50 protein-coding genes and 2 pseudogenes (2 of these 52 running past the window's edge) are annotated in these 57671 nt (G+C 47.9%); 42 read left to right on the forward strand and 10 right to left on the reverse strand.

Translation table 11 applies throughout. The features are described from left to right. Window positions 1–494, forward strand: the 3' portion of a protein-coding gene (gene fabG / locus ACWXW9_RS18315) for a 3-oxoacyl-ACP reductase FabG (protein ID WP_494930554.1). The gene continues 262 nt to the left of window position 1, outside the view; the window shows 494 of its 756 coding nt (coding positions 263–756); the start codon falls outside the window, past its left edge; the stop codon is at window positions 492–494. A 187-nt stretch (window positions 495–681) separates the two neighbouring features. Here fabG and ACWXW9_RS18320 read toward each other — a convergent pair whose 3' ends face one another. Together ACWXW9_RS18320 and ACWXW9_RS18325 are read right to left on the reverse strand one after the other, a co-directional pair. Beyond that, complete coding sequence (locus ACWXW9_RS18320; RefSeq protein WP_494930555.1) at window positions 682–834, reverse strand: hypothetical protein; 153 nt, start codon at window positions 832–834, stop codon at window positions 682–684. A gap of 174 nt (window positions 835–1008) precedes the next feature. After that, the gene (locus ACWXW9_RS18325) at window positions 1009–1926 is read right to left on the reverse strand and encodes a hypothetical protein (RefSeq protein WP_494930556.1); all 918 of its coding nucleotides are present in this window, start codon (window positions 1924–1926) and stop codon (window positions 1009–1011) included. Window positions 1927–2371: 445 nt separating this feature from the next. On the opposite strand from ACWXW9_RS18325, the gene ACWXW9_RS18330 reads away from it, so the two are divergent. The 13 genes from ACWXW9_RS18330 (at window position 2372) to ACWXW9_RS18390 (ending at window position 20231) form a co-directional block, all read left to right on the forward strand. Beyond that, on the forward strand, window positions 2372–4177 hold the full coding sequence (locus ACWXW9_RS18330; RefSeq protein ID WP_494930557.1) for a vWA domain-containing protein: 1806 nt from the start codon (window positions 2372–2374) through the stop codon (window positions 4175–4177). A 23-nt stretch (window positions 4178–4200) separates the two neighbouring features. Further along, entirely contained in the window at window positions 4201–7590 is a 3390-nt protein-coding gene (locus ACWXW9_RS18335) for a tubulin-like doman-containing protein (RefSeq protein WP_494930558.1), read from the forward strand. Window positions 7591–7593: 3 nt separating this feature from the next. Then, window positions 7594–9960, forward strand: a complete 2367-nt coding sequence (locus ACWXW9_RS18340) for a transcription initiation factor TFIID (RefSeq protein WP_494930559.1) — start codon at window positions 7594–7596, stop codon at window positions 9958–9960. A 70-nt stretch (window positions 9961–10030) separates the two neighbouring features. Continuing rightward, window positions 10031–11320, forward strand: coding sequence for a vWA domain-containing protein (locus tag ACWXW9_RS18345; protein ID WP_494930560.1), 1290 nt, complete (start codon window positions 10031–10033; stop codon window positions 11318–11320). An 18-nt stretch (window positions 11321–11338) separates the two neighbouring features. Next, on the forward strand, window positions 11339–11992 hold the full coding sequence (locus tag ACWXW9_RS18350) for a beta-mannanase (protein ID WP_494930561.1): 654 nt from the start codon (window positions 11339–11341) through the stop codon (window positions 11990–11992). Between the two features lie 16 nt (window positions 11993–12008). Continuing rightward, window positions 12009–13274, forward strand: coding sequence for a TRAFAC clade GTPase domain-containing protein (locus tag ACWXW9_RS18355; protein WP_134909834.1), 1266 nt, complete (start codon window positions 12009–12011; stop codon window positions 13272–13274). Beyond that, window positions 13271–16276: a GAP1-N2 domain-containing protein gene (locus ACWXW9_RS18360; RefSeq protein WP_494930562.1), complete on the forward strand. Its 3006-nt coding sequence runs from the start codon at window positions 13271–13273 to the stop codon at window positions 16274–16276. The genes ACWXW9_RS18355 and ACWXW9_RS18360 overlap by 4 nt, the downstream gene beginning before the upstream one ends. Before the next feature lie 230 nt (window positions 16277–16506). Continuing rightward, the gene (locus ACWXW9_RS18365; protein ID WP_494930613.1) at window positions 16507–16974 is read left to right on the forward strand and encodes a MarR family winged helix-turn-helix transcriptional regulator; all 468 of its coding nucleotides are present in this window, start codon (window positions 16507–16509) and stop codon (window positions 16972–16974) included. Between the two features lie 178 nt (window positions 16975–17152). Next, window positions 17153–18535: an MFS transporter gene (locus ACWXW9_RS18370; protein WP_494930563.1), complete on the forward strand. Its 1383-nt coding sequence runs from the start codon at window positions 17153–17155 to the stop codon at window positions 18533–18535. A gap of 80 nt (window positions 18536–18615) precedes the next feature. Continuing rightward, the gene (locus ACWXW9_RS18375) at window positions 18616–19185 is read left to right on the forward strand and encodes a hypothetical protein (RefSeq protein ID WP_494930564.1); all 570 of its coding nucleotides are present in this window, start codon (window positions 18616–18618) and stop codon (window positions 19183–19185) included. A gap of 68 nt (window positions 19186–19253) precedes the next feature. After that, window positions 19254–19403, forward strand: a complete 150-nt coding sequence (rpmG, locus tag ACWXW9_RS18380) for a 50S ribosomal protein L33 (RefSeq protein WP_007430271.1) — start codon at window positions 19254–19256, stop codon at window positions 19401–19403. Between the two features lie 94 nt (window positions 19404–19497). Then, window positions 19498–19971: a hypothetical protein gene (locus ACWXW9_RS18385; protein WP_494930565.1), complete on the forward strand. Its 474-nt coding sequence runs from the start codon at window positions 19498–19500 to the stop codon at window positions 19969–19971. Window positions 19972–19988: 17 nt separating this feature from the next. Then, window positions 19989–20231: a type B 50S ribosomal protein L31 gene (locus ACWXW9_RS18390; protein ID WP_014281334.1), complete on the forward strand. Its 243-nt coding sequence runs from the start codon at window positions 19989–19991 to the stop codon at window positions 20229–20231. A gap of 193 nt (window positions 20232–20424) precedes the next feature. Here the strand turns inward: ACWXW9_RS18390 and ACWXW9_RS18395 are convergent, their stop codons facing one another. The 4 genes from ACWXW9_RS18395 to ACWXW9_RS18410 all read right to left on the reverse strand — a co-directional run bounded on the left by ACWXW9_RS18395 (window position 20425) and on the right by ACWXW9_RS18410 (window position 25156). Then, window positions 20425–21891, reverse strand: a complete 1467-nt coding sequence (locus ACWXW9_RS18395) for an IS1182 family transposase (protein ID WP_494930566.1) — start codon at window positions 21889–21891, stop codon at window positions 20425–20427. A gap of 149 nt (window positions 21892–22040) precedes the next feature. Continuing rightward, window positions 22041–23150 (reverse strand): CobW family GTP-binding protein, encoded by a 1110-nt coding sequence (locus ACWXW9_RS18400; RefSeq protein WP_494930567.1) that lies wholly within the window; start codon window positions 23148–23150, stop codon window positions 22041–22043. Window positions 23151–23168: 18 nt separating this feature from the next. Further along, window positions 23169–24146: a TIGR03943 family putative permease subunit gene (locus ACWXW9_RS18405; RefSeq protein WP_494930568.1), complete on the reverse strand. Its 978-nt coding sequence runs from the start codon at window positions 24144–24146 to the stop codon at window positions 23169–23171. An 8-nt stretch (window positions 24147–24154) separates the two neighbouring features. Beyond that, entirely contained in the window at window positions 24155–25156 is a 1002-nt protein-coding gene (locus tag ACWXW9_RS18410) for a permease (protein ID WP_494930569.1), read from the reverse strand. A gap of 74 nt (window positions 25157–25230) precedes the next feature. On the opposite strand from ACWXW9_RS18410, the gene ACWXW9_RS18415 reads away from it, so the two are divergent. Beyond that, window positions 25231–25425 (forward strand): hypothetical protein, encoded by a 195-nt coding sequence (locus ACWXW9_RS18415; protein WP_494930570.1) that lies wholly within the window; start codon window positions 25231–25233, stop codon window positions 25423–25425. 1 nt (window position 25426) lies between these two features. Here the strand turns inward: ACWXW9_RS18415 and ACWXW9_RS18420 are convergent, their stop codons facing one another. Continuing rightward, the gene (locus tag ACWXW9_RS18420; RefSeq protein WP_494930571.1) at window positions 25427–26422 is read right to left on the reverse strand and encodes a CobW family GTP-binding protein; all 996 of its coding nucleotides are present in this window, start codon (window positions 26420–26422) and stop codon (window positions 25427–25429) included. A gap of 176 nt (window positions 26423–26598) precedes the next feature. Between ACWXW9_RS18420 and ACWXW9_RS18425 the strand changes: the two genes are divergently transcribed. From ACWXW9_RS18425 to ACWXW9_RS18455, 7 genes are all read left to right on the forward strand, one after another. Further along, entirely contained in the window at window positions 26599–27666 is a 1068-nt protein-coding gene (locus ACWXW9_RS18425) for a CobW family GTP-binding protein (protein WP_494930572.1), read from the forward strand. After that, window positions 27663–28775, forward strand: a complete 1113-nt coding sequence (locus ACWXW9_RS18430; RefSeq protein ID WP_494930573.1) for a FecCD family ABC transporter permease — start codon at window positions 27663–27665, stop codon at window positions 28773–28775. The genes ACWXW9_RS18425 and ACWXW9_RS18430 overlap by 4 nt, the downstream gene beginning before the upstream one ends. Beyond that, window positions 28772–29560 carry an ABC transporter ATP-binding protein gene (locus tag ACWXW9_RS18435; protein ID WP_494930574.1) on the forward strand — a complete coding sequence of 263 codons (789 nt, stop codon included), beginning with the start codon at window positions 28772–28774 and terminating at the stop codon, window positions 29558–29560. Before ACWXW9_RS18430 ends, ACWXW9_RS18435 begins: the two co-directional genes overlap by 4 nt. Before the next feature lie 60 nt (window positions 29561–29620). Further along, the gene (locus ACWXW9_RS18440; protein WP_494930575.1) at window positions 29621–30643 is read left to right on the forward strand and encodes an ABC transporter substrate-binding protein; all 1023 of its coding nucleotides are present in this window, start codon (window positions 29621–29623) and stop codon (window positions 30641–30643) included. 216 nt (window positions 30644–30859) lie between these two features. Then, window positions 30860–31567: a metal ABC transporter ATP-binding protein gene (locus ACWXW9_RS18445; protein ID WP_025685519.1), complete on the forward strand. Its 708-nt coding sequence runs from the start codon at window positions 30860–30862 to the stop codon at window positions 31565–31567. Further along, complete coding sequence (locus tag ACWXW9_RS18450; protein WP_014281343.1) at window positions 31513–32361, forward strand: metal ABC transporter permease; 849 nt, start codon at window positions 31513–31515, stop codon at window positions 32359–32361. Before ACWXW9_RS18445 ends, ACWXW9_RS18450 begins: the two co-directional genes overlap by 55 nt. 36 nt (window positions 32362–32397) lie before the next feature. Next, window positions 32398–33390, forward strand: coding sequence for a metal ABC transporter substrate-binding protein (locus tag ACWXW9_RS18455; RefSeq protein WP_494930576.1), 993 nt, complete (start codon window positions 32398–32400; stop codon window positions 33388–33390). Window positions 33391–34417: 1027 nt separating this feature from the next. Here ACWXW9_RS18455 and ACWXW9_RS18460 read toward each other — a convergent pair. Further along, complete coding sequence (locus tag ACWXW9_RS18460; protein WP_494930577.1) at window positions 34418–34669, reverse strand: helix-turn-helix domain-containing protein; 252 nt, start codon at window positions 34667–34669, stop codon at window positions 34418–34420. 238 nt (window positions 34670–34907) lie between these two features. On the opposite strand from ACWXW9_RS18460, the gene ACWXW9_RS18465 reads away from it, so the two are divergent. From ACWXW9_RS18465 to ACWXW9_RS18490, 6 genes and pseudogenes are all read left to right on the forward strand, one after another. Further along, window positions 34908–35261, forward strand: a complete 354-nt coding sequence (locus ACWXW9_RS18465; protein WP_494930578.1) for a hypothetical protein — start codon at window positions 34908–34910, stop codon at window positions 35259–35261. Between the two features lie 442 nt (window positions 35262–35703). Then, window positions 35704–36066 carry a response regulator gene (locus ACWXW9_RS18470; protein WP_025683614.1) on the forward strand — a complete coding sequence of 121 codons (363 nt, stop codon included), beginning with the start codon at window positions 35704–35706 and terminating at the stop codon, window positions 36064–36066. Between the two features lie 158 nt (window positions 36067–36224). Beyond that, on the forward strand, window positions 36225–36713 hold the full coding sequence (locus ACWXW9_RS18475; protein ID WP_494930579.1) for a hypothetical protein: 489 nt from the start codon (window positions 36225–36227) through the stop codon (window positions 36711–36713). A gap of 137 nt (window positions 36714–36850) precedes the next feature. Beyond that, a complete protein-coding gene (locus ACWXW9_RS18480) occupies window positions 36851–37039 on the forward strand; it encodes a transposase (RefSeq protein ID WP_494930614.1) in 189 nt (62 codons plus the stop codon). Then, window positions 37039–37161: pseudogene (locus ACWXW9_RS18485) on the forward strand (helix-turn-helix domain-containing protein); the annotation flags it as partial. The gene ACWXW9_RS18480 and the pseudogene ACWXW9_RS18485, both read left to right, overlap by 1 nt. A 65-nt stretch (window positions 37162–37226) precedes the next feature. Beyond that, complete coding sequence (locus ACWXW9_RS18490) at window positions 37227–38123, forward strand: RNA-guided endonuclease InsQ/TnpB family protein (protein ID WP_494930615.1); 897 nt, start codon at window positions 37227–37229, stop codon at window positions 38121–38123. A 45-nt stretch (window positions 38124–38168) separates the two neighbouring features. On the opposite strand, the gene ACWXW9_RS18495 is transcribed toward ACWXW9_RS18490, so the two are convergent. Then, complete coding sequence (locus tag ACWXW9_RS18495) at window positions 38169–39053, reverse strand: hypothetical protein (protein ID WP_494930580.1); 885 nt, start codon at window positions 39051–39053, stop codon at window positions 38169–38171. Between the two features lie 339 nt (window positions 39054–39392). Between ACWXW9_RS18495 and ACWXW9_RS18500 the strand changes: the two genes are divergently transcribed. The 5 genes from ACWXW9_RS18500 (at window position 39393) to ACWXW9_RS18520 (ending at window position 42960) form a co-directional block, all read left to right on the forward strand. Next, window positions 39393–39587 carry a hypothetical protein gene (locus ACWXW9_RS18500; protein WP_494930581.1) on the forward strand — a complete coding sequence of 65 codons (195 nt, stop codon included), beginning with the start codon at window positions 39393–39395 and terminating at the stop codon, window positions 39585–39587. Window positions 39588–39599: 12 nt separating this feature from the next. After that, window positions 39600–39935, forward strand: a complete 336-nt coding sequence (locus ACWXW9_RS18505; protein WP_494930582.1) for a YolD-like family protein — start codon at window positions 39600–39602, stop codon at window positions 39933–39935. 118 nt (window positions 39936–40053) lie between these two features. After that, on the forward strand, window positions 40054–40398 hold the full coding sequence (locus tag ACWXW9_RS18510; protein WP_494930583.1) for a cupin domain-containing protein: 345 nt from the start codon (window positions 40054–40056) through the stop codon (window positions 40396–40398). Between the two features lie 64 nt (window positions 40399–40462). Then, the gene (locus ACWXW9_RS18515) at window positions 40463–41044 is read left to right on the forward strand and encodes a TetR/AcrR family transcriptional regulator (protein WP_494930584.1); all 582 of its coding nucleotides are present in this window, start codon (window positions 40463–40465) and stop codon (window positions 41042–41044) included. Between the two features lie 59 nt (window positions 41045–41103). Then, a complete protein-coding gene (locus ACWXW9_RS18520; RefSeq protein ID WP_494930585.1) occupies window positions 41104–42960 on the forward strand; it encodes an alpha/beta fold hydrolase in 1857 nt (618 codons plus the stop codon). Window positions 42961–42983: 23 nt separating this feature from the next. Here the strand turns inward: ACWXW9_RS18520 and ACWXW9_RS18525 are convergent, their stop codons facing one another. Continuing rightward, the gene (locus ACWXW9_RS18525; RefSeq protein WP_494930586.1) at window positions 42984–43853 is read right to left on the reverse strand and encodes an aminoglycoside 6-adenylyltransferase; all 870 of its coding nucleotides are present in this window, start codon (window positions 43851–43853) and stop codon (window positions 42984–42986) included. Window positions 43854–44141: 288 nt separating this feature from the next. Here ACWXW9_RS18525 and folE2 point away from each other — a divergent pair, with 288 nt between their 5' ends. From folE2 to ACWXW9_RS18570, 9 genes and pseudogenes are all read left to right on the forward strand, one after another. Beyond that, entirely contained in the window at window positions 44142–45059 is a 918-nt protein-coding gene (gene folE2, locus ACWXW9_RS18530) for a GTP cyclohydrolase FolE2 (protein ID WP_494930587.1), read from the forward strand. A 177-nt stretch (window positions 45060–45236) separates the two neighbouring features. Beyond that, a pseudogene (locus ACWXW9_RS18535) lies at window positions 45237–45548 on the forward strand (aminotransferase class III-fold pyridoxal phosphate-dependent enzyme); the annotation flags it as partial. Between the two features lie 51 nt (window positions 45549–45599). Then, window positions 45600–49055, forward strand: a complete 3456-nt coding sequence (locus tag ACWXW9_RS18540) for a DHA2 family efflux MFS transporter permease subunit (RefSeq protein ID WP_494930588.1) — start codon at window positions 45600–45602, stop codon at window positions 49053–49055. Then, window positions 49046–50935: an IucA/IucC family protein gene (locus ACWXW9_RS18545; protein ID WP_494930589.1), complete on the forward strand. Its 1890-nt coding sequence runs from the start codon at window positions 49046–49048 to the stop codon at window positions 50933–50935. The genes ACWXW9_RS18540 and ACWXW9_RS18545 overlap by 10 nt, the downstream gene beginning before the upstream one ends. Next, window positions 50929–51690: an HpcH/HpaI aldolase family protein gene (locus ACWXW9_RS18550; RefSeq protein WP_494930590.1), complete on the forward strand. Its 762-nt coding sequence runs from the start codon at window positions 50929–50931 to the stop codon at window positions 51688–51690. The genes ACWXW9_RS18545 and ACWXW9_RS18550 overlap by 7 nt, the downstream gene beginning before the upstream one ends. A 24-nt stretch (window positions 51691–51714) precedes the next feature. Continuing rightward, window positions 51715–52995, forward strand: a complete 1281-nt coding sequence (locus tag ACWXW9_RS18555) for a type III PLP-dependent enzyme (protein ID WP_494930591.1) — start codon at window positions 51715–51717, stop codon at window positions 52993–52995. A gap of 36 nt (window positions 52996–53031) precedes the next feature. Beyond that, entirely contained in the window at window positions 53032–55104 is a 2073-nt protein-coding gene (locus ACWXW9_RS18560) for an IucA/IucC family protein (RefSeq protein ID WP_494930592.1), read from the forward strand. A gap of 105 nt (window positions 55105–55209) precedes the next feature. Then, on the forward strand, window positions 55210–56826 hold the full coding sequence (locus ACWXW9_RS18565; RefSeq protein ID WP_494930593.1) for a helix-turn-helix domain-containing protein: 1617 nt from the start codon (window positions 55210–55212) through the stop codon (window positions 56824–56826). A gap of 97 nt (window positions 56827–56923) precedes the next feature. Further along, window positions 56924–57671 carry the 5' portion of an ABC transporter substrate-binding protein gene (locus ACWXW9_RS18570; RefSeq protein ID WP_494930594.1) on the forward strand. It continues 260 nt past the right edge of the window, so only the first 748 of its 1008 coding nucleotides appear in the window; the start codon lies at window positions 56924–56926; the stop codon falls past the right edge of the window.

Below are 57671 nucleotides of genomic sequence, written 5' to 3' on the forward strand. Positions count from 1 at the left end.
TGTGTGCTAACTCAGGTATTGCCCCTATGACTACAATTGAAGGAATGGTTGCTGAAGAATGGGATAGCGTGATGAATACTAATGTGCGTGGAGCTTTATTTTCTGTACAGGCCTGTCTGCCATTCTTAAAAAAAGCTGAATATGGAAGAGTGGTGTTAACATCTTCGATTACGGGGCCGGCGACAGGATTTGTAGGATGGTCGCATTACGGTGCCAGTAAGGCTGCCCAACTCGGTTTTATTCGCAGTGCAGCGCTTGAGTTAGCTCCGTTTGGTATTACAATCAATGCGATCATGCCCGGTAATACAATGACTGAAATGATACAAACCCTCCCAGAATACATTGAAACCATGCTTCCAGCTATTCCATTGAAACGGTTTGGAACCGTTGAAGAAATGGGACATGCAGTTGCATTTCTTGCCTCTAAGGAGGCTGGCTTCATCACGGGACAAACAATTATTATCGACGGAGGACAGAGCTTGCCTGAATCTTAATAAAAACAAGTTTGTACCAAGAGGAATAAAATGAATCCTTGAGTAGTCATACCCCTGTCAAGTAGACGAATGAAAAAAGCTAAGCTGCAAGCGCGTGCCGATACTCGATCGGGGCGCTTTTTGAGTTTATCCTGAAACCGCTGAGCTTCGCTCCGTTACCAGAATTGAATATCGCTTTTTAAGTAGTCTACCCCTGAGCTATCAAGTAATCTCGTTCTTCTTTGATACTGGAAAAGGAGGTACGTGTACGCCCCTTCATCGGGCTGGATGAACCCTTGCGCCAATCGAACGGTTCAGCATTTCGAACCTTCTTCACCCAAACTTTGAGTTGGTTAGCCATACGAAAATCCCCTCCAGGTTCACTCATACCCTCATGGTAACACACAAGGTCTTTTAAGAGTGTCTATTTGAAGGGGATGATACCAACCAGGCGATCCTGACGGTTTTTTTTGCTGCTTCATTGCAGTGCTTTGTCATGGTAATGACGTCATATATAGAAGGGTGTTAGGACAGATCAGTTTTTATACTGCTCCATCAGGTATACGATCTTGACCTCATCGGCCAAATCGCCAAAGGGTTCATAAGGATTCTCCTGAATGATATGATATAAACGCTGGACTCGTTCCTTCGGCAGTTTGCGCACATATCTGGAAATAAAACCGGCGTGCGTGACCACATAGCGCTTTTTACGGACTGCCGCGCTGGCAACACGGACAAGAATATCCTCGCCTCCTGCCATTTCCAGAATGCGGCGCTCATAAAAGGTGACGTAACGGAACGTTCGATCCTTAATTAGCTCGCGATTTAATCTCGCAATCTCTCCGATATATCTGACCATAAGCGGTTCAAAGCTTTTGATCAGGAGAGGGTCGAGCGTTAGCTCCATATCCTTGCGGAGAACAAAAGATTGCAGCAAGGCGACTTGTTGGAGCCTTATCCGGTCGTTGTGAATAAGTACGGCAATCTCACGCAGCATTTCATAGGAGACACGTTCGCTGAGCTGTCGCAGGGCAACCGCGTTTTTATGATTGATGTTCAGGCCCTCTTTAATCTGCCCTATGCGGCCTCTGAACAGGCGTATAAGCTGCCTGTGCTGCTCATAGGGACGAATACGCTGCTGTAGAAGTACCAAGGGTAGCAGGAGAAGCGCGCCGACGATACCGCACAGGAGCATTTGCTGGGTTGAATGACCGAAAAAGACGGCGGCGGCCAGCAGCGCGATGCCGAAGGCGAGGTCCTTGCGGAAATAAAGCTTGGCTTTGCGGTTGGCATATTGCTCTACAGGCACCAGCGCATCGCGACCGCATGACGTACATTCCTTCTCCCATAGGGCAGTGAACTGTCCGCATCGTTTGCAGATCCGCAGCTTTTGGTACGCATGCTCGGTATGGGTAAACGGACGAAATTGTACAGGCTGCTTGGAACTACTCATTGCGATCACTTCTCCGGTTCAGCAGGGCTAGAAGCTCAGTGTTCATTTGCGTAATCGAGGGAGCGCGTTTTTTATGTATAGTGTAAGTGATTAATTTGATGGCGACAAAAAGAAACAAAATCGCCAAACATCCGTATGAGATCATAGTGTACTTCCTCTTTCTGCTCAGATTTTTACAGCGATATTTTACAAGGGCGGGTTTCGCTTCTGTCATTTTTGTCGTATAAAGGAGAAGGCTGGTGCCCAATTGCCCTCGTTGGGGTATAATTATATCATTACTGCAGGATATTGGTAAAATCCCGCGGTATAATAGACTTCTTGGCTGTATTCAGGCTATTCGGGCATCATTTTCAGCTGGCTCTCATGTAAAACTCATTATAATTTAATAGTAGGGGAGTACAACTGTAATTTAGGATGAGAACTAATCGGCAAAGGGGTACAGGCGATGTTTAGTAGAGACAGAAAATGGTTTTTGGTCATCGGAATCATATGTGCAATGATCATGACCTCAATTTCGGCATGGCAGCCGCAGACGGCGAATGCCGCTTCAACCTCCGCCTCCAAGGTGGATGCGGTGCTGGTCGTCGATGTGAGTAATTCCATGAACACCAGTGATCCAGGCAAAATTGGCAATGAAGCCATGAAAATGTTCATTGATATGCTTTCGACGCAAAATGACAAGGTGGGCATTGTAGCGTATACGGATGTCGTACAACGCGAGAAGGCTTTGCTTAATATTACGTCCGAAGCGGACAAGCAGGAACTGAAGTCGTTCATTGACGGGCTGAACCGGGGGGCGTATACTGACACCTCCGTAGGTGTCAAGGAAGCGATCCGAATTTTGAAGGATGGCAAAACAGCGGGACATGCGCCTATGATCGTCATGCTGGCCGATGGTAACAACGATTTAAATAAAACGACGGGCAGAACTGAAAGCCAGTCCGATCAGGATATGGCGAAGGCTGTGGCCGAAGCTAAAAATAGCGGCGTTCCAATCTACACCATCGGTTTGAATGCAGACGGAAAACTGAATAAAAACAAGCTCGCAGACATTGCGCAGCAAACGGGCGGTAAATCCTTTATTACTAGCTCGGCGGATGATCTGCCGAACATTTTGAGTGAAATTTTCGCCAGCAATTTGAAGCTGAAGGTTGTTCCCTTGCAGTCCATTACGGCTAACGGCAACTATCAGGACGTTACAGTAACCGTACCGAACGATAGCGTGCTGGAGGCTAACATTTCGATTATGTCCTCCAAGCCGGTGGATGCGAGACTGATAGACCCGTCGGGCAATACCAAGCCGATTCCTTCAAGTGATGTACTGTTGTCCAAGTCGAAAAGCTACTCGCTGATTAAGCTGCTCAAGCCTGTGGCTGGCGACTGGAAGCTTCAGGTCAAGGGAGTCCGGCAGGATCAGATTGATATTAATCTGGTATTCAACTATGATTTGGAACTGAAACTGGATGCACCGCCTGCCAAAGCTTACAAAAAAGGTGACGCAGTCCAAATTCGTTCCTATCTGACGAGTAACAATCAGCAACTTCAGGATCAGGAACTGTATGCAAATATGAATGCAGTTCTGAAGGTCAAGGACCTCGATTCCGGTACAACGAATGAGGTTCCGTTGAAGAATGAGGGGGACGCTTTTACCGGCTCGTACACGATACCGGATGAGCATGACTATGAACTAACCGTCAGAGCAGAGGAAAAGAGCTTCTACCGTGAAACCCAGCCTGTGACCATCAGTGCCAAGGCTGCGGCGGGCAGTGGCACGAATAACGGTACTACGACGGCGCCGGCAGCACCTGCCGAGAAGTCCAAACTGCTACCCCTCATTCTTTTGGGGGTGGGACTGATCGTTCTGCTGATTGCAGCCTACTTTATCTGGAAGGCTGTCAAAAAAGCCAACCGCGGCTTTGTCGGACAAATCGTTCTGGAGATTCGGGACGAAAATACCGGTGAAAAAACGTATCCGCAATACAAAAAGCTGAACACCTTCCGGGGCAAATTCAATCTGCACCAGTTGCTGCAACTGGCACCGGAATTTGCCGGAACCGATAAGGTGGTGTTCACGCCAGCCAATCAGGACCGCATCATTGTGCGCAGCACTCCGGAGATTACGATTGAAAAATCCGGACGCGCTGTAGATACAGGCAGTGGTTTTGAACTGAAAAACGGCGATCGTCTGACGATCCCACTGGCAAGCGTGGACAAAACCATTTTGCTGGAATTCATTTCAGTAAACAGCTAAACGAACCCTAGGAGGTCAAATCTATGAAACCAGTAGTCAGAGAGCATATCCAGCAATTAGACGTATCACTCGGTGGAGGGATCGTAAGCGATAAAATCAGGGTTGATACCATTGACAATCCCATTTTAATTATCGGACTCGGAGGGACGGGAATCGATGCCCTCCTCCGCTTGAAATATCAGATTAACCGCAGATTCAAGCTGCCAGCAGATCCGATTTCCAAGAAAAAAAGCGAGAAGCCGGACAACGTGGAATTTCTTGCTTTTGAAACAAATGAACAGGATCGCAACAAAAAATATAAAGGGATTGGGCTGGACCCGATCAATGAGTTTGTTCTGCTGTCCAATGCGGAAATCGGTGGCTTGCTGCAAAACCGCAGCATTTTGGAGCCATACATTACGGATTGGCTATCACCTGAGCTGAGCATTACCGATGGCATGAACGGGGCCGCAGGGGTGCGTCAGGCTGGACGTTTGCTGTTGTTCACCAAAATCAATCAAGTCGTGCAAAGCATTGATAAGAAAATCAAAACCCTGTCTGAAGGCACCAATAAGAAGCTGATGGTGTTCCTCCTGTCCGGTTTGTCCGGCGGTACGGGGAGCGGTACCTTCCTCGATATCTCGTATATCGTCCGTGGGATTATTGAGCGCGATTACGGCTCCGCAGGTGTAGACCGCGTAAATACATTAGGGTATTTGTTTACGCCGGACATTAATCTGGCGAACAAAAGCTTAAGCGAGCATACACGTGAATATATTAAAAAGAACGGCTATGCTGCGCTGAAAGAGCTGGATTACTGGATGAATGTGGACAGCCGCAGTGAACGGTTCAAACAGCAGTATGGCAACATTTTGACCGTAAATTCACCGTTGCCGCCATTTAATCTGTGTCATCTCATTTCAGCGACGAATACAGAAGGCAAGCTACTGGAAAATGCCTATGATTACTGCATGAATGTCACCGCCGAGAACATCACCAACTTTATGGCGAGTGAGGAAAAGCAGTCAGGCGAAGAGTTTGCCATTCATGACTATATCAGCAACATACGTACCAATATTGCACAAATGAACAAGGCATATCCTGCCAACTACGATTACAATATTATCGGGGCTTCCTCAGCGGTACTGCCGATGGAGGAAATGACAACATACCTGGCCTACCGGATGTTTGGCAAAATGTCCAAAATGTTCGAGCAATCACCGAATCAAGAGGATGTCGAGAAGTTTGCTCGCAAGCTGGGTGTCGATCTGGACAGCATGATCAAAAACTTTGAATCTCGTGTTCCTGAACCGCTGCCGGGCTTTGAAAACAGTGAACGACTAAGCTACAACAATGTGGTCAAAATGCAAGTCGTTAATATGGACACAGAGCTGGAGCAGACGTTCCTGACCCGTGCTCGTGAGGAATATATCAAGGCGAAGAAGCAGCTTCCGGGTGAAATTACCGGGCAGTTTACCGACCAAATTCGCCGGATGTTCCTGCATCCCGAGCAAGGGCCGTTCTATGTATCCCGTATGATTTATACGGAAAAAGGCTTTAGCTTGCTGAAAATGCTGCTTTCGTACATTGAGACGCTGCGTGAATCACTGCATCGTATCCCTACGGATATTGAATGGGCGCGTGAACAGGCGGATGAAAAGCTGGGCGATGCCAAGAGCGCATTCGTGTCCAAGGATAAAAAGAAAAATGCGTACATTGAAGCGAAAATCAATGAATACTGGCTTCGGGCCGATGTGGAGCGTACAGAGCAGCTTATTGAATTTTATGAAGACCTGTATGATCTGCTGAATAAGGAAAACAGCCGCATTTATAATGTATTTACTGAAATTTTGAACGCGCTGAGCGCAATTTTCGAGAAGAATGGCGATCTGCTGATCAACGGCGAAGAACAGTCCGATCATAGAGGCAACAAGACGTACTATTGGAATCTGGTCAGTGTACCGGATATTTCCGAAGTCGTAACCAAGTTGCTGGATAATCGCAACGGTGATGATCTGATTCGTGATTTTGCCCAAGAGTTGTTAGAAAATTCAGATCAATGGGTGAAGGATCAGGATATCGACATCATTAGTTCCATCTCCAACTTCCTGACCGACAAGTTCGGTGATCTGATTACCCGTTCGATGGAGGATTTCCTCGTGATGAAATACGGGCAGGATGAGGCCATTGAAAAATTCGTGGAGCGCTATATTGCAAGCAAGCTGGATGAAGAAGCTGTGCCTGTGTTCCATCTGAGCAATAGCTCCGGTAACCTGTATTTCCCGTCATGGGGTTTTGTCTCAGTTCCGGTGCAGTCGCCTAATATTCTGAAAGGCGTTCGCAATTATCAAAATAATGCCATTGGTAAATCACACTTTACAATTAAAGAGAGCGAAGTCCGTAACCGGATTTTCTGGCTCAATACGCGCAATGGTGTGCCGTTGTTTGTTTATACGCCGCTCAAGGTGTATGAAGAAAGCTATGAAAAAACGATTCTCGACCGCGAAGGTATTGGCCGTCATCTGGTGCAAACAGGCCAAAACAACTGGACGAATCTGCCGTCGCCGATTCCTGAAAAATCCTGGGGCGAAACGTATGTCAATTCGCGTGTGCAAGCCTACAATGCCCGCATTCGTAATGACTTCGACCGTGCCAAGTCCCTTGGTGTGATCCGTGAAAAGGATGTCGACCAGAATACGAGCAGCCGCTTTACCGTGCTGCGTTCACGTGCCCTGGATCTGAACGGTCTGCTGGCAGGCTACGATATGCGTTTGCAGGAATCCAAGCCGAATCTGGGCGAGGTAAAGAGAGCATGGTCCGAGCTGAAACGTCTGCTGGCTGAAGGGCTGGAACAGACGGGAAGCAAGGACATCTTTGGCAGCATCAATGAAGAGATGGCGAAAGAAAACCTGATCCGTTCACCGGAGTTAACGCAGGTGGTTCGTGAAGAGCTGGCGAAATATACTCAAATTGAAGCGAAGGCCGCCGAGCTGGAAGCCTTGCTGGGCAAATATCAGGATGAGGAAAAATGGCTGGATCAGTTCATTCAGGCACTCTATACCGATACGATTACGAAGAAAGGCGCTTTGTACGTCTATGACCGTGACGAAGAGGAAGAGGCTTGGGAGCCGTTTGCCAATGTCATGAAGAGCCGCAATTACGTGGAGTTTGAAGTATTTACGAACTTCCGTGGTCTGGAAGAGAAAAAATATGCAGCTCTGATGCGTAAGGCGGATCGCCGTGATGCTGTCCTGACTTCGTCCGAGGATATTACGCCGTTGCTGACGAAGCTGGATGAACTGGCTGCAATCTACACCGAAGCCCGAAATCAATTGGAATATGAAAAGGTGGAGCTGGCTAACGGAGCGGAACTCTATGCGTTCTACGCTCAAATGTCCGGTAAACTAAACGATATCCGCAGAAAGTTGAAGTAAAGTATGAGAGAGCAGCTGTTACGTTATGCGGCTGACTATGCAGTCGCAGAGGACCAATTAATCGGTAGTGGGGATGGACGCAGCAGCATCCATTTCCCGTCCGTGTTTCTTTTTATCGGTGACCGTATGAGCCCGGCGATGAACACCATTGCAGATATCAACCGGACCAAGTGGGATAACAGTACGGGGGTAACGTACATCCACATCCGCTCGCAGGAGGATCATGCCGCTGTTGACCGTTCGATGGATGCCATTGTCCATACAGTAGCGGTACCGGAGGAAAGCAACCACAAAACCGGGCGCCGTGATTTGCATCAGGCTTTTTATACACATGAATCGCAGTTGATTGAGCTTAACGCCGCGTTGCGCCGGGCTAGTGGGCACTTGGCAGATTACGGTCGCTTGTATTCCTCGTTCGAGCGTGTCCATCTGTCGATCCTGACGACAGCGGATGATCCCATGAATGTATTGGTTCCCGAGATTACGCTGTTGGCGGAATACATTTTTGCGCAGTCCTTTAAGTCGGTACAGATGGATCTGTACGTATTGGTCAGCGAAAGCGATCAGGCAGCCCAATATGGCTACAGCAGCGCAACGTCAGTCGCTTTTATGCGGGAGCTGGACTATATCCAAAGTCCGGATTATACGTTCACGGCACCACTGCATATGACCGAGGACAAACTGACCATTCCTGTATCTCATGCTCCGTCGCCGTTGTTCGATCTTGTCTATGTACTGTCCGACAAGAACGAACGCGGTGTAACGGTGCCGAATAGCCTGCGGGAAAGCTGTGATATCATTTGCCACATTCAGCTTCTTAAAAATCGTTATCAGGCGGGGGATTCCTATCGGTCACAGGATGGGGGATACAACAATACATCGTTTAAAAACAACATCATGACGGAATCCGGGCGGCAGGGCTATGTGTCGGCCGGATTTTCCCGGGTAAAGCGCCCTAATGAGTCGATTGCGCTTACGGTGCTGTATCACTTTTATGTGAAGCTGCTGGCGCGTATGAGAACAGAGCAGGAATGGGATATACGCGATAAACTGGATTATTTCGGTCTGGATGCTACCGAGCGCGGCCGCACACGTAATGACCTCGTTCCTGGAAATGAGGCCATTACCGACATGAGCGCCCTCATGACCAGCGGAGCCAGCTACGGCTCGTTGAAGCGGATGACACTGCGCGAGGCGGAGGAAGCCTTGTTCGGACAGGGCTGTGAAGCCTTTTTCCGTGATAATTGTGAACGGATCGTACACAAACGATTGGGGGATTTTCAGGCGGAATTACGTCTGCAAACGGCTGTGAACGAATCGGCCAAGGAGCACCCTGAGATCGGTTTGTTCGAGCTTACGGACTGGACGGATGAGAATAAGACCGGGAATGTGCTTACCGCCATTCGGGGACTGATTCGCGATACGTCCAATGATTTGCAGGTCAGCGCTGCCGAGCTGGATGCCCTGTATAGCGGACGAGTGGAGGATCAGCCTTTTCAACGCTTACCGCTGATGGATAAACATAATGTGCGCAGCTTGATCCGTTACCTGACCGAGACGGTCTATGGGCACAAACTGCACATGCTGCGGATTCAAACGGATCTGGAGCTATTTCGCCGTTATGAGCTGGCTCTTGAAAAGTGGCATATGCAGGCGAAACATATTACTGTACAGCTTGCCAATTTGGAGCGTGATCTGCATCAGGCTGCAACGGACAGCGTCCGTCAGGCTGACAGCTACACGGGCCAAAACCTGTTTGAGTATTACGAGCGTGTGACGGAAGATGTCATGCAAGAGCTGGAAACCAAGCGGGGTAAATCTGTATTCTTCGATGTACGGCATATGGGTCCTGTGTCCAATTTGCTGGATGGAGGTCCGTCAAAGCTGGTGGATCGACTCACACAGACTTGCCGCACCCTGATCCTCAGCGCACAGCCGTTTAACCAGACATTCGAGGAAGAATTGCTGCGGCGGGCGAATGTGGCTGCTGCCTATGAAAATCGGTTGGTCGTTCCAAAGGATGAGCTATTTAAAAAATTGTACCAAACGCTGGAGGAAAACGGCGGCATTAACGTGCGTTTGCTGGATTACACTCATGAGCATCGGTATGAGGAAAAGTATTTCTTTGGTGACTACGAAGGCGAATTTCTCCCGTATGCGCTGGATGTGGATATTACCTCGCGCATTTACAAGCTGGGGTTTGTGCATGAGCGTCGCAGCAGCGGGGTAGAAAAGCTTCATTTGATGGGTGGTTTCCATCTGGAGGATCTGATGGTCTACCGCAACGGCAAGACGTATTATGAGACATATATCGCGAATGGTTTCGTGTTTCACGGGATCAACGCGGATCGGCTGCCGGAACTGCGGTAGCAACACGGTAATCCTACGAGGAATTTGCAAATTCCTCCTACTTTAATTATGGAAGGAAGCAACGATTCTTATGAAGCAGCGTAAATTTAATGTTCTCCTGCTGCTGTTCGGCTTGCTGGGCGCCGTAGTGGGCTTCATCATTGGAGAGCTGATTCTTAACAAATTGATAGGCCACTGGCCGCATATCATCGTGATTGGGCTGTATTTTGGTATCATGGCGCTGTGTATTGGCCTGGGATGCCTTATCGGCGAATGGATTTCTCCACAACTGAACGGGTCGTCATGGCGGCAGCGGTACTCCGGGTTGTCCTGGAAGCTGCTGGTCCCTGCTACGCTGGTGATGCTGTTCGTGGCAGGGCTGCTGCTGGAGCTGGGCTACCAGGTAAACCCCGAAGGTCGCAAAAGTGTACAGGATCTCGTGCTCGTCATTGATAATTCCGGGAGTATGCAGCAAACAGATCCTGACAATGAACGTCTGACAGCCGCCAAGAGTCTAATTGGCCAAATGGATGGAGACAAGCGGGTAGCCATCGTTTCCTTTGAGTCCACTGCGCAGTTGGTTCAGCCGTTTACCCCGATTGGCACAGATGCGGAGAAGCAGGCCGTTTATGCCAAGATCGACAGCATGCAGACCTTAATGACAGGCGGCACAGAAATCGGTCTTGCTTTGGATGAAACCATCAAGGAAATCGAAACTCAGGGTAATGCGGAAAAGGGCTCTCTCGTTATTATGCTGTCTGACGGCTTTAGTGATCTGGATAGCCAGACAGCATTGGCTCCTTATATCGCCCGGCAGATTCCGATTAATACAATCGGTCTGAAGCTCGCTGAATCTGATGGTATAGCATTATTGCAAAATATTGCCCAAATGACGGGTGGAACTTACTTCAATGTGGCGAATGCGCAAGGTCTTACTCAGGCGTTTGGTAAAATTTATGACAAAATCGGCGACCGTACACTGGTAACGGAGCGAACAGGTGAGTATGCGGACAGTTTGTATTTTGCCATTTACCGTGTAACCGCGCTGGTAATTATTGGAGTACTGCTGGGATTGGCGCTCGGCCTGATGTTCGATAACCGTTTTCTGGCACGGAATTTCGCGATAGGCGGGATTCCAGCCGGATTGCTGGCTGGCTTTATTTTGGAAAAGGGCCTGTCCGGCTCGCCCATCGGTGATTTGCTGATTCGTTTGGTGGCAGCGCTCGTATTGGCAGCCCTGATCGCCGTCTTCTCGCTCGTTCTGCCGATTGCGGAAAATACTCGCCGTTCTTCCGGTGGAGGAAACCCCGGCACGCCTTCGGGTCGCCGGAGAGGCGCACCGGAAGGCCCGCCACGCAATCGACGAAGCAGTGGATTTTAGAACAGGAGGCTGGAACTTATGCAGTATAGGGATGCACAGCCCGGTGATCCTGTTATTTCGGAGCTGAGCCACAAAATTGACGATAACCGGGTTGTGCTTCGCTGGCAGTGGCCGGAAGGAGCAGCCGTGGTATATATTGCGAAACAATTAGCCGATCCGGGTGTGAACAGGCAGGAAGATGCCGAAGCTTTGCCGCCTTTTTCAAGCCTTAAGCTCTTCACACGTGAGGAGTACAAAGCTGCTGGCAGTTACCGCGACCGGATCGATGGCATTGGACGCGTGCGGTATACCGTGTATCCGGCTGTGCGGGAGGCCGGAGATACTTTTGTGATCCGTCAGCAGAATGGAGCTAACCGGCTGGAACTGAGCACGGGCAAAGCTAAAATCAGATATGCAGTTCACCACAAAAAAAGCTGGTTTCGCAGCCGCAAAACGGTGCAGATTCAGGTGACGGCTGAAGTTCCTGTTCCGCAGGAGGCGCTTTGCTATGTGAAAAAGCGTGGTGGCTATCCGGCGGATCGGGAGGATGGGACCTTGTACCCGTTCACGGCACCGTTTGCAGCGGGACGGAATGTGTTGCCCGCTGTGGAAGTAGGCGGAGATGAATATGTGCGGCTGTTTTTTACGGACGGTCAGAAATATGGCACGGTATATGAATTAGTCCCTGAATGAAAGGAGGCCGCAACCGATGAGTTTTCTTAGCAATTTATTCAGAAGAAAGCCACAGGCAGCACCAAGGCCGTTATTTTATGATATTGTGTGCCCTTATTGCTTTAGTAAATTTTCCCCGGAAGAAGTTGTATTCCGCGCTTCCCATCACCGTGAGGATGACGAGGATTATGCTTTGGGCGAGGATGAGCTGCTGAACAAATATCGGGAGCGCTTTGGCTTGGACAGTGTACATGATATGGAAGCTATTCTTCACCCTCTTGATGTTCCTGAGGAACATCGTTTGTACTCGGATCATGTACTGACAGGTCTGACGGATCGTTACGGCGAGCTTACACGTCGCAGATTGTGTCCACATTGCCATAACGAACTGCCAGTGACCGCTGGTAAGGTGCCAAGTAATATTATTTCGATTATTGGGGCTTCGCAGGCGGGCAAATCTGTCTACATGACCTCCCTGATTCATACGTTGCAGCATGTTACGGCCGATCATTTTGATGCGGCTTGCATGCCGTTGAATGCGGAGATCAGCCGCAAGTTCCGTACGATGTATGAGGAACCGTTGTTTGAGCGTGGGGATCTGCTGACCTCTACACAGAAAGAAAAGATGCAGGAGCCTTTTATCTTCCAGTTTGTGTTTAAGGATGAGGAAAAACCGCCACTGACGCTGGTGTTTTTTGATGTCGCCGGTGAGGGGATGGTCGATCAGGACTATCTGGGTCTGCACGGGCAGCATATTAAAAATTCAGCGGGCATTCTGTTTATGGTCGATCCGCTGCAAATCCGTTCTATTCGGGAGCGTATCAAGATTAACATCGGCGACAAGCCGGGTGAATGGGTTTCGCAATATGATGAGCCGCGTGACGTCGTACTTACGATGTTCGGTGATTTTATCGCGTATCAGGAAAAGGGGAAAACGGACATTCCAACCGCCGTTGTTCTGACCAAAAGTGACATGCTCACTGCGCTGGCAGATGAAGAAGGCACGTACATCAAGACGAACAGCAATATCTTTAATCCGATGGAGCACCGGAAGTATATGGATTTGGATGAGTTTGCGAACATTGATGGCGAGGTTCGGCGGTTCATTGAAAAGGTGGATAAGCCGTTCAAGGGCACGATGGATGTGTATTTTACAGATACGGCCTATTTTGCGGTTTCCGCCTTGGGCAGCAATCCGGTAGATCAAAAGCTGCAAGGGCTGGTTAGTCCGATCCGTGTGGATGAGCCCTTCATTTGGCTGCTCTACAAGCTGAAGTACATTGAGGGGAGAGAATCACAGTGAGTAATTCTACCTCTCATTTGATACAGCAGCAGATGTACACACGGGAACGGCGTGGTATTTTCCGTTCAACGGAAGGCTTCGATACGGTGGCAAATTCCAAGGGGCTGGACACTACCTTTATTAAAAAGGTGCTGCATCCCTTGTGTGTGTATGATGCGCCTGCTGCTTTAACGGCGCGTGGCGAGAAGCAGGAGAGCGTCTACCCGGAAGCCATGCATCTGGTACGGACGGAGTCCGGAGATGTGGTGCTAGGACGCAGTATCTACAAGGCAGCGGATTTTACCGGGTTGCGGAGCGCCTTTTTTACGCACAATTATGTGATTCCAGGCGGGCATGGTGAATCTCCGTCTGATTACAAGCAGTGGCTGAACACATCTTTTGTCGATACTTACGATATTGAGCAAGGAACGGAATTGCCGGAATTGGAGCGTCTGCCGGGTGGGAGCGTATTTCCATCTGTTGATCCGTCAGCGGTGCTGTCTCAATTGCAGCTCAGCGAAGAAGTTTTCAAGCAGATTCTATATGCAGTTATGATGTCCGCGACAGGACGTAAAAAGGTATATATAGCATTGAATGTTCCTTCAGAAGCGGTGGCATCTGCAGCCAAGCTGTTGCTGGGTGTGTTGTATGCGGCGCTGCCTTATGCATTTCGCAACAGACTCGGATTTCTTACATACGCGAAGGAGCCGCACAGCAGAAAAGGCATTCATTTGATGTTTGTTGAGCCTTTCAGTTTGCGTCCTGGTGATCGGAATGTGGAAAAGGATTTTGTATTTGACCTTACTAACAGTGGCCGGATACTCAATGTGGATGCAGAGCAGGTGAGACAGCCGTATTTTGACTGGATTACCCGTACGTTGCTGAATGGGGGGACGCCGGACGATTTTTTCAAATTTGCCGAGCAGATGCTGACTGGCATGGAGGCGGGGCGTGATCTGACGCTATCCAGCTATCACGAGCTCATTACGCTGTACAGAATAGAGCAGGGAGAGCGGGCTCTATATAACGAACGGCGAATTTCCGTGCTGAGAAGCTTGACTGATTATTTGTCTTCTCCCGATGTGTTGCCACGTAAAATGCGGCTGAATGACTTGTTTCTGTCGTTTTTTGATCATGAATTTGATCGGGTGAAGGATGGATATATTCCTGACGTGGGTCTGGTCGACTGCTTCAAGGATTACTACAAAGTTCACGCTCGTAGCAGCGAGAATCGGTTGGTGGAGTATTTGATCCGCTCGCTGAATAACGCCTATACCGCCAGAAATACGGAAGCTGTCACTTTTATTTATCATACGATTGAAGAAAATCCTTCATTGGGCAAGGCGTATTTTACGAAGGTGCTGGGTAATCCGGCGCTCACGAAGATGCTATTCATTCCCTACATGGACAGTCAGATGAAAAGAACACCGGATGTGAAGGGCTTGCTGGCTGTCGTGCATGAATGGGGTAGTCGATATATTGAAGTATCGTCGAATGCTGATTTTCAGCTTTTAGCTGAGTCCGCATTGATGGGTAGACTGCGTGCCGAAAGAAAGCCGGTAGAGGCTGTGGCTTCTATTCATCTACGATTGCAGCAATGGAAAAGTAGCTCTATGGGGGGCAAACTCTCTCCACTGGAGCAATCCGGGTTAACGGAACGCTTGCAGGAAGCGTCGGATCGGTATTTGCTTACCGAAGTGGAGCTAAAGGAAATCTCACCTGATCAGGTCGTACAGATTCCGTTCTTTACTCGGCCTGATTTGGTGCAGTGGGTCGGGAAGCTGCCGGCTCCGCTCAAGGGACAAGCGGTGCGATTGATTGCGGCTTACGATTGGTTTAGCACGGAGAACCCGGAACCGTCAGTGCTGGACGGTCTGGAGCCGGGCGAAGTGGAAAAGGTGCAGGACTGGGCTTACAGCTGGCTGCCCCAGCAGCTTGCGGAGGGCCATTTTGCCCGTCTGCTGCCTGCCTTTTATCGTTCCGATGGCACGGGCGAAGGAATACTGGATTTTGCTCGATTGGTTAGCTCGATCCGCAAATGGGCGAAGGATAACGATACGATGTACCGTTTTATTCGCTGGTCGGAGGGCCAGGCTGAATTTGCTACGCCACGGGGCGGCTTTGAACCAGCCTATCGACGTGCGTTGCTTTTGTTCTTCCAGAAGGAAGGACGCGAAGGGCTGCATAAAAAAACGCTGTGGCGTGAATATTTTGAACCCGCGAAGCCTGTCTTTAAAAATTTCTATCTGACAGTGAAGCGTGAGACGGATACGTCTTTAGTCAAAACGCTTCGTCGTTTCCGAAAGGGCGGGGTGATTTCCGGAATCGTGCTTGTCGTCATTGCTGGCACGCTAGGAGGCCTGAAGGCAGCAGGTGTTATCGGTTCTGATGCCGCTGCGCCTGCGCCTGTCACTACACCCAAGCAAGTGCAGCAACCTGTAGTGGAGCCTAAAGTGCCCGTAAAGGAAGAGCCTACGGTGATTGTGACTCATGTACCTAACACCAAGGCGACTACGAAAATGGTCAAGCTGTTGTTCGCTTTTCAAAATTCAACGGAGCAGGCGACGTTTAAGCCTAAAAAGCTCGTCATTGTAGGTGCGGATCAACAGGAGCACTTATACGAAAATTTTACGTTGATTGAACAGAATGGCAAGGAAGCAGCTAGCAAAGCCAACACTGGACAATCTGGTGACACGAAGACCGGCAGTGCGACAACAGGGGGGACCACTGGCAGTGGTTCAACGGCTGGGGGCGGTACATCCAGCGGGAACAGCGCTGATCTGGCCGGAACGGTGACAGGGGAATCGGGCGCAGGCACGACATTGGGCACTCCTGCGGAGGGGAACGGCGCAGCAGCCAATGGAACCGGGACCGATTTTAACGCGTCAACCGAGTATGACTTGAAGCAGTATCCTTATCGCACACTGCTGACCATTTGGCAACGGCTGGAGCTAGACGATGCCAGTACAGTAACGGTGGATGGAAAAGAGTACCCGCTGGTTCAAGTGAAAACCGCAGACTAAGCCGTTTTCCAATGGTTTCTCATGTACAAGCAATTATATTTGAACCAACAAGCAAAGAGACGGGCTTCCCTTACTGGGCTCGTCTTTTTGCTATACATAAAATTTTAAATAAGTTTAACTAGAAAATGTACTTAAAAACGACTAAAGTATTGACACTAGATAGGCGACTGTTTAAAATTAGTTGGAATTCAAACTATTAAAATCCAATGATTATTGAGGTTAGCAACCACATGGGAAGTGAGGTGTATCCCGTTTGTCTTCCCTGGGAGGAAGAGAGTACGATGTATTTAATTAAATGGATTTTCACTACAGTCCGGCGCGAGATTGAGACGGCGTTGCGTCCTTTGGGGCTTACCTCCCCGCAATCGCAGACGCTTTATATACTGGCAATGTCGCCTGGAGTGACCAATACGGATTTGGAAAAGCTGCTGCTTATAGATAAATCAAGCGTCACCAGCCTGGTAAACGGGATCGTTAAGAAAAATTGGGCAGTACGCAAAAATCACCCGCAAGATGCGCGTATGAAGCAGATTTATTTGACTGAGGAAGGCTTGAAAATTCACAAGATAGCTGAGCATACGGTTGAGAAAGTTAAAGGTTCGGTAGGTGAAACGTTATCTGTGGGGGAGTTAGAGGCTCTTCGAGGTCTTTTGAAAAAAATACTTCACGATTACCGTCCTGCGAACGCCCGTGTTTGAATGGATATATAGAGAAAATTCCTGTATAAGCTGAACTTGAAAAGTGAACATCAAAACGGAGTAGGCGGGATGGTGTTGTACAAAGCGAAGCGGTGGCGATGGGAAGCATCATCCGACTGAGAGTGGCTATAGAAAACTCTGCAGCATAGATAGTTTTTTCAGGAGAGGGAGAGACCAGATGGTAAAAGAACAAACTTACCCCAATGCGGATAAGCTTATGCGTGTGTTGGCCTTCACACTTGTTTTTTCAGTGATGAATGCCTTTATGTTTAATGTAGTCATGCCTGTGATTCGCGAGGAGTTTCATATTAGTGCTTCCGATGTGAGCTGGCTGTTAACCGGTTATATGATTGTGTATGCGGTTGGCTCAGTGACCTACGGTAAGTTGGCGGATAAATACCGCCTTAAGGATTTACTGACGTTTGGGATTATCTTTTTTGCGTTAGGTTCGCTTATTGGTCTGTTGGCCAATCAATTTTGGATGCTGATTGTAGCTCGTTTGCTTCAGGCCGCAGGGGCTGCTGTCATCCCGGCAACGGCTATGATCGTTCCTGTCCGTTATTTCTCTGCTGAAAAAAGAGGACGCGCCTTGGGCGTTACAGCAATTGGCTTGGCCCTGGGTACGGCACTGGCTCCGATTATATCCGGTTTGATTACAGGCTTTGCAAGCTGGCGCTTTTTGTTCGTTATTTCCATGCTGCCGCTTATCGCCTTGCCGTTCTTTCGCAAATATTTGGACGACCAGCGGGGAGAGAATCAGAAATTTGATTTTCTGGGTGGATTGCTGCTGGGCGGAACGGTAGCCTTCTTACTACTTTCCATTTCGCAAAGTAGTATTATATTTTTTCTGGTCGGTATTGTGCTGTTTGCTCTGTTTATATGGCGGATCGCCACCGCTAAAGATCCATTCATTCAGCCCAAGCTGTTCCGCAACAAGCAATATTCTTACGGATTGTTTATCGCCTTTTTGGGAGCAGGGGTCAGTTTTGGGCTGCCATACCTGGCACCGCAGTTTCTGAACAGTCTCAATCAGCTTACGCCTGCAACGATTGGATTGATTATGTTTCCCGCTGCCATTGCGTCGGCGTTGCTTGGTAAAAGGGGAGGGCGTTTGGCCGATAGCAAAGGAAATTCATTTCTAGTCTACACAGCAGTTACGCTTATGTTTATCTGCTTTGTCAGCTTGTCTACCTTTGTGGGTGCGTCTCCGTATCTCATTTTATTTTTGCTCATTTTCGGCAACGTGGGCCAGACCTTCATGCAGATTGCCATGTCTAACACGATTTCCCGTACCTTGTCGAGGGATCAGATTGGTGTTGGAATGGGGCTGCTGTCTCTGCTGAATTTTATTTCCGGTGCAGTGACGACCAGTATTTTGGGTAAAACGCTAGATACCTCGTCTACCTTTCATCTGAATCCTGTCGTAACCAACGTGCAGGTGTTCAATTTTAGCAATATATTTACGGTTCTTGCGCTGATTGCGCTCACAACCATGGGACTTTATGCTTTGCAGTTTCGCCGGGGCCCACGCCGCAATACGACTGCTGCCCAGCAAGGATAAACATTTTATGCAAACTCATGCCAAAACAAGGGTATAATATAGAAGGAAAAGTTCATCTACGGAAGGATGGAGTGTCCGGCATGACAAGAAACCTTCAATATGTACCCTATGGCTATGAGCCTCCAGTCGAGACGCATAAAGGGACTATGATCTATTATGATACGTTTGAGCAGATTACAGCCAGGGAACTGGAGCTTTTTGCTAAAACAGGAGTTGCGTTATCCTTTAAAAAGCTGGTACTATACCCGTTACATGAGGAAACAGTCAGAAGAATGTGGAAGCAGCCGGTTCGCTCGTATTACAAGCGGGTGGACGACCTTGGGGAGTGGCAGCGGGAACAGGCTTTGAGTGCTGTCGTAATTGAGAGCTGGGAAGGTAAACGCAAAAAGTATACGCCGATTGAAGCAGCAATCCGTTTTCTGGCGGAAAAGTATACTCGCCCGCTTTTTCTGTATATGAGTCCTGAAACTGCTAATTTGTGCGCATCCTATGCCTCGTTCGATGAATGGATCAGAAATATCAGATTGGTACTTTCGACTGAACCATTAGAACTTCATCCGAAGCTGGCACAGTACCGTAATCGCTGGAATACAGTAGAAGAAGCGATAAACCGTCAGTCAAAGGTTGACAAAGAGCACCATGAATTATAAAATAGAACTAATCGTAAAAATTACTATTGTAATTGTATACCATGTATTCCATTTAAGGAGGAAGAGAAATGCGCGTAATTGTTACCTTGGCATGCACCGAATCTGGTGACCGCAACTATACAACAACCAAGAACAAAAGAAATCATCCGGAGCGTCTTGAAATGAAAAAATACTCTCCGCGTCTGAAAAAGTACACGATCCATCGTGAAACTAGATAATTTGGGGCTTGCTACATAGCAACCTGAATTGTTTTGCATCCTGAACGGAGCCTGAATTCTACTGAGTACAGGGCTTCATGAAAGGAGCCATGGCATGGTCTCTCCACTTCATGATGAAGAAATCGTGTTAAGTTTGCAAAAGCCTGCGTTATGGAACCGGCGAAAACTTGAATTAGTCCAGTGGATAGAGCGTCCAAAGATAAAGCTTGCACCTAAGCAAACGGCCTTTTTTCATAGCTGTACGATAGATGCCGAGCTGTATGGTACGCTTTGCCTTTTGAATCGAAAGCACGTGGCTACCGAATTCTCCTGTGCTGGTGTCAGCATTTGGGACGAGCCGGAAGACCATTCACTATATGCTTATATAACGATGAAGGCTGACGAAAGATCGGGGGCGTTCGTGCAATGGGCGATGCGATATATGCGGCATCGTTTGCTTGTCGTTTACGAACTTGAGCGCAACCGTTACGATCTGTCGTCTTTTTTTCTGGGACATAACCGTTCCTTTTGCCAACTGATGGAGTATTGCGCCAGTACGTTTGAGTTTGAACCAATAAAAATGATATGAAAGCTTAGGTGAATAATATGAAAAAAGATCTTCATCCAACATTGAACAAAGTTATCTTTTTGGACCCTAGCTGTGGATTCTCTTTCCTGAGTGCTTCCACTAAGTATTCCCAAGAAACGATGGAATGGGAAGACGGCAACACATACCCGGTTATCCGTGTAGATACCAGCTCCGCTTCCCACCCGTTCTTCACTGGTAAACAAAGAAACGTGGATATCGGTGGACGTGTGGATCGCTTTAACAAAAAATATAACCTTTAAAACAAGACGTGCGTTATGCTCACGGATTATACAAATAATTCGTGAACATCGCTTTTTAAAAAAACCTCTTGCATCTGCGAGGCCACTGAAAAACTTGGTTTCCTGTATTTACACCGTGAGAAAGTAGAAAAAACAACAGCGATCCTCCGAAAAATTGGAGGATCGCTGTTGTTTTTTCGTCCTTCCTTACCTCTCATTCCTTGTTCTTACTGCCCATGAGCTTCAATATTCGTTTCAAATTAACCGTGAACATGGCCATGGCTCCTTGCAATTGCATACTTTGCAGACCCGAGGACGATGCAACATCGTACCCGTGTCTGTGCTTCAATTCACTATGTTTGGCCTCAATCTTGTATCGTTCTTTGGCCTTTTCCTTAAACTCATCGCTTTCTTGAAAAGCTAACTGTTCCAGATGTTCGTGGCTCTTGAGACTCACTGAGTAGGTTTTGCTCTTCGCGCCTTCTTTGTAACATCCTTCACGTAAGGGACATCGCTTGCATTTCTCTACATCAAAATAGTACGTATCCACTTGATTTTTGCCCTGGTTCTTCTTCCCCTGTCTGGCTCGCCGAATTGCCAGATGTCCTGCTTTGCATACATATATTCCTGCATCTTTATTAAACTCAAATTCATCTTCTTTCTTTCGGTTGCCTTGGGTGACCAACGGATTTAACCGGGAAATCAGCGCAATCTCTTCTTGGGTCGTGTAGATTAAATTATCTTTCTCCGAGTAGGCCATGTCTCCAATTACCGTTTTGACATTCATTCCTGCCCGTTGACTCTGTTCCACCAACTGCTTCAACTGCTTTCCGTCCGGTTTCTCTCCTGTGGTCACGACGGCTGCTGTTATAATACCTTCTTCACTCATCGCCAGATGCGTTTTGTAGCCAAAAAAGGAATGATCTGCACTTTTGTGGCCGACTTTGGCGTCTGGATCGGTGGACATCTGAAGTTGTTCCAAATCGTCCTCCACGGTTTCTTTTAACATGTTCAGCTTTTCGGATACACTCGGAAGGCCCGTAAAACGACCGTCCTGTTCAATCACGTGCATGAGTTTTTGGCAGTAGTTCAACTCATTTTCTAACACATCGGTTGTGGGCTTGGAAGGGAAGACGTCTTTCATGGATTCATCGTGAGCATACATGGCTTTACGCAACTGTTTGGAACGTGTGCGCAGAACCTCCTGTGGTGATTTTTGGCTGTAGCGCGCTTGGGTATGCGTCGCATCTACAATCACGGAAGTGCTGAGAAGAACGCCTTGAGCCACAGCAAGCTCCACGGCTTTTCCGATCAACAAATCCAGCAGGTCGGTTCCGCCCAAACGCAACTTGCGGAATTTGGTTAACAGGCTGGGATCGATCACGTTTTCTTCTGGAGCCATATGTAGAAAAAACTTAAAAGCAAGGTCCGTTTTAGTTCGTTCCACGAGATCCACATCGGACAAGTCATGCATGCATTTGAGCAGCAGATATTTAAACATCCGCACGGGGTCTACCGCTGGGCGACCGTTGTTCTGGCAGTACGTATGTTGAAGCTCCTCATAGATAAAATGAAAGTCTACGAGTTCATTCATTTTCCGCAGTACATGCTCCTGGGGAATGAGAATTTGATAGAGCTCCGTATAGGGACTCAGAATGAAGGTTTGCTGCTCCGGAAGCATGCGAATCACCAGCCTTGGTTAGGGTACCTTCAGTATAACGAAAAAAAGACAACCTTCTTTAAAAAAATCAAGAAAGTTGTCTTTTTAGGACTTTTTCAGTGGCCTCGCATCTGCAGGAGGTTTTTTTTGTCTTAATCCAGACCTGTCTGTTAAAGCGAAATAAAGCACTGCTCCCATTGGTCGGCAATGGATGCTTTGTCAAGCTGCTCCCCAATGAGCGTGACATACCCCTGGCTCACGGGGAGCGCAGTGGGTTGCCACTCCAGGTGACTGCCTGAATATTGCAAAAGCATTGTACCTTCGTGCGGAAGCACGCAATAGCCTTTTGCCCGAAGCAGCGAGGAACCAAGCCCGGTCAGGAAACTTTCCAATCGTTTCTTTTCCAGCGGCTGTGGAGAATATTGATGCAGTGTTAAGCTCTCTAGACGGGAAAACGAATGGGGTTGGTTGGCATCGTGGTTATGGCTATGACTGTGCGTAGAAATGACTTTGAATGCCGTACTTCTGGAGATATTGCCAGGTCGTCCGATACTTTTGGAGGAAACAGGGATGGACGCTGCGGCTGCATCGATTCGCTGCGTCTGTGCTGATGTGGGTTGAGTTACCTGTACAGGTTTTGCGGCAACGGATACGGAAGCCAGAACAGGCTCTAGCAGTGGTTCGAGGTCAACCCGGCTATATTCAGCGGTTTGCAGCTTGGCCGTATCGTTGAGCTTGCGGATGCTCTTGACGACCTTCGTCACTTTATGGCTACTTGCGGCATCCGTCTTGTTCACCACAATGAAGTCTGCGGTGCGAAGCTGCCCATGCAGGGTTCGAACCAGCTCCTTATCCGCGGTGAAGCGGCTGTTGTATTCGTGAAAAAGCTCAGCGTCCACAACACTGATGCTGTGAACCAGATACAGCCGATCTGCCAGCAGCGGGGAACGAAGCTCCTCCAGCACTTGCTCAGGGTTGGCTACCCCGGTGGTTTCCATGAAGATCAGATCCGGCTCCTGACTGAGCAGGGCGTGCAGAGCGCCTGCCAGTTCATTTCTTTTGCTGCAACAAATGCAGCCCTCCAGCAGTCCCTCGACCGATACGTCAGGCATTTCTTCAGAAATGATGGCACCATCTACATCGTATTCACCCATTTCGTTCATTAATACAGCGGGACGGATCGGAATTTGGCGGGTATGTGCCAACAGGCGCAGAAGTAGTGTTGTTTTGCCACTTCCAAGAAAACCGCTGATTAAAATCACAGGAACCTTGTTCATCATTCTTCCTCCTTAATAAGTTTAGTGTGCTGCATTCAAGCGATCAAAGGTGGCTACCGAGTCGGCCTGAGTATAAACATAGGGGGATTCCGGCTGCGCGACAGCGGTTATTTTCTCGGATCGAATTTCGAGTACGGGTACATTGCCTTTTTGTGTGGCATGTAATGTTCCTTCAATAGTCACCCACGTATCCTTGCCAAAGGATGGTGCCTTCTTTGATTGGACGATGATCCCGAAAGGCATGGCATCGGCAGTACAGCACATAACGAGGAACCTTCCTACCGCAAACAGACCATTGCCCGGCAAGCTGCCGTCTTTATAGACAAAGCCTGTCACCTGCACTTTTTTTCCTTCAAAAGCGGGCTTATACAATTCGATGGCTCCAATGGTTTCGGAAAAAATCTCCGGTTTGATCTGTATGGTCGGCTGCTGGTACAGACGTTTCGCCAGCTCGGCAAATTCTACGTTGTATTTATCAGGTGGAACGAACAGCTTATCCAGCGTTTCCTGACTCCATTTTCCCCCTGAAGGGAGTGAAGCTGGAGTAGAAGATGCGGTTGATAACATAGAGACTTCCGGTGCTTTTGTGGTCTGTATATCTGTTTTGCGCCGGATATCCGGGTTGGGATACGTGAAGGACATGCCTTTTTTGGCCGCCATGTCACTGCCGAGCGCCTGATTGGGCAGCAGAGAACCGAATAGCAGCGGAATGAGCAGCATTCCGTATACAAGTGTTTTTTTGACCCAGCTTTGTGGCAACGGATGCTCACAATCACATAAATCCTCGCCTTCCTGCTCCCCGGCTATGCCGTGCCACGCCATAGCCAAGGCGATAAACAGCAGGGGTACGGGGCAGAGCAGGAGCAGCTTTTGCATTTGCGGAGCCAAGTAGTAATGAAGGGAATTCGATTGACTCGATGTGATGATATACACAGCCAATCCAATCATGAGCAAGGAGCGCATGCCATACTGCCAGCGGATACTAAAGGTTGAATTCACGTTCGTAATCACCTCCCCAACAACCATTCAGCAGCTATAGAGCCCACCAGGACAAGCGAAACAATGAGCAAGCACAGGACGGCGACAAATTTGGTGCGGAAGGTGCTTAGCAGCATGAGCGTGCCTTTGAAATCCAGCATCGGGCCAAGCACAAGAAAGGATGCCAGCGGCCCCAGTGTAAAGGTATGCGAAAAAGCAGTAGCGACGAAGGCATCGGAGGTGGAGCATAGCGACAGGACGTAGGCAAAGCCCATCATAAAGGCGTACGAGCCAGCCGTTCCACCGCTTAACGAAAGCATTTCATCACGCGGGATAAAGGTCTGGATGCAGGCTGTCAGCAACGCACCGATAATGAGATATTTACTCATGTCCAAAAACTCGTCGCCAGCATGTACAAAAAAGCCCCGCCATGTGCGATTATGCCGATGAGTCTGGTTGTTCTGTTTTTGCTGGTTAAAAGAGAGCAACGACCGTTTGAGCGGATGCACACGCACAAAGGCATACACGACCAGCCCGATGATCGCAGAAACGACAAAGGCCAGCCCCATTCGAACGGCAGTGACCTCGGGATGGGAAGGAAACGCCATCATCGTCGCAGCCAGCACCACAGGATTGATAATCGGCCCGCTTAAAATAAAGGTGATGCCCATATAGGCAGGCATTCCCTTGAGCATCAATTGGCGAACGACAGGGATCATACCGCATTCACAGATGGGAAACAGTAGACCCAGCAAGGAGGCCAGCAGAACACCTGGCACAGGATGCGCAGGTGCTATTTTGCGAATCCATGTTTCCGGTACGAGCCATTGCAAAAGGGATGAAACGAGCACACCGATAAGGAGAAACGGGACGGCTTCCAGAAAAATACCCATAAATACCGTTTTTAACGGCTGTAGCTGACTCATATCTAACGAACGAAGCCACCGGGGAGATAGCGTAACAAGCACAGGGATGAGAAAGGCAAACGGAATCATAAAAGGCAGCATCTTCAACAGCGTACTGTTTTTCATTCTACGTCTCCTTGGGAATAAGGGTTCTCGTCTACATCCTATGCCTGCAATGGGACAAACATGACCGCTGAATCGTGCTTGAATCACCCCTGCATGACATGCAGATTCAGCCCGCCTCGGTTGACCTGCATTTGGGGAATCATTTTCTGAAAATAGCGGGAGCGGGAAAAGAGCCTGTATCTATGGAGGAAGAAGCTGTCTATGCAAAAAAACTCCGAATCTCACAGCTCCGTGGGATTGGAGGTTCTTTGTGCTCAATGGGAATGTGAGCTACACGGCTACACAGGAAGCAAAGTTGCTGCGGAACCATTGCTCGTCCAGGTTTCGGCCGATAATGACGATTTCACTGCGGCGCGGCTCATCCTCTTTCCAGGCTCGGTCTGTCTGTGTGCCGAACAGCATATGAACACCTTGAAAGATGACGCGTTTGCTGACATTGTGCAAATTCAGAATGCCTTTATAACGGAAGGTGTCAGGACCGTGCTCGACAAGCCACTCATTAATAAATTCGTTGACCTTGTCCAAATCCAGCGGACGATCTTCTGTGAGCGCAATGGAGAATACGTCGTCGTCATGATCATGATGCTCTTCTTCCAGAAAGCCGGGTTCAATTTCCAGCTTTTTATCCAAGTCAAATGCATTTAGCCCCAGCACATGGTCCATTTGAATGGCGGATTGCTCGGTACGATAGATTTTGGCGTGCGGATTCATACGAATAAGTCGATTTTCCAACCGAACCAGATCTTCCGGTTCTACCAGATCAACTTTGTTAAGCAATAGCACGTCCGCAAAGGCAACCTGTTCCTGAGCCTCATGTCCCTCATCCAAGTGTTGCCCAGCATGCTTAGCATCCACGACTGTTACGATGGAATCCAGCTTGAAAAAGTTCGATACGATCTCATCTACAAAAAAGGTCTGCGCCACAGGAGCAGGATCGGCAAGACCTGTCGTTTCAATGAGCACCCGGTCAAAGTCAATTTTTCGCTCTGTTTCACCGAATTTTGCATCCAGCAATCCGCGCAAAATGTCAATCAAATCACTGCGTACCGTACAGCAGATGCAACCGTTGTTCATTTCAAATATTTCTTCGTCGGCACCTATCACTAGTTGATTGTCTATGCCCACCTCGCCAAATTCATTCACAATAACGGCAATTTTCTGGCCATGATCGGCAGTCAGCACGTGGTTTAACAGCGTTGTTTTTCCAGCCCCTAAAAAGCCGGTCAAAAGGGTAACAGGAATCCGTGGATCTTCTACTATAGTCAATGGAATAACCTCCAAATTGGAATTTTAAAGTAAAGCCTAAGCAAATTATAGAACTCTGGCATTTAGAAAGTCAAATTATTAGTAATTATTACGATTAAAATCCGATAAAGGATTGCAAGAAGGAAATTTTTACGGTACGATCCTTATTAAAACGTTGTAAAGACAAGGAGGATTTTATGATACCGATTGTTGTTTTATCCGGATTTCTGGGCAGCGGTAAAACAACTCTTCTTCAGCATGCGCTGGCTTATTATAAAGGGCAGGGGCTCAAGCCGGCTATTTTGATGAATGAGTTGGGTGATGTTAATTTGGACGGCAGTTTGGTGAACGGTCAGGCTCCCATGAAGGAAATGCTTAGTGGTTGCATATGCTGTACCATTCGCGGAGATTTAGGCGTGGAGCTGATGAATCTTGCCGAGGAATATAAGCCGGACGTGATTATCGTTGAATGTACCGGAGTGGCTAATCCGATGGAAATTGTAGATGCGGTGACAGATGCCTCCATCTATTCCTCAATGATTTTACAATCCGTTATTACGGTGGTGGATGCGCGTCAATTTCTGGATTTTGCCTCGGGTAACGAGAGAAGCAAGTCACATCGCTTGATGCAGGATCAGCTACGATGCGCTTCCAAGCTGATTATTAACAAGACCGATTTATTGGCTGCGGAGGAGTTGCAGAAGGTACAGGCCCTCGTAAAAGAATTAAATCCGTATGCGCTGACGGTGAGTACGCAACGGAGCGACGTGGACGCGGATACTTTTTTCTCCATTCAGGGAGAGGATCGTATGGACGTTTCGCGGCAAAAGGAGTCCACAGCCGATAGCGGAAATGATCATCATCATTCGGAAAATCATCTGCACGCTCACGCTCATGATGACCATGCAGACCATCACCATGAGCACGATCATGACCACGAACATGGGGAGCATTATCATTCCTACGACCATGTAGTTGTTCATACGCATTTCTTTGGACAACCTGTGCCACGCTCCGAGTTTGAACAGTTGTTCCGCAGTTTGCCTGCTGAAATTTACCGAGCCAAGGGAATTGTGCGTTTTCTGGAATCAGAGGGTCAGATGATGTTCCAGTTTGCCTACCGGGAGCTGGAAATCATTCCGATTCGCCCGCAAAAGCAGGTGAACGATGTAGCGGTTGTTATGGGCGAGAATTTCTCTGCTTTCGAGATCGAAGAACGTTTGAGAAAGTTGGAAATGGCCGAAAAGCCACTGACTGGTTCATGACGTCAGGAACGAGCAGGGTTTATCCGTCAAAACATAATTCTCGCGCTAACGTAGCTGGAAAGCCTGCTTGGCGATTTACAACGATTCTGCTGCTGCTGACTGCCGGGTTGGTACTGTCGGTCACACTTGCGGTCATGCTTGGCCCCGTGGCCGTCGCACCGGGAACCGTATGGCGAATTGCGCTGTCCCATCTTCCCTGGCTGGATCAATGGATACCTGTGACATGGACAAAGCCGGAGCAATATATCGTCTGGGAAATTCGCTTTCCGCGCGTGCTGCTAGGTGTCGTCGTAGGAGCAGGACTTGCTGTTACAGGTGCGGCTATTCAGGCCTTAATTCGTAATTCGTTAGCTGATCCTTATATTTTGGGGGTCTCGTCCGGGGCTTCGGTGACAGCGACGCTGGTGATTGTGTTTGGGGCTTTCGGCTTTCTCGGACGACTTGCGTTGCCTTTATCTGCTTTTATAGGCTCGCTTGCTGCCATGCTCATGGTATTCGCATTGGCCCGTGTGGCTGGGCGGATATCGACGACCCGCTTGCTGTTGGCAGGGGTGGCGGTTTCCATGATGCTGTCGGCTGTGACCAACTTTATCGTCACGATGGCCCCGAATGAAAAAGGTATTCGTGATGCAATGTATTGGATGATGGGAAGTCTGGCAGGGGCGCAATGGGACACGCTTTTCATTCCAAGCCTCATTATAGCGGCTGGAACGGCTGTCCTGCTTACCCGATATCGGGCGCTGAATGCTTTGCTCACAGGTGAAGAGGCCGCGGTAACGCTTGGTGTGAATGTACAGGCATTCCGGGTATTACTGGTTGTCGTGGCATCCCTTTTAACCGGGGCAGTTGTATCTGTCAGTGGCTCGATTGGCTTTGTCGGGCTTATGGTTCCGCACATCATCAGGCTGATGGTGGGATCGGATCATCGACGTGTTCTCCCCGTCAGCCTGTTGGCGGGAGCTATCTTTGTTGTGTGGGCAGACGTATGTGCCCGGCTCGTGCTGGCTCCCCAGGAGTTGCCGATTGGTATTGTGACGGCTGTGTGTGGAGGACCCTTCTTTGTATGGCTGCTGCGGCGCAGTTCCTACTCGTTTGGAGGAGAAAAATGAATATAGAAGTCGAACACGTGACCTTCAGTATTCACGATAAACGGCTGATTGACGGCATCTGCCTCCAGGTAAAAGCGGGGGAGCTGGTCGGACTGATCGGTCCGAACGGCAGCGGCAAATCGACGTTGCTCAAAAGCATGTACCGTGTGCTAAAGCCTGACAGCGGTTGGGTTACGCTGGATGGCCGGGATATGCTGCGGATGAAGTACAAGGAAACGGCCCGGCAAATGGCAGTGGTGAGTCAGGACGCCCCCCAAGCGTTTGATTTTTCAGTACGGGACATCGTACTGATGGGTCGCCATCCTCATAAGAAACTACTGGAAGCAGACACTGCCTTCGATCATGAGCTGGTCGAGCAAGCGCTGGAGCACGTAGGCATGGATGCTCAGGCGGATCATGGCTTTGCCACCTTGTCCGGCGGTGAAAAGCAGCGCGTATTGATCGCCAGAGCCTTGGCCGGACAGGCCAAATTTCTCATTTTGGATGAGCCGACGAATCATCTGGATATCCGGTATCAGCTACAAATTCTGGATTTGGTCAAAGCGCTACAGGTAACCACACTGGCTGCGTTGCATGATTTGAATTTGGCGGCATTGTATTGTGACCGAATTTATGTATTAAAAGAGGGCAAGGTAGTGGCCTCAGGCATAACGGAGGATGTGCTTCAGCCGGACCTGCTGCGTAGCGTATTTGGGGTAGAGACAGAAATCTTCATTCATCCAAAAACCGGGAAGCCGAGTATTACCTTTTTACCGGATTCCCTCAGGAGAGGAGACAATCTATGACGTTAACAGAATGCAGCTATTGTCATTTTACCTATGTTGAATGAAAAAGGAGCAGAGCATATGAAAAAACATAGAAAATCCTCAATATCGCTTGTCATGCTCGTATTGGCGATGGTGCTGTTGTTGTCAGCCTGCGGAGCCGGGAACACGGCTCATAAATCCGGTTCATTCGCAACTGAGCAGCAGCCTGCTGCATCGCAATCGGCGACAAAGGAAGCATCCGTAGAGCTTGAAAATATGGGTGTTAAAATGGTATTTCCCGAAGCGCCCAAACGTGCGATTACACTAAATCAGCACGCGACGGAGGTTATGCTAGCGCTTGGACTGGAGTCCTCCATGGTGGGCACGGCCTACTTGGACGATAGCATTTTACCGGAATATAAAGCTCAATATGATAAAATCCCAGTGTTGGCCAAGCAGTATCCGTCCAAAGAGGTATTTATGGCCGCTGCGCCGGATTTTGCCTATGCGGGCTGGAAGAGTGCCTTTAACGACAAAAATCTCGGTTCCCGTGAGGAGCTTGACAAACAGGGCGTGCCGACCTATGTACAGGAATCATCAAACAAGCCGGGTCCCACATTAGAAGGCGTATATCAGGACATACTAAATATTGGACGTATTTTCCGGGTGGAGGACCGTGCGAAAAAGCTGGTAGGCAGTATCCGTGAACAAGTGGAATCCATTCAGACTCAGATCGGTACTGTAGAAAAAGCGCCAAAGGTATTTGTATATGACAGCGGCGAAGACAAGCCCTTTACGGCTGCCAACAACTATTTGACCTCGCTGATTAAAAGTGTGAAAGCTAAAAATATTTTTGATGATGTGGACAAAAGCTTTGCCGAGGTAAGCTGGGAAGAAGTCGTGAAGCGTAATCCTGACGTGATTGTGATTCTGGATTATGGAGATACCTCGCTGGCGGACAAAGAAAAGCTGCTGCTAAGCAAGCCCGCGCTGGCTGGTGTGGAAGCGATCAAAAACAAACGATTTGTAGTGCTGCCTTTGTCCGCAGCGGCTGAAGGGGTGCGTGCGCCGATTGCGCTGAAAACCTTGGCTTCCGGCCTATACCCGGACAAAGTAAAGTAAACGAACAAAAGACTTGCAAAACATTGACGAACCTTTCCTAAACTGTTAAACTTGCTAATGCGTAAAGGTTACGTTTATCAAACGCTTGTTTTTTTATTATCAAATCGTAATAATTACGGTAGATGGTTTCATGAGAATAAACGACCTGGAGAATCTGCGCGGAGGTAAATCGTTCAGATGGCTCCAGGCTTTTTAAAGGAAAGGGAGATTTGCGTCATGTTATTAGCCTCACTGGAACAAGTTACATTTGGCTACGGGGACGTTCCTAATCTGGTGGATGCCAATGTTGAAATTTTTTCTGGCGAATTTGTGGCCATTACCGGGCCGAATGGGGCTTCCAAATCGACAATGCTCAAGTTGTTGCTCGGTTTGCTTCAACCATGGAAGGGCAAGGTGTTTATGTCCGACCGTACAGGTGAGGGTAAGAAGCTTGTTGTCGGATTCGTATCGCAGCAAATTGCTGCTTTTAATGGTGGATTTCCAAGTACCATTCTGGAGTTTGTCCGTTCCGGAAGATACACTCATGGCTCGTGGTTGCGCCGTATGCGGCCCGAGGATCATGATCTGACAGAGCAGGCGCTTCGTCAGGTAGGTATGTGGGATTTGCGTCATCGTAAAATCGGCGAGCTGTCCGGTGGACAGAAGCAGCGCATTTGTGTGGCACGAGCGCTCGCGCAGGAATCGGATTTGCTCATTTTGGATGAGCCCACGACCGGAATGGATCAAGAAAGCCGTCATCACTTCTACGATCTGATGAATCAGCAGGTTAAGGAATATGGAAGAACCGTAGTCATGGTTACCCATGGATTATCGGAAGTGCAACATTATCTGGATCGTATTATTGAGCTTGAGAGGAAGGAAGATGGCGGATGGAAATGCTGCACTACGACTTCATGCAGCGGGCATTTTGTGCCGGTGGGGTAATTGCACTGCTGGCCTCGGTGCTTGGAGTGTACCTGATGCTGCGGCGTCAGGCTCTGATGGCGGACATGCTATCCCATGTATCGCTGGCAGGGGTGGCAGCGGGTGCCTATCTGGGCATTAATCCGACGATAACTGGTTTTATCGTAGCTATAATCGGAGCGATTATCGTTGAATACGTCCGCAGGTCTTATAAAACGTACAGTGAGATTTCTGTGGCCATTATTATGGTAGGCGGCCTATCGACGGCTGTTATTTTAATGAACCTGAATCAGAGTATTAATAAAGGATTTTCCGCTTATTTGTTCGGTTCAGTGGTGGCGGTTAATCAGACAGAGCTGATGTTGATGATCGCAGTGGCTGTGATCGGGGGTATTTTCTTTTTCGTATTCCGGCGTCCTTTGTATCAGATTACCTTTGATGAAGAAACGGCGAAGACAAACGGCCTTCCTGTCAAATCCATTTCATTTGCGTTTAGCATTTTGACAGGGATGATTGTAGCCGCTGCAATGCCGATTGTCGGTGTGTTGCTTGTCTCCTCACTGATCGTGTTACCGGCTGCATTGGCGATTCGAATTGCACCGAGCTTTGCCGCAGCCATCTGGATATCTATGGTGACTGCATTGATCGGGGTATTTTCGGGTTTAACTGCTTCGTATGAACTGAGTACACCCCCAGGGGGGACGATTGCCATGGTGCTGTTATTATTCCTGATCGTGGGAATCGGTATTCAAAAGCTGGTCCGCAAACTGGGTAAACAGCAGGCTTCCCGGCAGAAGAATGCAGCACGCCAGTGATTTTATAAAAAACCAACAGATAAAGGAGTTATGAATATGAATACATGGTTCAAAAAATCATTTGTATTGTCTGCGGGGCTGGTACTTATTTTGTCCGGCTGCGGAGCCAAATCTGATAATACAGCTACCAATACTCCCCAAACCGAGCCGAATCAGGCACAAACGACGGACAGTGGCAAAAAGCTGAAAGTGGTTACCACTTTTTATCCGATGTATGAGTTTACAAAGCAGGTCGCTGGAGATCATGCTGTTGTAACCGCACTGATTCCTGCTGGTGCGGAGCCGCATGACTGGGAGCCAAGCGCCAAAGATATGGCACAGGTGAAGGATGCCGACGTTTTTGTATATAACGGTATCGTGGAAGGCTGGGCAGAGCAGGCTTTGAGCAGCGCGTCTAACGACAAGCGTGTTGTGGTTGAAGCAAGCAAAGGGCTGAACCTGATGGAAGGTACTGCTGAGGAAGAAGGAGAAGCGCACGCAGAGGAAGGCCATGCTCACGATCATGTGCTGGACCCTCATGTATGGCTTGATCCAGTCTTGGCCCAAAAGGAAGTAGAGTCCATTAAAGCGGGTCTTATCTCTGCAGATTCTGCAAACAAAGCTGATTATGAGAAAAATGCTGATGCTTACATCGCCAAGCTGAAAGAGCTGGATACCGAGTTCAAAACAGGTCTGAAAGATGTAAAACGTAAAGACTTTATTACGCAGCATGCTGCTTTTGGTTATTTGGCTAAGCAATATGGCCTGACCCAAGTACCAATTGCTGGATTATCTCCGGAGCAAGAGCCTACACCGGACAAGCTGGCGGGTATTATCAAATTTGCCAAAGAGAATAATGTTAAAACGATTTTCTTTGAAACCCTTGTTGATCCGAAGGTTGCTGAGACTGTAGCTACTGAAATCGGTGCAAAAACCGATGTACTGAACCCGCTCGAAGGACTGACGGATGAAGACAAGCAGAAGAACCTCGACTACCTTGGCGTTATGAAAAACAACATGGAGGCTTTGAAAAAGGCCCTGAATGAATAAGACTGTAAACTGACATTGGAACGACTCCGGTGTCAGTTTTTTATGTCTATATAAGCCGAACTCAAAAGTTACCTATCGTGCCACTGCGCATCTGGATGGTGCTTCCCATCGCCCCCGCCCCCGGATTTCTTGAATAAAGCCTATAATGAGGATAGAAATCCGGGGACAAAAGCGACCGCTTCGCTTGTACAGCACCATTCCAGCTACTTCGTTTTAATGTGCATCTTTCGAGTTCAAGTTATAAATACACAATAATAAATAAATACCAAATAACGGACTATCACGATTTAATGGCGGAGTTAGCAGCCTGTTTGTATTTTTTACAAGCTTATCTAGACCTGAACTTTGAGTAGGAGTAAGTTTTTTTCGTGCCAAAATCACCAGTCAGATAACGTTAGTATTGAATATACTTTTGACAATCAGAGCCTTAGTAAAATATAAAATTGAAAAATTAGATTTTTTTGTGAATATAATATATGATGAAACGAGCAAAGGCGCACGGCATGGAGGTCGATATGATGAATATCAACGAAACCATGTCGTACTTTTTAGAGCAGTTAACAATTGTTCTGAAGTATGTAGAGCCAGTGGTAAAACTGCTGTCCGTAACCCTCTCTATAATTAGCTTGATTCAGACATATAGAAATAAAAGAAAATAACCGCGCTCTTGGTAGGGAAGCGGTTATTTTCGCAAAAACCTTAAAGAAGCCGTGGCGCCTTTGCGACACTTTGGTTTCTTTTTTTTGTTAATTTTATTGTACACTTGTCAGTCGTATTTTACAACTTTATTATTATATTTGTTTATAAGAAAGCTTGTATAAAGCTGTTTTTAGGGGATAATCTGCACATCAAGAGGTGAGGAATATACTTAAATAAGTCATTCCATTGTTAAAAAAAGTGGATTTCACACCGAAAAAGTCATTGAAACATGGATTTAGCTATAAAAAAGCTGTGATATTATTATATTTACTTATTACTATAAGCAGTTATCTCTATATGTAGAGCATAAAAAAACGATCTATCTCCATTAGACAGGAGTGTGATCGTTTTTTTCGTTGCGTGGGATATATTCCAGAACATCGCTCAGGTTATGTCTCTGACCTGTAAGTTCTTCTAATGTGTCGAGAATATGACTTAATGTTTCCAAATCTATGCGTTTTGTCTTACCATCGCACATATCGTAAATTAAGTTCGGTCGAACTTTTGCTTCGCGAGCCAAGGCATTTTTTGTGATTCCTGCTTTGACCAATGTTTCTTCTAACTTTATGCTTATCGCCAAAAATAATCACCTCTTATCAATTATTTTACCCTGTTAGTAAGCATTATGAAATAATCATTTGACGATAAACGTCTAAGAGTGTATATTTATTATTGATTTATCGTTTAACGATAAATATTAAACGATAATATTTATAAAAATCTTTTTTTAACAAAAGGAATTGTTAATTACATTTGCTCGGTTATAGGTTAAGTTTTGATCTGGTTAAATAAAATTTTTTAGAAAAGAGGAGAAGAACATGTCAGACATTGCTGTGCTTGAGAAGATTGTGATTGTTCATGTATGGGAAGAGGAAGAACTTGATTATGAAACGAGTGAGGCTTATCTTATTAAGCCAGGCTATGCTATGTATGTTCTAACTGGCGCTGTTCATTTGGCAAGAGTGGAGAGAATTTATCAAACGGGTTTGCATCGTTTTTACGTGGAGGATCGTAGCACTGCATCTATTCAATTAGCATCTTGTGTAACAGGAGACATACCTGTAAAGATACAAGAAATTGTTATGAAGCTATTGAGTAAAAATGCATTAGATTGGATTACTTGTGATGTAATGCATGGTATGATAGGGGGGTTTGAATTTGAAACATTATAATATAGGCTACATATTCCAAAGCTAGAAATCCCTAAAGAAATAGAAATTGTCAATCAAAACGGGTTCGTAAATTCACATGAAAACGGAGTAGGCGGAATGGTGCTGTACAAGTGAAGCACCATCCGTTTGCGGAACGGCACGATAGAGAACTTTTAAGTCCAGCTTATATAGTACTAAGGTTCCAGTGGATACCTAGTACTTTATGATCTTCACCCTACAGGAATAATTTACGTCATTATGAAAACCTGTTTTGAAAACTAATTCAATAGTATCTAGTTTGAAATTCCGTTTGTAATCCAATGGTAGCGTTTTTATTTTTACAGATTTTTTCTATTAACTTCAGTTATTATTTCACCGATATTGAAACTTGGATATGCATTTTGTTCAGCAGTCAGCATCTGAATGAAGAAGTATGATATATAAAACGACAGGAGAGATTACCTTGGCAACAATTATAGTCGTCGACGATTCTTTATTTATGCGATCTGTGCTTAAGGATATTTTTTTGGATTTGGGTCACTCTGTTATTGCGGAGGCGGAAAATGGGTATGATGCTGTTTTGAAATACTCGAACCTTCGTCCAGATTTAATCACCATGGATATCAATATGCCCAAGATGGATGGACTTGAGGCTGTTGAAAAGATTATAGGGCTTGATCCCGAGGCTAAAATTTTAATGTGCTCTGCTTTGGGTCAGCAAGAAGCGATTATCAAAGCATTTCAGGCAGGTGCAAAGGATTTTATTGTTAAACCATTTCAAATGGAGAGAGTTGTGAACGCAATCACAAAAATATTTGGTAGTTGATTAATCGGGTTAACCGTACCCATTCATGATGATGGCTGCAATCCATAAATCGAACAAGAGAGCATTTCTATGACATAAGATTTTAATTTACATAAATATGAAGCATCTTGAAAATGAGTAAGAGGGTTGTGATTTAAATGAATGTGGAGATGAATAGGATGAGCAATCGGGTTTTATCTCAAAAAGTATTTATCGATGAACTGATCACTACGATTAAGAAAGGAGGGCTTGTCCCTGTAAGCTATGAACAGCTCATTAGCGAGCAACGGGAAAGAATAGATGCTCTTAACAGTGAACTTACCGCGCGTATAGAGGGGATGGAAAAGGATTTAATTCCTAATGCGACACACTCCATTCCCTTTTCTAATGGTGAAATTATTTTTCTTGCTCGTTATATTGTACTCATCGGGGACAACACCGAGGGTTACTTTGTTTTTTACAGAGCTGAAGAATGTGAAAGTCCGGAAGAGTATCATTTTATAACAAGCTCATACCAGCTTCCGCATTTGTTACCTGAATTATCTCTTATGTTACAAGAGCATAGTGCTAACGAGCCTGTTGATATTCTGACTTATTGGAATGGCCTAGCCTATCCGCTGAAAGATTTGAATAAAGAGGATATTAAGCTGTCCACCTACGAATTTTAATCCCGCACCAGCGGTTTAATTCTGGAGAAGTAAGGGGCCGTTGCCGCATTGTGACAATCAGTCTGCCCTCTTCGCCATTTTCAGTAAGCCTCATTTGGAGGAAAGACATTCTAGTCAATCTACTCGATTGTGGGTCAATGCACCTGCCAATCAGAACGTTAAATGGCAAGCCCCTTATCACTTGGAGGCTTGCCACTCTTTTAATATTAAGAACTGTATGGGGTGGACACCTCTGGAACAGCAGCTTTTTCATTGAAACCATTGGTTCTATCTCCGAACAAGCCATAAAGAAATACATCGAAAATCAAAAGAAAGGAGACGGCTAATGCAGAGAACCTATAAATTCCGTCTATATCCAACCAAAGAGGAGCAAGGGTACATTCATTTCGCGCTGGAACGTTGCCGTCTCCTCTATAATCATTTGCTCGCCGAACGAATCGCTGCTTACGAGCAAACGGGGCAGAGTCTTACCTATTACGAGCAAAAAGCAACGTTGCCAGAGAGAAAAGGTACATACCTGAACTCAAAAACGTCCATTCCCAAGTCCTTCAAAATGTCGTTGAGCGGTTGGATAAGGCGTACCAAGCCTTTTTTCGCCGCGTCAAAAATGGCGAGAAAGCGGGCTTTCCGAGATTCAAGCCTGAAAGCCAGTACAACTCCTTTACCTACCCGCAGAGTGGGTTTTCCATAGAAGGAAAGCAACTTGTGCTTTCCAAAATCGGTGATGTACGCATCCGACTTCATCAGCAGCCGCAAGGAACGATCAAGACGTGTACCATCATGGTTAAGAATGGCAAATATTACGCCTGTTTTTCTTGTGAAGTCGAAAGCAAACACCTTCCAGCATCAGAAAAGCAGATTGGCATTGACCTTGGCGTGTCCCAACTTGCGGTAACATCAGATGGCGAGAGAATAGAGTCACCGAAATTTCTTCGTAAAAGCGAAGAAAAGCTGAAACGAAAGCAACGTGCGGTCTCGAAGAAAAAGCGTGGTTCAAACCGCCGGCGTAAAGCTGTACGCGACCTAGCCAGACTCCATGAGAAAGTAGCAAATCAACGTAAGGATTACGCTCATAAAGAATCGCGAAAGTTGATCAATAAATATGGACTGATTACCTTCGAGGACTTGAATATACAAGGGATGGTCAAGAACCATCATCTTGCCAAAAGCATTGCAGATAGCGGATGGAATCAACTTATTCAATTCGTGACGTACAAGGCTGAAAGCGCCGGTCGTCAGGTTGTGCAAGTGAATCCATCGGGCACATCGCAGCGATGCTCCAACTGCGGAGAAATCGTCAAAAAATCACTTGCTGTTCGTGTCCATCAATGTCCTTGCGGATACGTTGCAGATCGGGATGAAAATGCAGCTATTAATATATTGAAACTAGCCTTGCAGAACGTATCTTAATCTAACGCAATCAGGCTAGGAACTAGCCTTCAAGGAGGGACGAGGTTACGAGTCCTGATGATTTGAGAAGCTCTCCAATTCTTTGGAGAGAGGTTCAAATGAATATTCGTTTACTTCGAATGTCAAAATTTTATTGAATATTACATAGTCTTTGCGGCTGTTGAAAGGGCCCTTGTTATTGGTATGTCTATCAATGGCGAAGAAGGAAGCACCCCGTCCGGCATCTTTAGCGTCATACCACTGAATGAAAGAGGCTAGCTCCTTCTTGCTTATATCAAATTCTTTATCAAGCCCGTTATCCATAGTCACAACCAGAATTGCACGGTCACCACTCGGCTGTGAGGGCTCGGATGGTTCAGAGGGCTTTGACGGTTCAGACGGTTCGGAAGGTTTAGTTGGTTCAGACGGTTCAGGAGTTGGCGCTACCTCGACAGGTTTAAAGGGAAGTAACGACCCATCAGTATCAATTGCATATATAAATAAATAGTTGGGTGTATTATTTACAAATTCAACAGAGTGCTCTCCTTGAGGCAAGTTTAATTTTTCGTACATGATTTTACGGGCTGCTACGTCACTTCCAGTCAAAGAAAAGTTATCAACCTTAACACCATCTATAATGACATCAATGCTGCTAGAACCAGACCACCAAGTGGTAGAAATTAATCTTAATTTAGTACCTTTAAAATTAAACTTTAGACTTGTTCCAGATTTTTGCCAGGGAGAAGTCCAGGTTATTGGGCCGGTATTATCACGAAACCAATTACCACCAAGATAGGTGATCTCGGGCGTATTCGCTTCATAACGAGACCATCCTTCTTCCGGTTTATTAAGGACGTCCCCCGTAGCCGCGGCATATATGCTGTGGCTAGTACTAAAAAAGAAAACCATCATCCAAACCATCGTGAATAAAGTTAGCTTTACAAATTTCATAATCATTACACTCCTTTAAATTTTATTTTCTTACCAAGACTACAAAAAATGAAAAGTAATGTCTAAACATTAATGCCTATATTTATAAATAAATGTTTATAAAACCCATATATATTGGGGTTTGGAATATTCTACGTTCCAGGATATAGGGTTTAATGCTATAATGTTCTATTGCATATGGGCTGGAATTACGATTGGGAAGATCCATTTTTTGATGTCAAAGCGTGTTAAATAATCCCCTGAGAGCATCACATTCTCTCAGGGGATTATTTAACATTGATAATCAAACACATGTTCGCATATAATACAAACAAACGTTCTGATAAGGAGTGAAGGAGCATGCTGGAAAAATACGTGGGACAGATCGTGGAAATCGTGTATATGGACCGGAAGGGCAAGCTGTCTCAGCGGCGCATTGAGGTGCATCGTGTGCAGAACAGTTTGATACGGGCCACCTGTTTACAGACAGGACAGCCACGCGTTTTTCGATTAGATCAGGTACTGGCATGGCATCCGGTAACGAGAACAGCATAGGAGGCGTTTACGATGGGGAAAAAGCTTGAAGGGAACGGCATATGGGAAAGCTCGCGCATGATCTTGCCTGAGCATCGGGATGCTTATTTGCGACTGATGAAGGAGCAGGGGAGACGCGGCAAGCCGACATTGGACGATCAGGAAATGCAGCAGATTGAGCAGGCGATCATCGTTTCCTATAACGAGCGGAAGCTCATTACGCTGCGGGTATTCAATCCATTTGATGACGAGGAGCTGTGCGGGTTTGTGACGGTGATTAACACGAGTCGGCGGGAAGTGAAGCTGTCCCGTGGGGAAGAGGATTTTAGCTGGATTAAGCTGGAGGAAATTATAGAGGCAGATATATAAAAAAATAGTTCGGTAAGTCGGACTTTTTTTACGTTCGTTCTGTTGGATGAAAATAAGATTGTAGCCGTAGGAATACAGGCTTAAAATGAATCAGTAATCGTAAAAGGAGGGGTTCAGTTTGAAAATGAGTAAAAATAATGCCGAACATTACATATGGGGAGATCAATGTGATGGTTGGCGTTTGGTGAAAAATAAAGATTTGAGTATTATTCATGAGCGTATGCCCGGGAATACACACGAGGTCAGACATTATCACCATCATGCACGCCAATTCTTCTTTATTTTATCAGGTACAGCCATACTTGAAGTGGATGGTGAACGAATCGAATTAGGATCTCAGGAAGGCTGTGAGGTTCCTTCTTTGGTCCCTCATCAAATGTTTAACGAAACGAATGAGGATGTTGAGTTTTTGGTGATCTCTCAGCCTGCGAGCAGCGGTGATCGGGTCCTGACTGAAAAATAATATTTCGGCAGACCTAATCAAGCGAAGTTTGACAAGCATTCATTAGTACCGTATAGTGCTAAATATGATGAAGAAAAATAAAACGACGAATCGGGATGTTGTTCTGCACACTGCCACTTCATTGTTCCTGACCCGAGGCTATCATACGACAAGTATGGATGAAATCGTGGCTGTAAGCAACGTATCCAAAACGAACATTTACTACTATTTTAAAAGTAAGGAAGAGTTGCTTTCAGCCATTCTGGATCAACTGATTCAAACATATAACGAGATGATTTATGAGGTTGCTTCGCGTAAGGATCAGTCTGTTCAGGAACGATTTGAAATCCTTCTTCAACTGCTGACACAACAAGAGACAGATTGTTTGGGCGGCTGTCCATTTATTACTCTTTATACGCAGATGCCCCAGGATAACCCCTTGTTTCGGGATAAAGTAAGCCAATTTTTCCAAAGCCAAATCACCACCGTAGAGATGTTGCTGAACGAGGGAATGAAGAAATCAGAGATTCAGACTGAACTTCCTGCCAGGTCGACTGCCCAATTCATCGTCTCGGCCATTGAGGGGGCACTTTTTCTGCAACATGCAAGCCAGGACCCGAGCATACTAGAAAATTTAAAATTTACTTTAGCGTTTCTGTTAAAGTGATTTTTTTTAATCACCATTAGCACTGATTGGTACTAAAATATAGAAGGCAGGTTATATTCATGACACATATTTTCATCACGGGTGGTACAGGCTTTATCGGCATGCATGCACTACGGCAGCTTTCCCGGGAGGAACATACCGTTACCGTCCTTGTTCGTTCGCAGCAGAAGTGGGAACGAATGTGCAGGCAGATGGGTTTGGAGACAGCCTGGCATACCGGGAAATTAACACCAGTTATTGGTGATTTAAGCATACCCGCTCTGGGGCTGAATCCTTCTGACAGAAAGCGGGTTGAGACCGCAGATGTGGTGATTCACGCAGGAGGTCCGATGGATATTTTGCTGGGAGAGGAGGAAGCGAGGGCGGCTTTTCTACAAGCGGCAGAAGAAATGCTAACTTTGGCTACACATATTCATGCGAGCAAGGGGCTACGACATTTTATCCATTTGGTTGGGTTCAAAAGCCCTTTTAATGATCATAACTGGAATGCCCCGGAGCCTATCATCGCTCAATTGGAACAAGCACCTCCATACGAGCGTATGAAGTTTCTGGCTGATTTGCATATTCGGCAGGGGGCGCACAAGGAAGGGTTTCCGCTTTCGGTTATCCATTTGAGCGTTGTCATTGGTGACTCTGAGCATGGGGATACGCCTCAAACCGGTGGACTCGGCATTCTTGTGGCTTCTACAGCACGCAAGCTCATGGGTCTCGTTCCCGGGGGGAAGTCTCATTGGCTTCCACTGGTTCACGTAGATCATGCGGCCGAATTTATCAGCGCTCTTGCGAAGGAACCGCGCCCTGCCAATGAAACATACTACTTGATGGATGAAAGGCAACAGAGCCCGACGATGATAGAGCTGGGAACGAATATGGCGAAGGAGCTTCGGGTCCGTAAACCGTTAGGTTCGATTTCACCCGCTTGGATATCCAAGATACTGGGTACTCCACTTGGTCGAAAGTTGGGTATCCCGAAGGAATCACTCGATTTTATCGTGGATGTGGACTACCCATTAGATGCAACGCGGCGGATTCACCATAAATCCGGGCTGTCACATGCGGTGAATTCCAGCACTTTCCCATTTGTTATTACCGATCTTGATTTTAGAATTATTCATTCCCATGCGGAAACAGATGGATATGTCCGCAGCAGGCGCGGGCCTTTAGCTACACTGGAGCGAAAGGTGGAAAAGGCGAGAAATGAAAATCCAACGATAGTGTTTGTTCACGGTATTTTAAGCGGGGCAGATTGCTTGATACCGCTGGCTGAACATTTTCCTGAATCCTCGGTTTGCCTGGTGGATCTTCCCGGCTTTGGACGCTCTCCATACCATCATAAGGAGGATGTACTGGAAGGCCATATTGAATCGTTAGTACAGGCCATTCGGACTTTTGAAACGCCGATCCGCCTTGTAGGTCATTCTTTCGGCGGACTGCTGGCTGCTAAAGTATGGGAACGCGTACCTGAGCGCATCAGCAGCTTGCATCTGTTGCAGCCTGTATTGCATACTGCTCCGCCTAGGTACAGGAGTGCACGAATTACGGAGAGTGTGCTGGGCAGGCTCAGCGAGCCAGGCTTGCAAAAGCAATTGCTTTCGCAGACATGTTTTGAGAGCTTGGGAGATATCCCGCCAGCATACATTACGTATGTTCTTGAAGAAATGCGTTCCCCGCGCGTAAGAAAGACGACTGCGGAAACGCTGGCCATGTTAACAAGGTCGGATAGCTTCCAATTCGCCCCCCAAATATACGAAGCACGGTCCAAGGAGAAAGTTTCGATTCTGTGGGGGGTGAAGGATCAGATATATAAGCTGCCTGAGCCATTCCGTTCCTTGCACACGCTGGATATTCCCGCAGCCCATCATTTTCCGATCTCGCAACCGGAACGAACAGCGCAATTGCTAAAGCAGCACATATAAACTATGTCTGACTGGTCTTTTCATTAAAAGATATCCTTCGCATCTGCTGGCAGAGCTTGTACGTGATGGAGATAGTGTATAACACGTTGATCGTCCTGAGCCGGGTATTCATAACTATAATGATTCGCCACCTCCAGGGCTACTTCTCTGAATAAGTCACCCATCCTAAAAAGAGCCTGCCACATATGTTCATAATCTGCATCCGCAAACGTTTGGACGTAGGCAGTCCAATGTTCAGGCTCAAGGTGCTGCTCGAAATATTTTCCCTGCTTACCCGGATCTGCGGCGAAGTCTGTCCGTATACCAATATGCCATTCCAGCATCAAGTGAAGCATATCTCTTACAGGCCGATCCAACATAAATTTGGCATAAGGAAGTTCCCGTCGCCATAATCCTTTAGCCACATAGGTACTGACCCACCAGAACTCGTTACAGGAGTTTGCAAAGGTTTGGGCAGTTGGAGGTACTGTTATATAATCTTGAAGGCTTGGCGGTGGGAAAGGTTCTACAAGTCCGTCTTTATCCAGTAGCAGCACACTTAAGCTGTCTCGCTCCAAATTGGCGATGTTATCCGCAGGATAGAGCGTAAGATCAATGCGGTTGCCGTCCGTGAATAGCATGAGGAAAGCAAAGCGATCACGGTAAGTCGGAGCGGGTTCTATGTGTTCATCGGGCGTTTGCATGATAATCAATTCTCCAAAACTGTTGATCCAGCGACGATCCTGAACAAAGCTGTCTACGGAGGATACGAGAAAGACAATATCATAATCCTGAAATATATCCTGTGGAGCATGTGGATTGGCACGTGAACCATTCATAATCACGGCACGTACCCGTTCGTCCTCTTGGGCAAATTCGAGAATGGTATGAAGCATTACATGTTCACTTCTCAAGGAAACAACCTCCTGTGGGTTCGTTTTTTATCTGAAAAAAAAGTTCTACCCTTACATTAGCTCATAAGTGAACGCTATTCAATTGTGTTGCTGTGAGGGGAGCGAGGTTTATCTTGAGGTGTTTTTGTAGTAATATAAATTAATCGTAATTATTACTATTAAAAGGAGATAGTGTAATGCTGAAACAGCTTTATCGGCAACCATTATGGATCATTACAAGCAACCGCGAAACTATGGCAAGCTTGCATCCTGTCACCTTGGAAAATCATAATTGAAGGAGTCATCAATGTGAGAGAAGATAGAGTAACCCCGGAACTGCCTTCCAAGGCAGAGCGCCATCGGCTGTTCGGTTCGGTGGACCCTATCCCGGGAGATAAACCCACCACGAAGGAACACATGTCTGATTTGCAAAATGAGAAACGCAACTATTTGTTCGACATTGAACAGGTGGGCATTGCCAGAGTAAAGCATCCCATTACCGTGGAGGCGGGGTTGAGCCCTTCGTCACAGGTAAGCATCGGAACCTTTAAGCTGACAACCTCGCTTATTCGTGAGGCTAAAGGGATCAATATGAGCCGTCTGACAGAGCATTTGGAGGAATATCGGCAGCAGGGCGGAACGACGGATTTGGCACAGCTGGCCCGTTTTACGGAAGGTCTGGCTGTGCGGATGAATCAGGAACAGGCCGAGCTGGAGTTATCGTTCCCTTGGTTCTACGAACGGCGCTCCCCTGTGCTGGAAAAGACGGGACTGAACCATGCCGAGGCGCTGATCCGAATTAGCTATGAGGCAGGACGGGGGAGTCGTACCATGGTTGGCTTAACGGTGGCAGTAACCACCTTGTGTCCGTGCTCCAAGGAAATCAGCGAGTATAGTGCCCACAATCAGCGGGGCGTGGTAACGATGGAGGCGCATATAGATGAGCCAGACAAGCTGGAGCAGGATTGGAAGCTCATGCTGCTGGATGCAGCAGAATCCAATGCCAGCGCTCCGTTGCATCCGGTGCTCAAGCGCCCGGACGAGAAGGCAGTAACTGAAAAAGCGTACGAAAATCCGCGTTTTGTCGAAGATATGGTGCGGCTGATTGCTGCCGATCTGGTCAAGCTGGAGGCTGTTCGTGCCTTCACGGTGGAGTGCCGAAATGAAGAATCCATCCATTTGCATGATGCTATAGCGAAAATTTCATACACAACACCGTACTCCTGATTCTGTCGGGAAGAAATACAAAAGAACCACAGTGAAAATGGTCGAAATGACGATTTTTTATTGTGGTTTTTTATTCTATTTTAGGAATTAAAAACAGTTTTTGTCCAAAACCCGGTCTTAAATGTCCATGGCATCAGGATATTTATTCCATATAATAAGGAGGTGAATTGATTGAAAATGATTATCAATATCAAAGGAGCGATCGAGTTGCCAAAAGCTACTACTGCTATCTCGCAAAACACCCGTTATCTAGAGAGCCAGGCTGCACGGGAATCCAATGCCAGATCCTACCCCTGCCGTATCCCCATTGCCATCGCCGAAGCAGAAGGCATCCGTGTCAAGGATATGGATGGAAAAATCTATTACGACTGCCTGGCCGGGGCCGGAACTTTAGCGCTCGGTCATAATCATCCGGTGGTGATTGAAGCGATCAGGGACCTGCTGGATCACAAACGTCCTCTGCATACGCTCGATTTGACCACTCCGGTGCATGTGGCCTATGCCGGGTTGCAGCACGGTCATGGTTAAGCAGGCCGAGGGATGAACATACGTGCTGTGCCCGAGCGGTGGAAGGTCGTCATCACGGTGATGCTCGGCACCTTTACGGTTTTGCTGAATAACAGTTCGCTCAACCCGGCGATTCCGTCCTTCATTAAAGTATTTCATACGAACGCTGCTACGGCGAGCTGGCTCATCACTATTTTTCTAATCACGATGGGTATGACGATGCCTTTAACCGGATATCTGGCAGATCGTTTTGGGAAAAAGAAAGTATATCTGAGCGGACTTGCGCTCTTTGTCACAGGTGCCTTACTCGGCTCGTTATCGTGGGGGCTTACCGCTGTCATTCTCTGTCGGGGACTGCAAGGGATGGCAGGCGGGCTGATGATTCCGTTGTCACTGGCGCTGATTTTTGAAGCCTTTCCCAAGGAGGAACGCGGTAAGGTTACGGGAATCTGGGGGATTGCGATTATGGCGGCTCCGATGCTCGGGCCTACGGTGGGAGGAATCGTGCTATCTCTAAGCAGCTGGCAGGTGCTTTTCCTCATCAATGTGCCAACCGGACTGCTGGGATTGCTACTGGGGATGCGTTATTTAACAGCGGCACGTAGCAATCCGTCGCGCACCTTTGACAGCAGCGGTTTTATAACGGTTACGTTGGGGGTGGGGGTCATTCTGTTTGCGCTGGGCAGAACAACGACCGCTGCGGATCTGATTGCCCCGCTGCATATTCTACTCTTCCTTGCAGGCGCGGCTTTGCTGGTTCTGTTTGTGCGAATGGAGCTGGTGAAGGAACAGCCATTGCTGAATGTGCACATTTTCAAAATACCGACCTACAGCTTGAGCGTCATCGTGGCGAGTGTACAAGCGATTGCGATGTTCGGCAGCATTTTTCTGGTTCCGATGCTGGTTCAACATGTGTATGGCTATGACGCCATGATGACAGGACTTGTGTTTTTGCCCTCCGCTATATGTACAGGGTGGTTTGTCACGATAGCGGGCAAGCAATTAGATCACAAGGGGCCAAAAGGAATGATCAGCACGGGACTTATCATCACATGTGCCGCTACGGCTATGCTCGGTATGCTCCAGATGAATTCACCGCTGTGGATGATCTTCGTCCTCATGATGCTACGGGGAATTGGGCTGGGTCTGTCGAATATGCCTGCCACAACGGCCGGGTTGAATGCAATCCCCGATGAGCTGGTAGCCCAAGGCTCGGCAATCAATAATGTGATGCGCAGACTGACCTCTTCACTTGGAATGGTTGTGATTTCGATTTATTTTGAAGTTCGCAAGGCTCAGCTTCTGGTGGTGGGCTATTCGCTGGAAACGGGAACGCTGCAAGCGATCAGGGAAGGCTTTATCGGGATGAGTATATTGATTTTACTCACCATTCCCGCCGCTTTTTTCCTGAAGACGCCTGACTTTCTTCGTAAAAAAGGAGCGCGTCGTACATCCAGTGATACCCCGGAAGCGAAAGCATCTGCGGCTACACCCAGGTTTGAACAGGAAGGGAGAGAAAGAATATACATGCTGACACAATCAACGGAGATTTCCACTATCGCTGGAGAACTGTCCAAAAGCAGGATCTGGGCGGAGCAAGCGACACTGCGGGTCCTGGTCAACAGCTATCTGCGGGAAACGCGGCAATTTGACCCAAGGATCAAAGGGGAAGCACCGAAAATAAAGGTGATTTTACCCCGGATCGGGTTGCAACTGGCGGGAACCCTGCACCATTTCTCTGCAACCGGGCAACATGTGTATGCGAGTGCTTGGTACGAGGTGGAAGAAGGCGGGACGTACAGGCCCCTGGAGATGGATGGAGTTATACAAAGGCTGCTGGACGAGATGAGCTATCACGCCAAGCCCGAGCAAAGGGAAGAGGAGCAGCAAAAGATGAAGCAGCGTATTCGTAACAGCATGCACAAAATGACGCTCTTTATGGATCACCATACGAAGATCACAGGCGAGAGCAAGCCAAAGTCTTTCTCAAGTACAGAAGCCCACCTGACGTATGTACGCTCAGAGCAGTCTTTGCTGATCGGACACCCTTTTCATCCTTTTCCGAAAAGCACGGAGGGTTTTGCCGATTATGAGCTTCCGTTATACAGTCCCGAGATGGGTGCGGCGTTTCCGCTGTATTATTTCGCGGTTCATGAGGATAACGTGCAGGAGGAATGGATTGGTGAAGAGCATCGCAGGAATGCCATTGACCCGTCTGTGCGGCACCATGCTCGGCGTCAATGGGGAGAGGAGTTGGCGCGATATCGCATTTTGCCCATGCATCCATGGCAGGCCGAGCAGGTGTTGCGACAATCCTGCATTCAAGGTTTGATACGTCAGCGGGTGTTGATTCCTTTGGGCGTGCTAGGGCCTGTCGTTTATCCGACTTCTTCGATACGAACAGTATGGGATTTGAAAACCGGAAACGGCTATAAGCTGCCGCTGCATGTGCGGATTACCAATCTTGTACGTGACAATACACAGGAGCAGGCTCGGCGTACTTTGGATGCTGCGAAGGTCATTCATGAGCTTTCAGCCGACTGGTCGTCCCATATCCAATCCGAGTCCTTCAAGGTGCTGACAGAAACGGGATACAGCCGCGTATGCTTCCAGCCGAATGAGGTAGCGAAGCGAACGGAGAATCCAGAGTCTGCTAAGGATGCAGAGCTTTCACAGGTCACCACGACTGATGCAAAGTATGACGCAGGACATGAGCACAGCGTGGCGGCAACAGAACGAGAAACAGCGACGATTCACGAGCTGGAGCAATTGTCTGACCAGTTTACGGTTCTTTATCGACCGATGGACCTGAACCCTGAATCCACCTATGTAGTGGCTTCCTTGCTGGAGTCGTTGCCGGGTGAACAGGAGCCGCGGCTTATCGGGGTGATTCGGGACAATTACCCGAGTAAAAACGGAGAACGGCCTGACCTGTTAGCTTGGCTGGAGCGGTATCTTCACATATCTATGGTGCCTATGCTGCGTTTGCTTGCGGTGAAAGGTATCGCCTTCGAAGCCCATGTACAAAATTCGCTTCTATCCCTACAGGATGGATGGCCGGAATGCTACTATGTGCGGGATTTGGAGGGCGTAAGTATTGTGCGTGAACAGGCCGAGGAAGCCGGATGGGTGGGTTCACTGATTGCTGAGGACAGTCCCGTATTGTACGGCGCAGAAGAGCCGTGGATGCGTACCCGTTATTATTTCTTTGTTAACCATTTGGGGGCATTGATTCATGCCCTTGCGGTTCATGAGCAGCACGGTGAGCAGGAGTATTGGAGGGTGGTACGCAAGGTATTGGAGCAATTACGGAAGCAAGATGCTGATTCTTGCCCCCGTCTAGCCGCCTATATCCAGGATTTATTGACCGCACCTACACTGCCTGCCAAAGCCAATTTTACAAGCTGTTTTCAGTCCAGAGGGGATACGCCGTCGTTTATCCCGATCCCTAATCCAATTCATTTTCGTGAGGTGACTTCATGTCTGTAACCAACATTTCGAATCATAGCTTTTCCACAAGCAGCCTTACTAAAGCTCCCGCCAGCCATGCTTCGACCACTCAACGCTTTATTCAGGCGCTCCGCTCGGATACCTTTATGCAGGTCGAGCAGCGTATTATCCGCCAACTGATTCAGGCATTGCTATATGAAGAAATTTTGCCTTATGACACGTACAGCGATTCCGTGGATAACAGCGATCAACATTTTATATTGTCCGGCAAGGACATTACAGGTCGCCCTGTCCAATACCGTTCTGTCGGAAAACAGATGAACAGCTTTGGGCGCATTCGGCTGGTTCCTGTTCCAATCATACGAGTGGGGACAGACGGAAGCGAAAGGACAGCCATGCTGGCTGATTTTGCAAATGAAGTCCTCAGCGCCGCACAGCAGGGTGAACGACTCCAGCGCTTCATCGAGGAATTGGAGCAGACCTTGCTAAAGGATGTACAGGCGCAAAGCTCTTTCAACGCGCCATTTTTGGCGGATGACCAGCGTCGATATGATGAGCTGGAGGGCAATTTGGGGGACGGGCATCCCTACCATCCATGCTACAAATCCAGAATCGGCTTTACGCTGGCAGACAATGAGCAGTATGGTCCCGAGTTCAAGCAGCCACTCCGTCCTGTTTGGCTAGCCATCGCCAAAAGCCATAGTCGGGCAGGGCAGTCGCAGGCGATTGAGTATGGAGCATTTATTCGCCAAGAGTTGGGAGAAAGCGAAGTTGCACGCTTCCAAGCCTTGTTAACCAGCTACGGTCAGCAACCGGAAGCCTATCGTCTCATGCCTGTTCACCCGTGGCAATGGCAGCAGGTCATTTTACCCCGGTTTCATCAAGAGCTGGCAAATCAGCGGATTGTGTGGCTCGGTGAAGCGAGTGATGTGTATCAGGCGCAGCAGTCGATCCGCACATGGTCCAACCGGACGACACCGGAGCGCGCGTATGTGAAGCTGTCGCTGAGCATTACGAACACCTCGACCAGCCGGATCATGGCTGGACATACGGTGCTGAACGGAGCGCTTATCACGGACTGGCTGCATGGGTTGCTGGAACACGATGAATACGCCGCTCAGCAGGGATTCTTTGTTTTGCGTGAGGTTTTGGGTATTACGTATGACTATGAGCAGCTTCCCGAATACCGTCAGGCGAAAACCTACGGCTCACTGGGGACGGTTTGGCGGGAAAGCATTCACGGGTATTTGCAGCCGGATGAGGATGCGATTCCTTTTAACGGACTATGTTATGTGCAAAAAAACGGGGTACCCTTCATTGATCCGTGGATACAGCAATTCGGCGTAGTGGAATGGACACGGCGTGTGCTGGAGGCCACGATATCGCCGATTATTCATATGCTGTATGCGCATGGAATTGGCATGGAATCCCATGGTCAGAATATCATTTTGATCCACCGGAACGGGCAACCGACACGGGTGGCGCTTAAGGATTTTCATGATGGTGTCCGGTTTTCCGTGAAGCATCTGACAGAGCCGGAGAAATGCCCCGATCTTCATCCTGAGCCGCCAAGTCATGCCCGGATTAACCGCAATTCGTTTATTAAAACGAGCAATCCGGACGATGTGCGCGATTTTTCTTACGATGCTTTTTTCTTTATTGCAGCCGCCGAGCTGGCGATGTTCCTGGCCGAACATTATCAGCTAGACGAGCAGCGCTTTTGGGAAATGTCCGCACAGATCATTCATGATTATCAGCGCCAGCATCCTCAGCATGAGGAACGATTCCGTCTGTTTGATTTGTTTGCCCCGACTGTACAGATTGAAGAATTGATGAAACGGCGGCTGCTTGGGGATGAGGACCTCCATTTCAAATCGGGAATGAATCCGCTGTATGCCTACCGGGAGCCGACATGCTGACTGTAAATCGGCTTCAGGAGAAGCTGGGGACAGGACAGGAGGTCGTTGGCCTCATCGCTTCCATCCCGGCGGCGCTTACGGTCGAAATGATCGGACATGCCGGATATGACTTTGTGATCATTGATATGGAGCATGTCATGATCAATCCCGAGACGGTGGAGCATATGATCCGTGCTGCGGAAGCCGCACAAATCACGCCCTTGGTGCGTGTGCCTGAAGTCGATGCGAAGGAAATACTGCGCGTACTGGATAGCGGAGCGCAGGGGATCGTTGTTCCGCATGTGGAGAGCAGGGAGCAGATGGAGATGCTGGTTCAGGCTGCTAAATACAGCCCGGAGGGCAAGCGAAGCCTGAACAGCGGCAGACCTGCTGCATTTGGCAAAGGAAATCTGGTGGACTACATGAAGCGAGCTAATGAACAGATTATGCTGGTGCCCATGATTGAGAGCGGATTGGGTGTGAAACGCATCGCGGATATTTTGTCTGTACCGGGCATTGGAATGGTGCTGGAAGGAGCAGCGGATTTGTCCCAATCGTACGGGGTGCCGTGGCAGACCGATGCAATGATTGTACAGGAAGGGCTACAGCGGATCTTTGAAGCTTCACAGCAAGCAGGTATTCCGTATTGCGCCATTCCGCGCAGGGACGGGGAATACAGTGTATGGGTGGAAAAAGGGGTTCATGCCTTCGTACTGGGTGATGAGCGTGGAATTGCTTTTCGCGCCTTGCAAAAAAGAAGGTCTGACCTACGCTAGCTCTCAACATAAAGGAGGAAGAACATGAGTCAGCTTGTTACAGCATTATCTGGAGGACAGATCGTTCCGTATGTGGAAAAGCTTATCCAGCAAACACGGGAGCGAGAGCAGCAGCCAGTATGCGCATATATATATGACCTGGGCGCACTGAGAGAACGGGCACAACGTTGTGTGAGCAGCTTGCCCGACGATTGCAGTTTGTTTTACGCGGTCAAAGCCAATCCTGATCCTCAATTGATCGCCAGCCTGCTCCCCATCGTAAAGGGCTTCGAAGCTGCATCTATTGGAGAGATTCGGACCATTCGCAAAGTGTCAGCCGACGTGCCGATTATTTTTGGAGGTCCGGGGAAAAAGGACTCCGAAATTGAGGAAGCGCTAGAGTGGAAAGTGATGCTGATTCATGCCGAAAGTTTGCATGAGTTGCAGCGTATCGGCTGGATCGCGGAACGCAGACAACAGCGTGTATCTATTTTGCTGCGTATTAATTTGCGGCGTACCTTGCCGGAGGCGAGCATCACGATGTCCGGTCGGCCCACTCAGTTTGGTATCGACGAAATTCAGGTGCCAGAAGCGATCCGACTGGCCCAAAGTCTGTCGTATGTACAGTTGGAGGGTTTCCATATGCATTCTCTGTCTAATAATCTGGATGCCCGGCTGCATGCACGAATGGTCGCTACGTATTTGCAGTGTGTACAGGGCTGGATTCAGGAGTATGAGCTATCCATCCGCTATCTGAACGCGGGCGGCGGCTTTGGTATTTCGTATACCGATCTGGAGCGCAGGTTCGAATGGGATGATTTTATAGAGGAATTACATCAAGTGTGGGAGGAATACCGCATGCCCGGCATCCAGCTCATTTTTGAGTCCGGGCGCTATATGGTGGCGCACTGCGGGTATTATGCGGCAGAAGTGATCGACCTCAAAACAAATCATGACCAGCATTACGCCATTATTCGCGGGGGAACGCATCATTTTCGATTGCCAGTGTCATGGCAGCACAACCAGCCTTTTGATGTGATTGCTGTTGACGATTGGCAGTATCCTTTTCCGCGAACAGAGCGGCGACAAACAGCGGTGACCATCGCGGGTGAGCTTTGTACGCCCAAGGATGTGCTGGCGCATGAAGTGTATGTAGAGCATTTGCGGATTGGGGATGTTCTGCTGTTCCACATTGCGGGAGCCTATGGCTGGACGATTTCCCATCATGACTTTCTCAGCCATCCCCATCCGCATTTTTACTATATGGATCGTGCAACGGGCGCGGAGGCTATAGCGGCTACAGAGACTACAGGGAAATATAGCTAACATAAAGCACTAATATTTAAGGAGGGAATAATCCATATGAAATCCACATCAAGCACGACCCCGGTACTTTCATCCGCAGAGACAACACTTTTACAGAAGAAAAAGCAGGCTGAAAACCATGTCATGCAGGATCTCATCAATATATTACTGGCGGAAGGATTTTGGGAGCATACCGATATTGAACTGTTGTCTATTTCGCAATGGCAAAGCTACTATACTGCTGTCCATCCCGAATTAGGCGAGCTATTTGCTTTTGCCGATCCTGAATCTATTGCTGAGCCAAAGGGGGAAACCTCTCCAAACGGCCGTTCTATTAGCCTTTACCGCTGGTGGGTGGATCGGGAGAAGCAGCACAGTCTTATTTTTCCCGTACAAGCTGCGGTGGTTCAACCCTATCGCTATCTACAGTCGAGTGATGTGTATGAAATTCGGCAGCGGCCAGAGGGTGGTGGATTTGGTGCAGAATTGCTCCACCCCGTAACGCTGATGCAGCGTGTGATTGAGAGATGTCTGGATGAAGAATACCGCCAACAGGAGGGAGTGGGACGGTTTGTCCAGCTACTGGAGCAAACCATTGAACAGACCGCATGGTCGCTGGATAGCGGACTGACGGATGAAAATATACTGGAGAAATCGCCCTCGGAGGCTTTTCAACGATTGGAGCAGTATTCTTCGCTGCGTGATCGTCCATTTCACCCCGCATCCAAGGCCAAAACAGGCTTGAACAAGGACGACTATCGCCAATATATCGCTGAATTTGGGCAAGACATTGCACTGAGTTGGATAGCGCTCCGAAAGGAAGCGGTGATGACCGGAGTGGGAATCGCACAAGGGCCTCATTTTGCGGACACAGAAACAGTAGCAGCGGCAGTCGAATCGGACACACAGCGCCCATACGATGGACAGCAGCCGAACGATCTTCTCCTGTCCATTTCCGAGCGTCAGCTAGTAGAGCAGGAAATGCAGGAACGCGGATTAGCTGCGGATTATATTGCAATCCCCGTGCATCCGTGGCAGCTCACGTATATGCTACCTCAGCATTTGCATACCGAGCAGGCGGGCAAAGTATGGATTCCACTGGAAGTGAAGGCTGGAGCTTTTCAGGCAACCTCATCTGTGCGCTCGTTGTCTCCCAAGGAGGGCGGTCCGAATTACGTGAAGCTCCCGTTGGGCGTATTTTCGCTGGGGGCATCCCGCTATCTTCCTGCGGTGAAGCTGATTAACGGGGATCGCGGACAAGCCATGTTGCAGCAAGCCAAGACACGTGACCCGCAGCTTCAGGAACGCTTGTTTTTATGCGATGAAGGCTCCTGGTGGGCCTATATGCCGGAAAATGGCAGCCTGTATGATGATCCACCCCGGCACCTGGCTGCGATGGCGCGTATTTATCCGCATGAATTGATCCATGATCCGGCCGTTCGCCTTATCCCCATGTCTGCGTTGGCCGCAAGCCAGCATCATTTTTTCCGGGAATGGGCCGCTGAGCGTGGACTTCCGGACACGGCAGAATCGGTAAAACAACTGTTCGGTGAAGTATGCTCGACATTTTTTGAAATCATGCTGCGCTTGTATCGGATCGGGCTCATGCCTGAAATCCATGGGCAAAACTGTGTGCTGGTTTGGAAAAATGGCAAGATCGAGCACATTTTGCTGCGTGACCATGACTCGGTGCGTCTGCATTTGCCCTGGCTGACAGAGCAGGGGATTGCCGATCCTGAATACCAAATCCGGCCCGGATATTCCAACAGTCTGTACAATGAAACACCGAAGAAATTGCTGTTCTACCTGCAAACCCTTGGTATTCAAGTCAACCTGTACGCCATTATAGATACTCTTTCCGGTGTTTATAACATAGACGAGCCATCCCTGTGGTCTGTACTAAGGCATCAATTGGAAGAAGCAATTCAGCACGTGCCTTTCAAGGCTGCCGTTCGTCAGGAAATCGAGCATATTTTATTTGAAAAGTCGGACTGGCCGCTCAAGCTGCTGGTTAAGCCTTTACTGGAGCAGTCCGGTGTACCCGGCAGCATGCCATCTGGTCAAAGCCGTATACAGAACCCGTTTCATCATTTGAACCTTGCTCATTCTGAAAATGTAGATCGTTTATAAGCTTGACGCAATTCCATTTTGCAAAATCCGACCCAGTCTATATATAATGAAATGAGTTCTCACATAAATGAGAATAATTCTCGATATATAGAAAGGCTGGGAGCAATGAATACTCAAGACCAATCTTTTACTTCATTTCTTTATAAACTGCAAGATATTCAGCATGTGTGCTCTGGTCGCTCTTCCTCCCGGCAAGAAACGTCTTTTCATACCTTATTATTGTTCAATGAAGGCGAAGGGGATATAGCGATTGATGGAATGACGTATCCTCTTTACCGTCAAAAGGGCTTTATGCTCGCTCCCGGCGCAGTCTTGAAGCTCCATATGCTGTCCGGCGCTCCGGTTGATTATTATATTATTCGTTTTCTTGCATTACAGCCGTCCGGGGAGCCGGACCGTTACATACCCGCACCAGCGCTTGGACCACATGAATGGATCATTTCCCACTTTCGTTTTGTAATGGATATGGTCGAGGAGATCAAGAGGAAGCATCATTGTAATAGCGTGTGGGACCAAATGAAGGCCAACATTGTATTTCAGGAAATGCTGATGTCCTTGTTCCAGCATACGAGCCGTGATCAGAAGCTCGATGTGCAGCAGGCGGTGACGTTGACCCTCCATTATATGGAGCAGCACTATGCTTCCGATATTACGCGGGACAAGCTGGCGGAGCTGGCAGGGATGAGCGCTGATTATTATTCGCGTATGTTCAAAAAATTGATTGGCAAAAGCCCGATGGAATATTTGACGGACATTCGTATTAATCATGCGAAGCAGGCGCTTGTGCTCACTCGTGATTCCTTTCGTTCTATTGCTCACGGTGCCGGATTTAGCGATGAGTTCTATTTTAGCCGCAAGTTTAAAGCCGCGACTGGACGCTCTCCCTCAGCTTATGTGAATACAATCCGGTATTCGGATAAAATCGCTTCGCTCAAGCATCTGTTAACCGGACATTTGGTTGCATTGGGTATTGAGCCGTACGCGGCGGTCATCAACAAGGCTTATCCTGTCACCGAAGGCTTCCGCAATACCATTTCGGTGGGTGAGGTACAGCCCGATCTGGAGAGGCTGATGTCAGCCCGACCGGATCTGATTTTAACCTGTGAGTTCAGGGATTTTGAGAAGTCCAAAAAGGAAAAAATGTACGAGCAGATTGCGCCCACCGTCACCGTACCCTTTTTCCAAAACTGGCGTACTCATTTTCAGTCGATTGCCCGGATAGTCGGCAAGGATGCGGAAGCGGTGGAATGGCTGGAGCGATATGAAACGAAAGCAGAAACGATTTCCCGAAAGGTCAGGCAAAAGCTCGGTGGGGAGACGGTGCTAATCTTGGGAGTGGGGAACCAGAAAATGTGTGTGTACGGACAGCGGAATGTGGGAACGGTGCTATACGGGGATTTAAAGCTGTCTATGCCTGCGGGAGTGGAGGATATTGCCCATTACCGTGAGGTGACGGTGGACGATCTGGCTGAATATGACGCGGACCGCATCATATTGACCTGTTTCCGCCACTATGGAAATGCCTGTGAAGAACAGACGATTCAGCAGGAATGTCTGGCTCTGTGGCGCTCCCTTGAATGGCAGAAACTGAAGGCGGTACAAAGCGGAGCCGTACACTATATGTGCGATAGCCGACATCTGTATACATGCTATACTTCATTGTCTCACGACCTGTTATTGGACAAAACAGTCACGTTGTTATTGTCTGATTCGTCCAAATAAAGGACGCTAACGTCCATGTTCATCATGGCTCCCCTCCCTATAATTAATAATGAGAATCAATATCATTATTGGCGATCTAAATAGGGGGAATAGAGAAATGTTTCGAGCTTCAGGCAAGGGGAGTATATGGATTGCGCTCATAGTTGTATTGCTGCTTTTATCAGGCTGTGGCACTGGAGGCGCGGGTAAGAGTGCGGATTCCAGTGGAGCGACTGGAACGGATAAAGGAACGACGGATACACAGGGAGCGGCTTCAACCGATTCGGTGCGTACCATTGAGCATGTGTTGGGTAAAACCGAGATTAAGGGGACACCCAAGCGGGTCGTAACACTGTATAACGGAGCCAACGATGTTATGATCGCCTATGGTATAAAGCCTGTGGGGATTGTGGAGTCCCATGGAACGGAGCCCGTGTATGACTATTTAAAAAAGGATCTCGCAGGGATTCCCACGGTCGGGTTGGAAACACAGCCGAGCCTGGAGGAGATTTATAACCTGAAACCGGATGTCATCATTGCAACCCGATTCCGTAACGAGGCGACGTACCAGCAATTATCGGAAATTGCCCCTACCGTGGCCGTCAACGAAGTATATGAGTGGAAGGAAACCGTAAAACTGATCGGACAAGTGTTGAATCAGGAGGACAAAGGAACACAATTGCTGGCGGATTGGGATCGGCGTGTAGCGGATTTCAGGACGAAAATGGGTGACCGTCTGCCGATCAAGGCCTCCATTGTTAATTTCCGCGCGGACCATGCACGTATTTATTATATGGGCTATGCCGGGAAAATTCTGAAAGAGTTGGGCTTCACCCGCCCTCCTGCACAAGAAGGGGATCAGTGGG

It is taken from the genome of Paenibacillus sp. LT-B23 (genome assembly GCF_059417685.1).

What these genes read in the sequence shown, in the direction of transcription:
- ACWXW9_RS18550 (WP_494930590.1), top strand. Translation starts at nt 50,929, where the DNA reads ATGCTGACTGTAAATCGGCTTCAGGAGAAGCTGGGGACAGGACAGGAG.
- ACWXW9_RS18345 (WP_494930560.1), top strand. Translation starts at nt 10,031, where the DNA reads ATGAAGCAGCGTAAATTTAATGTTCTCCTGCTGCTGTTCGGCTTGCTG.
- ACWXW9_RS18445 (WP_025685519.1), top strand. Translation starts at nt 30,860, where the DNA reads ATGTTATTAGCCTCACTGGAACAAGTTACATTTGGCTACGGGGACGTT.
- ACWXW9_RS18480 (WP_494930614.1), top strand. Translation starts at nt 36,851, where the DNA reads ATGCACCTGCCAATCAGAACGTTAAATGGCAAGCCCCTTATCACTTGG.
- ACWXW9_RS18565 (WP_494930593.1), top strand. Translation starts at nt 55,210, where the DNA reads ATGAATACTCAAGACCAATCTTTTACTTCATTTCTTTATAAACTGCAA.
- ACWXW9_RS18410 (WP_494930569.1), bottom strand. Translation starts at nt 25,156, where the DNA reads ATGAAAAACAGTACGCTGTTGAAGATGCTGCCTTTTATGATTCCGTTT.
- ACWXW9_RS18495 (WP_494930580.1), bottom strand. Translation starts at nt 39,053, where the DNA reads ATGAAATTTGTAAAGCTAACTTTATTCACGATGGTTTGGATGATGGTT.
- ACWXW9_RS18450 (WP_014281343.1), top strand. Translation starts at nt 31,513, where the DNA reads ATGGAAATGCTGCACTACGACTTCATGCAGCGGGCATTTTGTGCCGGT.
- ACWXW9_RS18505 (WP_494930582.1), top strand. Translation starts at nt 39,600, where the DNA reads ATGGGGAAAAAGCTTGAAGGGAACGGCATATGGGAAAGCTCGCGCATG.
- rpmG (WP_007430271.1), top strand. Translation starts at nt 19,254, where the DNA reads ATGCGCGTAATTGTTACCTTGGCATGCACCGAATCTGGTGACCGCAAC.
- ACWXW9_RS18355 (WP_134909834.1), top strand. Translation starts at nt 12,009, where the DNA reads ATGAGTTTTCTTAGCAATTTATTCAGAAGAAAGCCACAGGCAGCACCA.
- ACWXW9_RS18440 (WP_494930575.1), top strand. Translation starts at nt 29,621, where the DNA reads ATGAAAAAACATAGAAAATCCTCAATATCGCTTGTCATGCTCGTATTG.
- ACWXW9_RS18475 (WP_494930579.1), top strand. Translation starts at nt 36,225, where the DNA reads ATGAGCAATCGGGTTTTATCTCAAAAAGTATTTATCGATGAACTGATC.
- ACWXW9_RS18375 (WP_494930564.1), top strand. Translation starts at nt 18,616, where the DNA reads ATGACAAGAAACCTTCAATATGTACCCTATGGCTATGAGCCTCCAGTC.
- ACWXW9_RS18390 (WP_014281334.1), top strand. Translation starts at nt 19,989, where the DNA reads ATGAAAAAAGATCTTCATCCAACATTGAACAAAGTTATCTTTTTGGAC.
- ACWXW9_RS18520 (WP_494930585.1), top strand. Translation starts at nt 41,104, where the DNA reads ATGACACATATTTTCATCACGGGTGGTACAGGCTTTATCGGCATGCAT.
- ACWXW9_RS18385 (WP_494930565.1), top strand. Translation starts at nt 19,498, where the DNA reads ATGGTCTCTCCACTTCATGATGAAGAAATCGTGTTAAGTTTGCAAAAG.
- ACWXW9_RS18320 (WP_494930555.1), bottom strand. Translation starts at nt 834, where the DNA reads ATGGCTAACCAACTCAAAGTTTGGGTGAAGAAGGTTCGAAATGCTGAA.
- ACWXW9_RS18500 (WP_494930581.1), top strand. Translation starts at nt 39,393, where the DNA reads ATGCTGGAAAAATACGTGGGACAGATCGTGGAAATCGTGTATATGGAC.
- ACWXW9_RS18370 (WP_494930563.1), top strand. Translation starts at nt 17,153, where the DNA reads ATGGTAAAAGAACAAACTTACCCCAATGCGGATAAGCTTATGCGTGTG.
- ACWXW9_RS18435 (WP_494930574.1), top strand. Translation starts at nt 28,772, where the DNA reads ATGAATATAGAAGTCGAACACGTGACCTTCAGTATTCACGATAAACGG.
- ACWXW9_RS18325 (WP_494930556.1), bottom strand. Translation starts at nt 1,926, where the DNA reads ATGAGTAGTTCCAAGCAGCCTGTACAATTTCGTCCGTTTACCCATACC.
- ACWXW9_RS18330 (WP_494930557.1), top strand. Translation starts at nt 2,372, where the DNA reads ATGTTTAGTAGAGACAGAAAATGGTTTTTGGTCATCGGAATCATATGT.
- ACWXW9_RS18425 (WP_494930572.1), top strand. Translation starts at nt 26,599, where the DNA reads ATGATACCGATTGTTGTTTTATCCGGATTTCTGGGCAGCGGTAAAACA.
- ACWXW9_RS18430 (WP_494930573.1), top strand. Translation starts at nt 27,663, where the DNA reads ATGACGTCAGGAACGAGCAGGGTTTATCCGTCAAAACATAATTCTCGC.
- ACWXW9_RS18560 (WP_494930592.1), top strand. Translation starts at nt 53,032, where the DNA reads ATGAAATCCACATCAAGCACGACCCCGGTACTTTCATCCGCAGAGACA.
- ACWXW9_RS18400 (WP_494930567.1), bottom strand. Translation starts at nt 23,150, where the DNA reads ATGATGAACAAGGTTCCTGTGATTTTAATCAGCGGTTTTCTTGGAAGT.
- ACWXW9_RS18340 (WP_494930559.1), top strand. Translation starts at nt 7,594, where the DNA reads ATGAGAGAGCAGCTGTTACGTTATGCGGCTGACTATGCAGTCGCAGAG.
- ACWXW9_RS18515 (WP_494930584.1), top strand. Translation starts at nt 40,463, where the DNA reads ATGATGAAGAAAAATAAAACGACGAATCGGGATGTTGTTCTGCACACT.
- ACWXW9_RS18365 (WP_494930613.1), top strand. Translation starts at nt 16,507, where the DNA reads ATGGGAAGTGAGGTGTATCCCGTTTGTCTTCCCTGGGAGGAAGAGAGT.
- ACWXW9_RS18540 (WP_494930588.1), top strand. Translation starts at nt 45,600, where the DNA reads ATGAACATACGTGCTGTGCCCGAGCGGTGGAAGGTCGTCATCACGGTG.
- ACWXW9_RS18350 (WP_494930561.1), top strand. Translation starts at nt 11,339, where the DNA reads ATGCAGTATAGGGATGCACAGCCCGGTGATCCTGTTATTTCGGAGCTG.
- ACWXW9_RS18465 (WP_494930578.1), top strand. Translation starts at nt 34,908, where the DNA reads ATGTCAGACATTGCTGTGCTTGAGAAGATTGTGATTGTTCATGTATGG.
- ACWXW9_RS18395 (WP_494930566.1), bottom strand. Translation starts at nt 21,891, where the DNA reads ATGCTTCCGGAGCAGCAAACCTTCATTCTGAGTCCCTATACGGAGCTC.
- ACWXW9_RS18555 (WP_494930591.1), top strand. Translation starts at nt 51,715, where the DNA reads ATGAGTCAGCTTGTTACAGCATTATCTGGAGGACAGATCGTTCCGTAT.
- ACWXW9_RS18545 (WP_494930589.1), top strand. Translation starts at nt 49,046, where the DNA reads ATGTCTGTAACCAACATTTCGAATCATAGCTTTTCCACAAGCAGCCTT.
- ACWXW9_RS18455 (WP_494930576.1), top strand. Translation starts at nt 32,398, where the DNA reads ATGAATACATGGTTCAAAAAATCATTTGTATTGTCTGCGGGGCTGGTA.
- ACWXW9_RS18335 (WP_494930558.1), top strand. Translation starts at nt 4,201, where the DNA reads ATGAAACCAGTAGTCAGAGAGCATATCCAGCAATTAGACGTATCACTC.